The 57,671-nt window shown below is 46.9% G+C and carries 44 protein-coding genes (1 of these 44 running past the window's edge); 10 read left to right on the top strand and 34 right to left on the bottom strand.

What is annotated here, in order from left to right:
• The 4 genes from HMPREF1863_RS00875 to HMPREF1863_RS00890 all read right to left on the bottom strand — a co-directional run.
• The coding region (locus HMPREF1863_RS00875; protein WP_083508455.1) for an InlB B-repeat-containing protein at nucleotides 1–4,538 on the bottom strand (4,538 nt) is incomplete at its 3' end.
• A gap of 286 nt (nucleotides 4,539–4,824) precedes the next feature.
• Nucleotides 4,825–5,481 (bottom strand): amino acid ABC transporter ATP-binding protein, encoded by a 657-nt coding sequence (locus HMPREF1863_RS00880; RefSeq protein ID WP_068366361.1) that lies wholly within the window; start codon nucleotides 5,479–5,481, stop codon nucleotides 4,825–4,827.
• Complete coding sequence (locus HMPREF1863_RS00885; RefSeq protein ID WP_083508456.1) at nucleotides 5,478–6,122, bottom strand: amino acid ABC transporter permease; 645 nt, start codon at nucleotides 6,120–6,122, stop codon at nucleotides 5,478–5,480. Before HMPREF1863_RS00885 ends, HMPREF1863_RS00880 begins: the two co-directional genes overlap by 4 nt.
• A gap of 23 nt (nucleotides 6,123–6,145) precedes the next feature.
• Nucleotides 6,146–6,973 carry an amino acid ABC transporter substrate-binding protein gene (locus HMPREF1863_RS00890; protein WP_068366364.1) on the bottom strand — a complete coding sequence of 276 codons (828 nt, stop codon included), beginning with the start codon at nucleotides 6,971–6,973 and terminating at the stop codon, nucleotides 6,146–6,148.
• 142 nt (nucleotides 6,974–7,115) lie between these two features.
• On the opposite strand from HMPREF1863_RS00890, the gene HMPREF1863_RS00895 reads away from it, so the two are divergent.
• From HMPREF1863_RS00895 to HMPREF1863_RS00905, 3 genes are read left to right on the top strand one after another with little or no spacing between them, the layout of a single operon-like run.
• Complete coding sequence (locus HMPREF1863_RS00895) at nucleotides 7,116–8,633, top strand: ClC family H(+)/Cl(-) exchange transporter (RefSeq protein WP_068366368.1); 1,518 nt, start codon at nucleotides 7,116–7,118, stop codon at nucleotides 8,631–8,633.
• Nucleotides 8,630–9,736, top strand: coding sequence for an ABC transporter substrate-binding protein (locus tag HMPREF1863_RS00900; protein ID WP_068366370.1), 1,107 nt, complete (start codon nucleotides 8,630–8,632; stop codon nucleotides 9,734–9,736). The genes HMPREF1863_RS00895 and HMPREF1863_RS00900 overlap by 4 nt, the downstream gene beginning before the upstream one ends.
• Complete coding sequence (locus HMPREF1863_RS00905; RefSeq protein WP_068366373.1) at nucleotides 9,733–10,272, top strand: hypothetical protein; 540 nt, start codon at nucleotides 9,733–9,735, stop codon at nucleotides 10,270–10,272. The genes HMPREF1863_RS00900 and HMPREF1863_RS00905 overlap by 4 nt, the downstream gene beginning before the upstream one ends.
• 724 nt (nucleotides 10,273–10,996) lie before the next feature.
• Here HMPREF1863_RS00905 and HMPREF1863_RS00910 read toward each other — a convergent pair.
• From HMPREF1863_RS00910 to HMPREF1863_RS00940, 7 genes are all read right to left on the bottom strand, one after another.
• Nucleotides 10,997–11,686 carry a class B sortase gene (locus HMPREF1863_RS00910; protein ID WP_068366377.1) on the bottom strand — a complete coding sequence of 230 codons (690 nt, stop codon included), beginning with the start codon at nucleotides 11,684–11,686 and terminating at the stop codon, nucleotides 10,997–10,999.
• A 10-nt stretch (nucleotides 11,687–11,696) separates the two neighbouring features.
• The gene (locus tag HMPREF1863_RS00915) at nucleotides 11,697–19,007 is read right to left on the bottom strand and encodes a hypothetical protein (protein ID WP_068366380.1); all 7,311 of its coding nucleotides are present in this window, start codon (nucleotides 19,005–19,007) and stop codon (nucleotides 11,697–11,699) included.
• Nucleotides 19,008–19,250: 243 nt separating this feature from the next.
• Complete coding sequence (locus HMPREF1863_RS00920; RefSeq protein WP_068366383.1) at nucleotides 19,251–20,441, bottom strand: pyridoxal phosphate-dependent aminotransferase; 1,191 nt, start codon at nucleotides 20,439–20,441, stop codon at nucleotides 19,251–19,253.
• A 152-nt stretch (nucleotides 20,442–20,593) separates the two neighbouring features.
• A complete protein-coding gene (locus tag HMPREF1863_RS00925) occupies nucleotides 20,594–21,577 on the bottom strand; it encodes an ATP-binding protein (protein WP_068366386.1) in 984 nt (327 codons plus the stop codon).
• Nucleotides 21,578–22,561 (bottom strand): DnaD domain-containing protein, encoded by a 984-nt coding sequence (locus HMPREF1863_RS00930; RefSeq protein WP_068366389.1) that lies wholly within the window; start codon nucleotides 22,559–22,561, stop codon nucleotides 21,578–21,580.
• The gene (locus tag HMPREF1863_RS00935) at nucleotides 22,551–23,114 is read right to left on the bottom strand and encodes a GNAT family N-acetyltransferase (protein WP_068366392.1); all 564 of its coding nucleotides are present in this window, start codon (nucleotides 23,112–23,114) and stop codon (nucleotides 22,551–22,553) included. Before HMPREF1863_RS00935 ends, HMPREF1863_RS00930 begins: the two co-directional genes overlap by 11 nt.
• A gap of 49 nt (nucleotides 23,115–23,163) precedes the next feature.
• Nucleotides 23,164–24,819, bottom strand: a complete 1,656-nt coding sequence (locus tag HMPREF1863_RS00940) for a DEAD/DEAH box helicase (RefSeq protein ID WP_232300083.1) — start codon at nucleotides 24,817–24,819, stop codon at nucleotides 23,164–23,166.
• A 265-nt stretch (nucleotides 24,820–25,084) separates the two neighbouring features.
• Here HMPREF1863_RS00940 and HMPREF1863_RS00945 point away from each other — a divergent pair, with 265 nt between their 5' ends.
• Nucleotides 25,085–26,218, top strand: coding sequence for a 5-bromo-4-chloroindolyl phosphate hydrolysis family protein (locus HMPREF1863_RS00945; RefSeq protein WP_068366395.1), 1,134 nt, complete (start codon nucleotides 25,085–25,087; stop codon nucleotides 26,216–26,218).
• Entirely contained in the window at nucleotides 26,218–27,330 is a 1,113-nt protein-coding gene (locus HMPREF1863_RS00950; RefSeq protein ID WP_068366398.1) for a toxic anion resistance protein, read from the top strand. Before HMPREF1863_RS00945 ends, HMPREF1863_RS00950 begins: the two co-directional genes overlap by 1 nt.
• 331 nt (nucleotides 27,331–27,661) lie before the next feature.
• Here the strand turns inward: HMPREF1863_RS00950 and HMPREF1863_RS00955 are convergent, their stop codons facing one another.
• The 12 genes from HMPREF1863_RS00955 to HMPREF1863_RS01010 all read right to left on the bottom strand — a co-directional run bounded on the left by HMPREF1863_RS00955 (nucleotide 27,662) and on the right by HMPREF1863_RS01010 (nucleotide 40,123).
• Entirely contained in the window at nucleotides 27,662–29,362 is a 1,701-nt protein-coding gene (locus tag HMPREF1863_RS00955) for a Na/Pi cotransporter family protein (protein WP_068366401.1), read from the bottom strand.
• Nucleotides 29,363–29,499: 137 nt separating this feature from the next.
• The gene (locus HMPREF1863_RS00960) at nucleotides 29,500–30,897 is read right to left on the bottom strand and encodes an alanine/glycine:cation symporter family protein (protein WP_068366403.1); all 1,398 of its coding nucleotides are present in this window, start codon (nucleotides 30,895–30,897) and stop codon (nucleotides 29,500–29,502) included.
• Between the two features lie 197 nt (nucleotides 30,898–31,094).
• Nucleotides 31,095–31,595 carry an NUDIX domain-containing protein gene (locus HMPREF1863_RS00965; protein ID WP_068366406.1) on the bottom strand — a complete coding sequence of 167 codons (501 nt, stop codon included), beginning with the start codon at nucleotides 31,593–31,595 and terminating at the stop codon, nucleotides 31,095–31,097.
• A gap of 44 nt (nucleotides 31,596–31,639) precedes the next feature.
• A complete protein-coding gene (locus HMPREF1863_RS00970) occupies nucleotides 31,640–32,257 on the bottom strand; it encodes a V-type ATP synthase subunit D (RefSeq protein ID WP_068366409.1) in 618 nt (205 codons plus the stop codon).
• Between the two features lie 9 nt (nucleotides 32,258–32,266).
• Complete coding sequence (locus tag HMPREF1863_RS00975) at nucleotides 32,267–33,643, bottom strand: V-type ATP synthase subunit B (protein WP_068366412.1); 1,377 nt, start codon at nucleotides 33,641–33,643, stop codon at nucleotides 32,267–32,269.
• A complete protein-coding gene (locus tag HMPREF1863_RS00980) occupies nucleotides 33,640–35,466 on the bottom strand; it encodes a V-type ATP synthase subunit A (protein WP_068366415.1) in 1,827 nt (608 codons plus the stop codon). Before HMPREF1863_RS00980 ends, HMPREF1863_RS00975 begins: the two co-directional genes overlap by 4 nt.
• Complete coding sequence (locus tag HMPREF1863_RS00985; RefSeq protein ID WP_068366419.1) at nucleotides 35,459–36,085, bottom strand: hypothetical protein; 627 nt, start codon at nucleotides 36,083–36,085, stop codon at nucleotides 35,459–35,461. Before HMPREF1863_RS00985 ends, HMPREF1863_RS00980 begins: the two co-directional genes overlap by 8 nt.
• 11 nt (nucleotides 36,086–36,096) lie before the next feature.
• Entirely contained in the window at nucleotides 36,097–36,405 is a 309-nt protein-coding gene (locus HMPREF1863_RS00990; RefSeq protein ID WP_068366422.1) for a V-type ATP synthase subunit F, read from the bottom strand.
• Complete coding sequence (locus HMPREF1863_RS00995) at nucleotides 36,405–36,824, bottom strand: ATP synthase subunit C (protein WP_068366425.1); 420 nt, start codon at nucleotides 36,822–36,824, stop codon at nucleotides 36,405–36,407. Before HMPREF1863_RS00995 ends, HMPREF1863_RS00990 begins: the two co-directional genes overlap by 1 nt.
• An 18-nt stretch (nucleotides 36,825–36,842) precedes the next feature.
• Nucleotides 36,843–38,795 (bottom strand): V-type ATP synthase subunit I, encoded by a 1,953-nt coding sequence (locus HMPREF1863_RS01000; RefSeq protein ID WP_068366428.1) that lies wholly within the window; start codon nucleotides 38,793–38,795, stop codon nucleotides 36,843–36,845.
• Entirely contained in the window at nucleotides 38,786–39,805 is a 1,020-nt protein-coding gene (locus tag HMPREF1863_RS01005) for a V-type ATPase subunit (RefSeq protein WP_068366431.1), read from the bottom strand. Before HMPREF1863_RS01005 ends, HMPREF1863_RS01000 begins: the two co-directional genes overlap by 10 nt.
• Nucleotides 39,806–39,814: 9 nt before the next feature.
• Entirely contained in the window at nucleotides 39,815–40,123 is a 309-nt protein-coding gene (locus tag HMPREF1863_RS01010; RefSeq protein ID WP_068366434.1) for a hypothetical protein, read from the bottom strand.
• A 408-nt stretch (nucleotides 40,124–40,531) separates the two neighbouring features.
• Between HMPREF1863_RS01010 and HMPREF1863_RS01015 the strand changes: the two genes are divergently transcribed.
• On the top strand, nucleotides 40,532–41,023 hold the full coding sequence (locus tag HMPREF1863_RS01015; protein WP_068366437.1) for an Lrp/AsnC family transcriptional regulator: 492 nt from the start codon (nucleotides 40,532–40,534) through the stop codon (nucleotides 41,021–41,023).
• Between the two features lie 62 nt (nucleotides 41,024–41,085).
• On the opposite strand, the gene HMPREF1863_RS01020 is transcribed toward HMPREF1863_RS01015, so the two are convergent.
• Nucleotides 41,086–42,234, bottom strand: coding sequence for a homoserine dehydrogenase (locus HMPREF1863_RS01020; protein ID WP_068366440.1), 1,149 nt, complete (start codon nucleotides 42,232–42,234; stop codon nucleotides 41,086–41,088).
• A 107-nt stretch (nucleotides 42,235–42,341) separates the two neighbouring features.
• Here HMPREF1863_RS01020 and HMPREF1863_RS01025 point away from each other — a divergent pair, with 107 nt between their 5' ends.
• From HMPREF1863_RS01025 to HMPREF1863_RS01040, 4 genes are all read left to right on the top strand, one after another.
• Nucleotides 42,342–43,331 (top strand): aspartate-semialdehyde dehydrogenase, encoded by a 990-nt coding sequence (locus HMPREF1863_RS01025; RefSeq protein ID WP_068366443.1) that lies wholly within the window; start codon nucleotides 42,342–42,344, stop codon nucleotides 43,329–43,331.
• The gene (locus HMPREF1863_RS01030; RefSeq protein WP_068366446.1) at nucleotides 43,331–44,125 is read left to right on the top strand and encodes a nitrilase-related carbon-nitrogen hydrolase; all 795 of its coding nucleotides are present in this window, start codon (nucleotides 43,331–43,333) and stop codon (nucleotides 44,123–44,125) included. The genes HMPREF1863_RS01025 and HMPREF1863_RS01030 overlap by 1 nt, the downstream gene beginning before the upstream one ends.
• Before the next feature lie 8 nt (nucleotides 44,126–44,133).
• Nucleotides 44,134–45,294, top strand: coding sequence for a M20 metallopeptidase family protein (locus HMPREF1863_RS01035; protein ID WP_068366449.1), 1,161 nt, complete (start codon nucleotides 44,134–44,136; stop codon nucleotides 45,292–45,294).
• A gap of 263 nt (nucleotides 45,295–45,557) precedes the next feature.
• The gene (locus HMPREF1863_RS01040; protein WP_068366451.1) at nucleotides 45,558–46,742 is read left to right on the top strand and encodes an aminotransferase-like domain-containing protein; all 1,185 of its coding nucleotides are present in this window, start codon (nucleotides 45,558–45,560) and stop codon (nucleotides 46,740–46,742) included.
• Nucleotides 46,743–46,932: 190 nt separating this feature from the next.
• Here the strand turns inward: HMPREF1863_RS01040 and HMPREF1863_RS01045 are convergent, their stop codons facing one another.
• From HMPREF1863_RS01045 to HMPREF1863_RS01090, 10 genes are all read right to left on the bottom strand, one after another.
• Complete coding sequence (locus tag HMPREF1863_RS01045; RefSeq protein ID WP_068366454.1) at nucleotides 46,933–47,937, bottom strand: electron transfer flavoprotein subunit alpha/FixB family protein; 1,005 nt, start codon at nucleotides 47,935–47,937, stop codon at nucleotides 46,933–46,935.
• 12 nt (nucleotides 47,938–47,949) lie between these two features.
• Nucleotides 47,950–48,744, bottom strand: a complete 795-nt coding sequence (locus HMPREF1863_RS01050; protein WP_068366457.1) for an electron transfer flavoprotein subunit beta/FixA family protein — start codon at nucleotides 48,742–48,744, stop codon at nucleotides 47,950–47,952.
• A 19-nt stretch (nucleotides 48,745–48,763) separates the two neighbouring features.
• The gene (locus HMPREF1863_RS01055; protein WP_068366460.1) at nucleotides 48,764–49,903 is read right to left on the bottom strand and encodes an acyl-CoA dehydrogenase family protein; all 1,140 of its coding nucleotides are present in this window, start codon (nucleotides 49,901–49,903) and stop codon (nucleotides 48,764–48,766) included.
• Between the two features lie 285 nt (nucleotides 49,904–50,188).
• Nucleotides 50,189–51,376 carry a pyridoxal phosphate-dependent aminotransferase gene (locus HMPREF1863_RS01060; protein WP_068366463.1) on the bottom strand — a complete coding sequence of 396 codons (1,188 nt, stop codon included), beginning with the start codon at nucleotides 51,374–51,376 and terminating at the stop codon, nucleotides 50,189–50,191.
• 33 nt (nucleotides 51,377–51,409) lie between these two features.
• Nucleotides 51,410–52,786, bottom strand: coding sequence for a branched-chain amino acid transport system II carrier protein (brnQ, locus tag HMPREF1863_RS01065; RefSeq protein WP_068366466.1), 1,377 nt, complete (start codon nucleotides 52,784–52,786; stop codon nucleotides 51,410–51,412).
• Nucleotides 52,787–52,834: 48 nt separating this feature from the next.
• On the bottom strand, nucleotides 52,835–53,824 hold the full coding sequence (locus tag HMPREF1863_RS01070; protein ID WP_068366469.1) for a 2-hydroxyacid dehydrogenase: 990 nt from the start codon (nucleotides 53,822–53,824) through the stop codon (nucleotides 52,835–52,837).
• Nucleotides 53,825–53,951: 127 nt separating this feature from the next.
• Entirely contained in the window at nucleotides 53,952–55,070 is a 1,119-nt protein-coding gene (locus tag HMPREF1863_RS01075) for a 2-hydroxyacyl-CoA dehydratase subunit D (protein ID WP_068366471.1), read from the bottom strand.
• 2 nt (nucleotides 55,071–55,072) lie between these two features.
• Nucleotides 55,073–56,335, bottom strand: a complete 1,263-nt coding sequence (locus tag HMPREF1863_RS01080) for a 2-hydroxyacyl-CoA dehydratase subunit D (RefSeq protein WP_083508457.1) — start codon at nucleotides 56,333–56,335, stop codon at nucleotides 55,073–55,075.
• A 13-nt stretch (nucleotides 56,336–56,348) separates the two neighbouring features.
• Complete coding sequence (locus tag HMPREF1863_RS01085) at nucleotides 56,349–57,134, bottom strand: acyl-CoA dehydratase activase (protein ID WP_269746505.1); 786 nt, start codon at nucleotides 57,132–57,134, stop codon at nucleotides 56,349–56,351.
• 30 nt (nucleotides 57,135–57,164) lie between these two features.
• Nucleotides 57,165–57,671: the 3' end of a CaiB/BaiF CoA transferase family protein gene (locus HMPREF1863_RS01090; protein ID WP_068366474.1), read on the bottom strand. Its footprint extends 732 nt past the window's final position; 507 of the gene's 1,239 nt are visible here — the last part of the coding sequence; the start codon falls outside the window, past its right edge; its stop codon occupies nucleotides 57,165–57,167.

A 57,671-nucleotide genomic window follows, 5' to 3' on the forward strand; every position in this document is an offset into this window, starting at 1 on the left:
TCTTTTACTTCAACAGGTTTTTCCGGAGCTTTTAACTCATAAGCAGGTGTTGTATCGTCTTTTTCGATTGTATCGTCCGGTCCCAGTTTAGCTGTTTTTGTCACCTGATTTTTATCAACAGTTTCTGTTACGGTTACGGTTACATTACCCTTGTCATCAACCGTGATTTGATCATCTTTCAATCCCGGGTTAACGGCTTTTACGGCGTCTTTTACTGCTTTTTGTTCTTCTGCTGTTAATTGAGCAGTGTTTTTAACCTTAACTTTTCTTGGTTTATTTAATGTTAACTTGTCAGCGTCGTCTACTACTGTGTCTTTTTGAGACAGGGTTCCTACTTTATCTCCGTCGGTAACGACTACAGAACCGTCTTCAGCAACTTCGATTTTTGCAGTATCTGGTAGTTTAGGATTTGCTTCTTTAACAGCTTCCTTAACTTTTTCTTTTTCTGCTGCCGTTAATTGATCAAGGTTTTGTACCGGTGTTTTGTTCGGTGCAACCAGGTTAATGATCTTATCAGTATCTTCAGCTTTTTTAACCGTCTTGTCGGCTGCGATGGTTTTATTACCGTCCGTTCCCATAGGAACAGTGACTGCACCGTTATCAGCAACTTGGATTTCGTCGTCTTTGAAGTCTAAGTCCGGGTTTGCTGCCTTGACTGCGTCTCTTACTTTTTGTTTTTCATCTTCTGTAAGTTTCGCAGGGTTGGCAACTGTTGTTACTTCCGGATCGTTTAATGTTTTGCCGGCTCTGTCGAAGGCTTTGACGGTGTCTTTGCCTTCTAATTTGCCTGTCTTCGTGCCGTCTGTAACGGTTACATTACCCTTGCTGTCAACAGTAACTTCTGCATTCGCACTTAATTTGCCTTCGTTAGCCTTTTTAACAGCTTCTGCGACTTTATCTCTTTCCGGTTGGGTTAAGTTTGTAGGATCTTTTACTTCAGTCTTATCGGGGGCTTTCAAATCAAGAATCGTATCTTTTTGGACGACTGTCTTGTCTGCAGGAATGGTGCCAACTTTACCGCCTTGGTTGATCTTAACAGTACCATCAGGATCAACGGTGATTTCGTCGTCTTTGAAGTTTCTATCCGGGTTGGCTTTCTTAACGGCATCTTTAACCGCTTGCACTTCTTCAGGCTTTAATTCACCAATTTTATCAACGGGAACCGGTTTTTCCGGAGGATTGAAGTCGTTTTTAACTTCTTTTTGTTTTACAGTTTGTTCCGGTGTTAATGTGCCGGTCTTGCCGTCTTTCGTAACTGTTACTGTACCATCTTCAGATACTGTTACATCAGCTTCTGTTATGCCTTTAGCTTTATTTGCTTCAGCTACTGCCTTCTTAACCTTATCGATTTCATCTGATGTTAATGATTTAGTATCTTTAACTTCAACCGGTGTTGGAGCAGTTAATTCTAAAGGAGTTTTGTCAGTCTTTTCCCAAACTGCATAAACAGTCTTAGGTGCTGTAACATTATTTAAAATGTTGGCATCTGCTTCTGTTGCATTTTTATCTGCTGCCCAGCCTTTGAAAATATAACCAGCTCTTGTTGGGTCAGTTGGCTTTGCTACGCTACCATTATCAACTTTAACTGTAGTTGTGTCCTTGTCGCCATCAGTAAATTTACCACCATTCGCATCGAATGTTACTGCTGTTTCATCTGAATAAACAGCGTAAACTACTAAATGTTTTGTTACTGGTGTTTCATTAGTGAAGATTTCATCTTTTGTTAACTTACCGAATTCATCAGCTGTAACTGTAGTCTTGCCTAACTTAGACTTACCTGCTTCAGTAACCCAACCCAAGAAGTTCTTTCCTGCTAGTGTTGGTGCTTCCGGGAACTTATCTCCAGTATTTGCTTCAACGTTAGCTCCTTCAAAACCGTTAGCTGCATAGCCTTCTTCTCCGTAGAATTTAACATTGTCCGGAACGATTTTAACAGCTTTCTTTGTGCTGTCTGCAAATTGACCTTCAGTTGTATCGAACAATACTCTTGCCCTAACTCTTGTTTCGTAAAGGTCAGATGGAAGTGATGATCCGTCTGATGCAGTTGAAACAAACTTCATATCTTTTAATAAAGTTAATGGTGTTTCTGTCTTATCTTCTGAATGATAAGGAAGCATCTTTGTAAGGTCTACCTTGTATTCATAGGCCCTATATTCTTTGTTATCTCCTGTAAATTGAGCGTCAAAGATATTTGCCTTGGGAATAGTGATTTTTTTCCTTACATCTGTTCCCTTTATATTTCCCTTGTCGTCGTAATCATTTTCATCAGCTTGAACCTTGGCAAATAATTTACCAGTCTTGCCTTCTTCGTAAAGAGTTCTTACCTTACCACCGTCGTACTTAGTGTAGCCGACAAATTCTTTTGTATCTTTGTTAAAGGAAGCATCATCTGCTGGTAATTGTCTTGGATCTTGGTAAGCACTTCCTTCAGCGTAATCATTTGTAAACAACAATTGATATGGTGTGTAAAGTGATTTGTTGATTGATAAAACTGATTTCTTGTCAGAGTGGTCTACCCATGTAAGCTCTTTAACATTGTCAGTAGATTTTTTTAGAGCTTTATACTTGAACCAAGATGTTTGATCTTCTATTTTATTTCCATCTGCACCTATAGATTCTACAAAAATATCAGCACCCGGTTCTAATTTTGTTGTGTTGATGTAGAAGTTACCACCAGCACCATCAGTCGCTCTATTTGATACTCCTGTTAAAACTCCATCATTATCTTTGTATTGCCATAAGACTTTAGGAGTGAAAACTATTTCTCCTTCCTTTCCACCTTTTAGCGTATATTTAAGTTTAAATGTTTCTTTTTTATCCGCTTTATAAAGATGCATATTGATGTTTCTATCTTTTTGTAGCGTTAATTCAGCTGCACCTTCATTATGTTTACTTCCATTATGAATTTCAAGGAAGTTGACAGGTTTATCGTGTGAAGATGTGTAAGGCATATAAACTTTTAGCTTCTTATCTTTTAATATTGTTGCTCCTTCACGAAGAGTAAACTTGTAAACGCCATTGGCATATTTTTCTATGGCATCATTAGCTCCGTCGCCTGAAACGTATCCGTTGTAGTAACCTTGTGGCTTTCTTAAAATAGCTTGGTCGCCACCAACTTGGATCATAATTTGTCCGCCTGATGGGTCGTCTCCTGTGTCAATTAGGTAAGACTCCCCTTCTGGAACAACATAAGTGTCGTCATAATCTTTTTCGTAGATTACCCAGCCGTCTTTATTAGGATTAGTCCAGCCAGACATAGTAGTGTAATTTAATTTTCTTACTTTGTCACTGCTAAAAGTATCTTCAAACTTGCTCTTGTCTACAACGTAGTCGATAGCTGTGATGTAGAAGCCTGACAACATAACGTGTTGGTCAAGTTTTGCTACATTAACTACCCTTACACCGTCTTTTGTGAAATCTTTTGTTCCTATAACGATATAAGCTAATTTTCCATCTTTAGAATAATTTATCTTATCTTTTGGAATACCGACGTTTTTAGTGTAATCGGATAGTTTTCTATCCTTAGTCATAACATTGACATAAGCTACGTTGCCCTTGGAATCAGCCTTCATATACTTAACAAGATTTGCATCAAATACTTGAGTAAAAGCAAAAGGTTGCCCGCTAACAGTTTCGCTAACAATAGTTTTTGTTTGTCCCATGTATTGAGTTCTAATGATACCTAAGTTTGACTTGTCAGGATATTGGTCTGGATTGGCAATAAATTCTGACATAAAGAATTCTTGGTTAGTCGCATTATTAAGGTCAGATTGTTTACCACCCTTGATAAATAGAGTGCTTAACTTATCTACAAGATCAACTGCCGTAGTCTTTGTATAAGTTGAGTAGTCCATGGATGTGCCCTTTGGTGCATAAGCGTAAATTCTTGTATAATCTCCATTGGCAACTCTCATTTGGACGATGTAGTTTTCACTACCAAGCTTATCTAAATCTACACCTTCTTTTAAGACTAAGTTAATTGGTAAATTAGCTCTGTTATTGGTTCTATCTCCAGCTGCCTTACCTAAGTCAAAGCCTCTGCCTTTAAATTGTGATACTGGATCGAACTTGTATTGAGTCTTCCCATCCTTACCTAAAACATAGGAAAGATCGAAGTCTATAAATTTATCAAGGTCGCCAAAGTTGATTAGGGCTCTATACCAAACACCAGATAATGCTTGTGATTTTTCTTTATATACTAATCTTATTACGTATCTTCCGTTTGCATCAATGAACATACCATCGTAGTCTATATCGTTCATTTGAAGCGGATCGCTTCCGCCAACTCTAACTAAGTTTTGATTGTCTTCTACTTTCCAACGAGATTTGTCCTTAATCTTGTTTTCCCAGTTGGCTTTTTTGTAATAAGTTGCACTACTGGTAGCATCCACCGGCGAATTCGAAGCGCGGGCTACTCGCTCAATAACGGATGTGGCAATATCCCGATTCGCAAATACATTGTAGGGAACGGAGCTGAGAGACATGGCGAGGGCCAAGCCGACCGCCATTCCGTTCCTAAGTTTCATTTTTTTATCCATTATTTCTCCTTTCTCGCTCCTCTCCGTGAGCCTTATCATTTAACTTTCGAAGTCCAACGATGCGAAAGTTATTAACTAATGAAAAAACATGAATTTGTCTTGTACTATTCACTAATATTGTACCACATTTATCTAAAAATCAACCCTTTCGCCCTATTGTTTATTTCTATTTCACAGGTTTGTACTATTGAAATGCTCTTTCCTTTTTTTATTTATTTAAATGATAATTTATACCACACAAAAAACGCCCTCTTGCGAAGGCGTTTTGTTTTTGGAAATTGTTTATTTAGGCGCCGGTAATGTGTTCTTCCCGCAGGTTTCCCTCTTCAAAGTGGAGGATGCGATCGCTCACTCGTTTGGCGAAGGCGCGGTCGTGGGTCACGACGATCATGCCCATGCCTTTGGCTTTAAGCTGCTCCATAATTTGCGCCAGTTTGTCGATGGTGTCGCTATCCAATGCCGAGGTGGGCTCGTCGAAACAGAGGATGTCCGGCTCGAGCATGCAGGCGCGCACGATGGCGACGCGTTGTTGTTGGCCGCCGGAAAGGTTGCGCGGGTATTTGTCTTTTTCCTCTTCGATGTCCAGATCTTTTAAAAGTCGAAGGGCGCGCTTTTCCGCCACGCTTTTTTCCACGCCGTGGTAAAGGGGCGCGAGTAGGATATTTTCCCACACGGTGAGTTTCGGGAATAGGTGGTATCCCTGAAAGACCATGCCGATTTTTTTCGCGTCGGTTTTGCCCACGGGCATCACTTCGCCGTCAAAGGAAATGGTACCTGCATCGTAAGTTTCCAAACCGTTTAAGCAACGGAGAAAGGTCGTCTTGCCTTGGCCGCTTTTCCCCGCAATGGAAATGATGGAATCGGAGGTGAAATCGTAATCGATTCCCTTCCAGATTTCGCGATCGCCAAAGCTTTTCGCTAAGTTTCGTACGCTGATTCTCATGACGCTTGAATCTTCCTTTCCATTTTGTTGAGTATAACGGTTAAAATGCCGACGATAATAAGGTATACGACGCCTACGTAAACATAGGGCAGGATGGAGGACATGGTGTTGGATACGGATTTCGCCGCTTTCAATATGTCCATAACCCCTAAGATGTAAACGAGGGAGGTGTCTTTTACGAGGGTAATCACTTCGTTGGAGTAAGCGGGGAAGCTTCTTTGGATCACCACGGGAAGGATGACTTTAAAGAAGGTGTAGGGTTTGGAGAGGCCCAATACTTTTCCCGCTTCCCATTGCCCGGGATCGACGGATTGAATGCCTCCTCTTAATATTTCGGCGAAGTATGCCGTGTAGTTTAAGATGAAGGCGATGAAAATGGAGGTGAATCGCCCGAGTTTTAAGGGAATGGGTAAGAGGGGTAAGCCGAAAAATACAAACATCAGTTGCAACAATAGGGGCGTGGCACGCATAATGTAAATGTAGATTGCCGCAATCTTCGATATAATAAGATGACGGGATAATCTCGCCCACGCTACAGGTACGCACAATATGGCCGATACCAGTAGTGTCATTGCAAATACAGATGCCGTTGTCTTCATCCCCTCGTTTAAAAGGGGAATTAAGCGTTGTAAAATTTCCACGCTTACCTCCTCAGGTTAATGGATTAGTCGGCGAAATATTTTTGGTAAATTTCGTCGTAGGTTCCGTCGTCTCTTAGTTCTTTCATAGCCTTGTTGAGCGCATCCATAAGGGCGGTGTCGTCTTTACGCATGCCTACGGCAAATTTTTCTTCGCCGAAGTTGTCGTCCAAGACCTTGTAGTTTTCTTCGCCGTTTTGCTTCATGTAGTAGCGAGCGAGAACTTCGTCCACGACGATGGCGTCGCAGCGTTTGGCTTCGATATCCTTAAAGCATTCGGTGTTGGTTGCGTATTCTACCGGCGGTTCTGCCAGGGATTTTACAAATGCTTCGTCTTTATTGACAGCTTCCAGTGCAGAAGATTCGCCTTGTACTGTTACGCGCTTGCCGGCGAGATCCGCTTTGGAATTGACGGGAGAATCTTTCAGCGTCACGATGATTTGGCGGTTATCCATGTAGGGCTCCGAAAGTAATACTTTCTTTTCGCGCTCCGGTGTAATGGAGTAGCCGTTCCAGATCATGTCGATGTTGCCGCTTTCAAGTTCGCTTTCTTTCATGGTCCAATCGATGGCTTGACATTCCACTTTGATGCCGATTTTTTCGGCTACCTTATTGGCGAGGTCGACGTCGAATCCGACGAGATCGCCTTTTTCATCGCGGAAGCCCATGGGAGCGAAGGTATCATCCATGCCGATGATGTAGGTTTTGGATTTGTCGATTTCTCCGGCATCGGCCGCTGCCGCGTTGCCGTTGTCTTTTGCGTTGTCGCCCGTGTTCGCTTTGTTCGCGCCTCCGGAACACGCCGTTAACAGCATGAGCATTAGAAGGGCGAGGCTAAGTATTTTCTTTTTCATTGTCTTGTCCTTTCGTTCTTTATCGCTTTATCTAACTAAATCATCTGTTTATTATAATACCCTCTTCTCTATTTTTTGTAAAGGGTTATTTTGAATTAATATTGTATTCGTCGTTTTTGTTTGTCTCCTGAAAGGAGTTTTCATGGACACCCATCAATTAAGTTCTTATCAAACCGGGCGCTTCCGTATTCATTTGGTTTTCGGCGGCGCGTTTGTCGGCTTGGCATCGGGAATGATTTCCGTGCTTTACCGCTACACCCTCGGCCGATTGGATACGGTGCGCAATCTCATGTACAGCCACATGACCGTCGAAAAAGGCGCCCTTATGCTGGCGGGCTTTTTGCTCCTCGCCTTTTTAATGCATCTCTTGCTCCGTTGGGCGCCCTTCAGCGGCGGCAGCGGCATTCCCCAAATTCGCGGCGAGCTTTTGGGAAAGGCGGATATCGAATCCACGCCTACGCTGATTTCCAAATTCTTCGGCGGCGCCATGGGCGCTTTTACCGGACTCACCCTCGGTCGGGAAGGCCCTTCGATTCAATTAGGGGGCACTCTCGCCAAAATGATTTCAAAGGGAATGAAGGCTTCTGAAATGGAGCGGCGCTATTTAATTACCGCCGGCGCATCGGCAGGACTCGCCGCCGCCTTTAACGCACCCCTCGCAGGCGCCCTCTTTGCCTTGGAAGAATTGCACAAGAGCTTTTCCCACTTTTTCGTCGTGCCTTGTATTGTGGCGTCGGTCCTCGCGAATTTCGTCAGCTTTTCGATTTTAGGTATGGAACCGGCCTTTTCCTTTCCCATGCACGAAATGCTGCCCATTTCCTTTTTCTGGGTACCTCTTTCCATCGGCGTTCTCGGCGGCATATTAGGTTCTCTCTTTAATAAGGGGCTGCTCTTTTTCAGCCAAAACATGAAAAAGCTCCCCATTCCACGCTACGCTATTATTTTTATCGCCATGATCCTCGCCTTTTGCGTAGGCCTTTACTCCCCTCTTCTCTTAGGCGGCGGCCACGGATTAATCGAGCGTCTGGCCACCAAGCCCGTGGCGCCGACGGCCCTCGTGGTGTACTTCGCCATTCGCCTCCTTCTCGTGTGGACAGGCTACGGAAGCGGCGCACAAGGCGGTATTTTCCTTCCCGTACTCACGCTGGGCGCCCTCCTCGGCGCTTTTTGCCACAGCTTTATGATGGGCGGCGACGCATATTACCCGAACTTTTTATATTTAGGCATGGCGGCCATTTTATCTTCCGTCGTGCAGGCGCCCCTTCTTTCCATTTTACTCGTATCGGAAATGAGCGGCACCATGATGCAGATGATTTCCGTCACCGCCACCGCCGTAGTGGCTTATCTTGTGGCGCAGGTATTGAACAACGGCCCCATTTACGAATCCCTTTACGACAATATGTTTACAAAAGACGATCCCGTCGTAGATTCCGGCTACACCATGCAATACTTTTTCGTGCCGGGGGATGCGGATTACGTCAACATTCCCCTGGAACGCCTTACCATTCCCCACCATCCTTTAATCGCATCGGTGAAGCGAGAAGATAGGACCTTTACGCCTAATAAAGATACGATTTTGAAAGAAGGAGACGAGCTTCTCGTCCTTTCAAAAGAACAGTATCTTGAAGATTTAAGTCGGTATTTTGGAGATACGGAATGAAACGACTGATCCCTTTTTTACTCGCTCTTTTTCTTTTAACGGGCTGCGACGCGATTCAACCTCAATCGAAAGTTGATCCTTTGGTCTTCGGCATTTTCGAGCCGACCACGGGCATTTTCGGTGAAACCGGAGAGGAAACCCTTCGCGGCGCGAAACTTGCACAGGATATTCGCCCCGTGGCCCTCGGTAAAAAGATCGAGCTGAAACTTTACAACACCAAGAGCCAAAGTTTTGAGGCGGCCAACGGCGTCGCCTATTTAAGCGATCGGGGCGCCGTCGGGTTGATCGGCACCTTCGGCAGCGACAGCATGCAAATGGCGAGCCCCGTCATTAACGCGGCGAAAATTCCGACGGTCACGGGCTCCACTTCGCCGAAACTTAAAGACAATTATTGGATTACCCAAATCAGCGTCAGCGACGACGAGCAGGCGCGGGCCATGGCGCGCTTCGCCGACGAAACGCTCCACGTAAAAGATGTCGCCATTATGATCGATTCGGAAACTCTTTATGGCAACGAACTGGCCTATAGTTTTGAGCGGAATTTGCCGGATTACGTCAACGTCTACAAGGTGTTTTACCACACGGGAGAGAGCCGCTTTCACAACGAAATTCAGCGGCTGAAAAAACTCCCCGTCGATTCCGTTTATTGCCCCGGCAACAGTGCCGCCAGCGCCTACCTTGTGCGGGCAATTCGCACCGAATACCCGGACATTCCCATTATGGGCGGCGACCGCTGGGAAAATCCTTCCTTTAAAGCCTTAGGTAGAAAAGCCGTGGAGGGGGTATACTTTACCGCCCACTACGCCCGCTACGAAACCTTTAATATTGCATCGGACACCTTCCTTTCCCTCTATCGGGAAAAATACGGCAAAGAACCTACGAGCTACGCCGCCATCGGCTACGATGCTTACAATCTCCTTTACGACGCCGTCGTTAAAGGGGGAAAAGACGACCCGGCGGCCATGGCGCAGTATTTAAGGAAACAAGAATCCTTCGACGGGGCCTTGGGGATTAAAAAGCGGTTTACGACGAGAAGCGTCCCCATTTTACAGCAACAGGGAAGCCGCGGAAATTATGTGACGAGTGTGGAGGTGAGCCGATGAAACAAAATCGCGACATTTTGCTTTCGGGCTTTAATCTCGCCCTATGGGCAGGGCTTTACGCCGCGGGAATCGCCCGCCACGAACAGCTTCTCGGCCTCGGACTCGTCCTCGTCGCCTATTTACTGGCGGAGTGGCCGAAAAACAGCAAGGTCTGGATGAAATACCTTTTTATTTTGACGGCACACGGCCTGATGGCTTTTAGTCTCCTCGCCTTTCGTACGGGCGGCGAAACGTTATGGCAACATTTAATCGACGGCGGTTTCGCCGTATGCTACTTTCTCCAATGGAACTGTTTTCGGAAGAGTTTATTCGGTTTATTTAACCGAAGAGGCGAGCGCATCGCCGCCGGCATCCTTTGCGCCCTCGCCTTCAGTATGTTCTTCACCCTCTTCTATCCGGATTTTTTAGGGATCACCAAAAGGCAAATCATTGCGCTCCCCGAAACCCTCGCCACACATTACAGATTCGCTCTTACAGCGGCAGGAGCGTACGGCGCCGCGCTCTTCTTTGTGCCGGTGGTAAGGGTGGGGAAGTAAGTTTATTTCTTTGATCTGCAGAAGATTTTTTCTTTCAAAAGTTAACTATTCATTCAAAAGTCTTTTTTCGTAACTTAGGAGGAGGGAATAGGGCGTTGCGATTCGCCCTCTTTCCCTCCTCTTAAAACCTCCTTCCTTTCCACCCTAACGCTTTTTAGCAGTCCGAAGCCCTAACGGGCTTCGATTCCTATTGGGCTGCGTCGCGGAAAGTTATTTTATGAGTTGGGCGTCGGCTTTAGCTTTAGGATGCAAAATAGATCCCAGTTCTTTTGAATAAATGTAATGTGTTTTTTACCGCTTGCATGGCATAGGATGGAGAAAATGCCGCAGGCATTTTCTTCCCATCAAAAAGCCGGCCAGAATGGGGATGGGGCGCGCGGGGAAGGGGAAATGCGGCCTTCTCCTCTGAGCCCTTTCCCCTTCCCCGCGACAGGGTTTCACAGGTTGTATGAAACCGATTTAAAAAGTAGTTCTGTACGTGAATGTATTTTTTAAATTCATTCGGGAAAATTTTTCTCTTTCAAAAACAAACCATTCTACTAAAAATCTTTCAACGGAGATGTCCGAAGTCCTAACGGGCTTCGATTTTTATTGGGCTGTATCGCAAAAGGCTATTTTGTGAGTTGGGCGTTTAATGTCGCTCTCGTTCGGCGCGCAGAACCGCCCTCCGACCCTCTTTCTTTCCATAGAAAAATCCCCCACATTTTATCATGTGGGGGATTTTTTATTTGCCGCTGACGGTGACGACCACGAGCCTTACATTGTGCCGTTCGTAACTGCAGGTCACGAGGATCACTAAATGATCCTCTTTTTTTAATTCATAACCCGTGTCGAACACGGCATCTTGTTTCAGCTTGTGGTAAAATTCCGCTCGCTTATTGAAATCGCCGTAATCTCTCGGATCGATTAAGGTTTCGCCGTCGATCACGGCGGCGAGCACGGGCTCTCCCCGGTAATGGCCCTCTCGCTCCGAATATTCGAAGGAGGGCACATCGCCGCCTGCTTTAAAGGCATTCAGAGAGCCGAACATACTGCCGTCTTTCGTCATATGGCCGTAGACCATAACGAAGGGATCGGCGAACCCCGTGTTTCGGTAGTCCATAAAAATACTGCCAAACACATTCTCTTCCCCGTCGGCTGCGCGGCGAAGATAGGTTTCGTTATCGTCCCCTCGCACCACCGGGTAATCCACCTTCCCGTCGGAGGAGCGAATCCAACCGACAGCATGAGGGAATTTCGATTTCATGTCGTCCCACGGATTCTCTTCTTTCGAAAAAGATTCCGCCGCGGAGCGATAAAGCGCTTCGGAGGCGTCGCCGTCTCGGCGCAAGCGAAGATAGGAAAAAGCGTGGTAGGCGAAAAATATCGCCACCAAAAGAATCATTACATTGAGTAGAATTCGTCGCTTTTTCATAAAACCTCGCTTATTTTACTGCATATTTTCTCCGATAAGCCAAGAGCGCAAGGAGCAAACCGCCGCTCGCCAATAAGAGCATGCCCTCATCTGCCACGCCGGTCTTGGGAAGGCCGGGGCGTCCAGGTTTGTTGGGCTTGTTCGGGCGATTGGGTTTGTTCGGTTTGTCCGGTGTGCCGGGCTTATCCGGGGTTTCCGGAGTTTCCGGAGGTGTATTGGGTTTTTCCGGCGGAGTCTTAGGTTCTTCCGGAGGATTCTTCGGTTCTTCCGGCGGAGTCTTAGGTTCTTCCGGAGGTGTCTCCGGCGGAGTTTCCGGTTTCTTGGTGTTCTTCGCCTTAAAGACAAAACCTAATTTGTCGTTTTCGTCGAACTTAAACACCTTGCCGGTGTAACCGTCCATGGCCACTTCTTCCACTTCATAAGCGTAAGAAATGGTCTTTACGGTAACCGAACCGTCTTCATTAATCGTTGTAACCTTCTTGAATAAAGGCAGACCGTCCACCTTGCCGACAAACTCGTTCTTTTCGTTGAGAACTAATTGCTTGTCTAAGGTCTTTCGTTCGATCACGTTGCCATCTTTATCCTTTACAATTTGAATAATATTGAATTTAACCTCGGGACGATTTTCTTTAATTTCCGTCGTACCGTCGGCTTCAAAGAATTCCTTGTAAAGCTTAATGAAACGTTCCTTTTCCAAGTAAACGGTAACGGTATTGGAGCCTTTCACCGTGTTGGAAGCAGAAAGATCCTTATCCTTAGCGATTAAGTTATCAATATTGAAGAATTCCTTAGCTTCTCCCAGTACATGCTTTTCACCGTCGGTGCCGATATAGACGACCTTGCCGTCTTCAATCTTTGCATCGAGCTCGGGAATCATCATGGGAAGGATGAATTCTTTCGATTGGCCGATGGGATATCCAAATTTATTATCGATGGTAATACCGTCGACATCGGCAAGTTTAGCTTTTCCCTCTTTAATGAGCGCTTCTAACGCAGTCTTCGAGTAAGATTTTTCGCCGATTTTATAAGTGACTCTAAAGCCATCTTTTTCTTCGACAAAATCTCTTAAAACCGGGCGAAGACCTCTCTTGATCATCTTTGAAAAGTCATCTGTTAAGAACCACTTTTGATCGCGATTCGATGAAATATCCGTATCGGTTAGAGATTTCTCCAGCGTGTAATTGATTTTGTAATCGAATTTATCTCCGAAATGAAGGGTGGTGTTCCCCTTAAACCATTCGCCTGCGTCGGATTCCGTTACGGGATTTCCCTCTTCGTCATAGATCCTCAAATACTTATTGACTTTGCCTTTATGGCCGTCGGTAATGGGGATCGTATGATCGCTGTAGAAAAATTCTCCGACATTTCCGAAGACGGCACGGTTCGTATACTTTTGGCCCTTGTTTTGCTTTGCTTCGCTTTCTTGATATTTCTTCTTGTCCACGAGCAATTTTTCAAGGCTTAAAGTAAACTGAGCTTTATCGCCATGAGGCGCTTCGAATTCGGGCAACCAGGCCAAGATGGCGCGGGTTAATTTGCCTTTTTCCAGCTTGCCTTCCGCTTCGGCTTTTTTAATGGCCGCTTCTAGGACTGTTTTCTTATCTCCATCTAGCGTCTTTACATAGTCATAAATATTTTCCACGTAAAGGGGCTTGGCTTTCTTTTGGAACTCTTCCATGTTCAGCGTTTTATTAGCGCCGTTTTGCTTCATGGCATCTTCATCGATCTTTAGGGTCAGTTGGCTGCCGGTTTGCAATTGGAAGATGTCCGGTAAGAAGTCGATGATCAAACTGTTTTTGTAAACATAATAACCGTTTTCGTTATAGTTAGAATTTACAGTCTTGTCGTCCTTCGAAGGCTTCAGAGCTTCTCCGGCAATTTTTTGCGTCGTGTTCAGTTTGTCGACTTTGACTTTTACCGTAAAGTCTACGGTAATGTCTTTGCCTTTACCTTCCTTATCTTTTCCATCTTTCGAAAGATCGAGTTCCTTCGTTTCGGACGTTTTATCGAATTTCGGATTTTCTTCTTCCGGTTTGGGAACGGAAGGTTCGTACACGAGCTTGAAGCCTGCGTCGGCAGCGCCGGATGTGCCCTTGCCGTCGGCTCCGTCTTCTTTTTCAACGCCGGCATCTTCCCCTGCTTTTTCGATACAGTGGCCGAGGCCGATACCCGACGGACAAACCTTGTTCTTCCAGTGGCTATCTTTTTCGAATAAACCGGGACCTTGACCTGCTAAGGACAGGCGATAATCCGCAAAGTTTTTATAAACATTGCGATCATAGCCTTGATTGCTCATATAATAAGCCGCAAGGTCGATGGAAGGATTAATAAGATCTTGATAAGCTTGAGATGCTTTAAACTTATCTACATCGATTTTACCTTTGTATTTCTCAAGGTTTGCGTCGATGTTATCGGCAACTTTCTTAATATCCTTATCTTCGCCGTCGCCGACATGGTAAGGATTAATGGGATTGCCCTTGCTGTCCTTTAAGCTCTTACGATTTTCACCTTCGCCGGTAGCGAGATCGCCGTAGAAAAGTTCACTGCCTTTTTTAGCAGAGTAAGGTAATTTTTCCTTATAGTCTGCCTTTGAATCAAATGTCGCAAGATCTTTTATTTCGATTGTCTTCTTGATGATCATAGCATTGACGCTGTCGAATGCTTGTTTCATCACATCGCGATAAGAAGATTCCTGCTTATTCCAATTCTTTTTAAAGTTGTCATCCTTATCCTTCAAAATCTTTTGAATTTCTTCCTTCACGTACTTGTCTTTGTTGGTGAGGATTTGTCCAAATTCATCGGTAAAGGGAATGTCCACCATGGGATTGATCACCGAAGTGATGCCGATGATCTTACGCTTCGACGAATCCGTCGCCCCACCGATGGTGGTGCCCGGTTTCAGTTCAAACTGAATGGCGTTAAAACGCATATCGTCGTGGCGGTAGTCGCCCTTTTTGCTATCGAGATAGGAAAGCTTGAGGCGATTTAATTCGCGAATCATGGATGCTTTGATGACATCGAGATTCTTATCATCAGCTTTATCGACCATGTCTTTAAATCTGGCGGAAAGTTTTTTGAAGCAAGAAGATGTTGGCGGATAAATTTCTTTAAGCATTTCTTCAAAAGAAGATTTTAAATTCTCTTTTGTATCAGACTTTAGCTTATCCGAATCGATCTTACTGCTCATAGCCTTCGTGTAAGCTTCTTGCACGGGACTATAGAATTTAAAACTCTTATCTTCAGTATCATTTTCCTTATAGAAGGCCTTTAATACCTTGATGCGAATTTGACCTTTTTCGCTATCGCGGGTGATTTCGAAATTGACGCCGTTTTTAGTTAAATTCGCCTTTTGATTTTTACCAAGACTATCTTTAATTTCCTTCGCCGTAATTTCAAAGCCGCCTACTGCTACAAAATAGCTTTCGACGTAATTCGGATTGATGCCGAGGCGAATCTTATCCAGTTGATCTAAGAAGAAATACTCATCGGTTCCTGCAAATTCTTTGCCTTTTTCTTCCTTTATTCTTTCCCAGTTTTCCTTCGTATCGTTAATGATCACTTCATCGTAAATCAAGCGATTGTCCATGTTGTGATCTTCTACGATAATCGATGCGCCGGGATATTCCGGGAAGAGACCGCCGCCCTTATTGTTAAACCCTAGAGTCCAACGTAAGCTGCGATCTAAAGCTTTGCCTTCGCCGTCGACGATAGAAAGAGTTCTATTTTCGCCTTCTCCTTCAACTTTAAACTTAGCCTTGGGATCCAGTTTCTTTAATTCTCTTCTTAAAAGATCTAAGAGTTTCAGCTCTTTTTCAATCTTTGCTTTTGCTTCGTTCGTTTTCGCCTTAGCTTCTTTATCTAAAAGACCGATAATGTATTGGTCTCTTTGACGATCGCTGCCGTCGCGATAGAAGATATTGAAGAAATTATAATCCAGATTTTTCGACAGATCGGAAGGCGCATTCTTAAAGAATAAAGCTTCGCCTGTCGGTTTTTCCTTCAAATAGAAGTAACGGTTTACAACTTTTGTGGGTTCTTCCGCATCTTGTTTTCCGTCCTTATCTTTGTCCTTATCTTTAAAGATAGAAACTTCTTCCGTTTCTCCCTTATCATTAAGGCGTTCATAACTTGCTTGGAATTCGGCAGTTAAAGTATAGCTGATGTCCTTGCCCGTTAAGAAGCCCGGGAAGCGCAAGCCAAACTTGGCGTTATTGACGGCATCGAAAATGCTTTCGATGGAGACAATTCTCTCTTCATCGCCCAATTTTTGAACGTAAAAGCTCATGCCTTCTTTAGACAAAATAAGATCATCTTTTTTGCCGTCGGCGCGAACATAATATTCTTTTGCCTTGTCCCCTTCACCTAGGGTTTTCTTTACATAGTAAGCGTCGCCCACTTTGTAATAATCCTTAGAATCTAAACTACCGTAAAGTTTCGTCGCATCGTCGGGAACGAGCGATTCTCCGTAGCTTAACTTGGGATTGAGTTCCAGTTCCTTATAGCCTGCGAAGAATTTATCGCCGATCACTTTACCGTCTTTTGCTTCGACGAACTTGTTGTTTTCTTTATCGTAATAATACTTGCCGACGATGGCTTTGTAGCCATCATTTTTTACGACATAGTTGTTATTGTTAACAAAGATTCGGTCGATAGTTTCGCTAACATTGAATGTAACATTAGGTGCCTTTCCTTTTTTAGTAAAGGAATAGTTTCCGTCTTCATTCTTAACAGTGATATCTTCCATTAGGCGACCATATTGATCGACCAGAACTTCTCCCGGTCTGAAAGTGTAGCCGCTCAACAGATAGCCCGCCTCATTAAACACGGCGTTTTCTTTAATCTTATACTCGACGCCGTCGATGGTTACGGTTTTATTACCTTTATCATCGGTTTTGATATCGGCATCATTGTAAGTTTTGCCTTCAATCAATTTCCCCGAGGAATCTACAAGAGCTTTCTCAACGCCTACAAAATCCTTATCGGGAATTTGCTTAAAGCGATGGGAAGAATCAAAGATCGCGCCGTTTTTGCCACCGACGATGGTGCCGCCGAAAGAGGTTTTCTTCTCACCTTCAACAGTTGTTTCAATGGTAACTTGTTTTCCTTTAAGGGTCGGGGTTACATTCGTATCCGCCTTGTCACCTTTATTGGCCACATTACCTTCGAAAACATCTTCTTCCGATGTGTAGGAGAGCAATTTGTCCCCTTGTAGGATATAGGTAGTGCCGTCTTTCGTCAGCTTGCCCTTGTCGTCAAAAGTGCCGACTTCTTTAAAGTTTTCGCCGTCCTTTTTATAAAGGGTCTTGCCGTCCACTTTAAAGTCCCCATTTTGAAGAACGTCTTTTACATCGTGAACTTCGCCTTTTTCGTCAACGTATTTTTTACTGGTTCCGTCGTCGAGAAGGAGTTTTTTCAGTTCGTCCTGAGTTAATTTTTGAGGATCTTTCCCTTTGAGATTTCCTTTAAAATTTCTCTTCTCAATCTCGAGAACGTAAGTGCCATCATCTACTTTGTGATATTTTAAGCCGGATTTGTGAATATATTCGGCAAATTTATCGTTGTATTTCGGCAACTTCATAGTGATCTTCACATGAGATAAGGGAAGGGATTCCCCGTTGGAAGAGTTCACGATCACATCGTCGATGTAGCCGTTGCTCTTCTTTAAAAGAGTAAAGATATTGGCTACTTTATCCGTGTCGTCGTTGACATAGCCGTCGGTGGTGTTGCCACCGTCAAATTCCTTGGGTTTCTTCGGATCGTCGGATCCGATTTCGCCTACTTTCGGATTTTCATCGTATCCTTTTTTCGTGATTAAGAAATTCTTCTTAATCTCCTTCTCTCCGGCTTTCATTGTTATGGAAAAGCCTTCGTGTAGATTACCGTAAAATCCGGGAATTTGGAATTTTAATTGGGCTACGCCGAAATCTTCAGCCGTCGTAAAGGAATAGGATCCATCTTCATTAGCTGTAAGCTCTACTGCTTTACCGTTTAAAAAGACAAGGCTATTTAAATCAGCCTTGGGATTTTCCCCTAAGGGATTGCCCACTTTATTGGGCGTAATGGTAAGGGTAAGTTCGTTCCCATCATTATTTTTCCCTACCTGGACTAAGAGATCCAGGGGGGTATTGTCGGGAACGTAGTAGGTATCGCCTTCCAATTGGCCGCCGACACCGCCGGTAAAGTCGAATGGATAGACGGTGATTCTCGGGTCTCCATTTTCCTCTCCGAATGCCGGTGCAATCTTCTTCTTCGGATCCGTAGAGTTAATACCGTCTAAGACTTGCTTGTTGAGATCGTCGAACTTTTTCTTGAGCTCTTGAAGATCTTTAACCCCGAGGGCGCCCAGCTCTTCCTTGCTTAGTCCGTCTTGATCGGGATTCAGCGCCTTATCCAAGGCATCTTTTACCTTTTTATAATCTTCGTAAATCTTCTTACCTTCTTTAGAAGAGTTCTTTTCGTCGATATTAATGTAAGGCTTTGTTGCGAGATCTTTTCGGATCGCCTTTTCCTCGTCCGTTAATGCACGAGGAGGCTCGAATCCGCCTAAAAGCTTGTTCAATTCATCGACGTCTTTTTGCGTCAACTTGCCGTCGGCGATTTTTTGTTCGATTTCTTTACGCTTTTCCTTGATTTGATTGTATCGTGCAATCTTTTCTTTATCGGTTAAGCGTTTATCCATGTCCTCCGTCAGTTTATCCGAAGCGGATTTCTCAACTTCTTTCAAGTATTTTTCATTGTACTCTTTTTGAAGTTTTTCCTTCTTCTTATCATCTTTCTCGGCTTTTATTTGTTCGCCGAGTTTTTTAAGATCTTCTGAAGGTTCCACCTGGTTTTTATCTTCGACGGGCTTTTCTTCCTTCGCCTCCGGTTTAGGAGCGTTGGTCGGCTCTTCGGTTTTCGTAGTGCCGTTTTTCGCCGAGGTTTTCGTTACAGAGTCTGCTTCGGTTACATCGGCAGGTGTTTCCTCCGCCTTGTCCTTAGCGTCCGCTTCCATTACGCCTGCTGCATCTTCCGCCGATTCGGGGGCGTTTTGTGCCGCCGCCTTCGGTTCGATTGCAGGGTCCTTTTCTTCGGTCGCTGCCTCGGCTTCTGCGGGGCTCGCTTCCGCTACCTCGGGTTTTGAAGCGGGTTCTGTTTCTGCCGCTTCAACTTCGGTCGGGTTTGATTCATCCTTTCCCTCTGTCGTATCGGGAGAAACTGAAGTTTCCACCGCCACCGGGGCATCAGCGCCCGATTCTTTTTCGTCGGCCGCATAAACTGTGCCGTGGGCGAAAAGTGTCAGCATTAAAATCAGCATGAATAGACGTAATTTCCTGTTCATTTTCTCCCTCCTTTCTTTTTTATATTTAAAGAAGCTACGAAAACTTCTTTATCAAACTATTATATAAAAGGTCAGAACAGTATACAAGTTGAAAGAATATTTTTGTTTTAGTTTCACTGGCCTTTAGTTATAAAATCACTTTATTTGGCCGAAATTTCACAAAATTTTCCTGACGCTACAATGCTAAATTCGCATTTTCGCACAAAAAAATAAGCCCTCATTTCAGGGCTTATTTTTGTCTTCTTATCTTGCTTTGTATGCTTTCAGGCCTTCGTCAAGGATGTGCATTGCTTTGCGAATGGCATCGTTGTTGAGGACGTAAGCTAAGCGTACTTGGCTCTTGAAGTTTTCGCTGTGTTCGTAGAAACCTGCGGCAGGTGCCATCATAACGGTTTCGCCGTCGACATCGAATTCTTCGAGCAACCAGCGGCAGAAGTCTTCTGCATCTTCTACGGGAAGATCGGCTACTGTATAGAATGCGCCGCCTGCCATGTTGCATTTAACGCCTTCGATTTTGTTAAGTTCTTCTACGATCACGTCGCGACGTTCTTGGTAAATGTCGGAGATTTGATCGAGGTAGGAATCGTCCATTTCGTAAAGTGCTGCAGCACCGATCATGTCGACGGTGGGAGCGGCAAGACGTGCAGTTGCAAGTTTGTTTGCAGCGGCGATGAAGTCTTTGTTCATGGATGCCAAGTTACCGATACGGGCGCCGCATCCGCTGAAGCGTTTGGAAATGGAGTCTTGTAAGATCAGGCGATCTTGAATGCGTTCGATGGTACCGAAGCTGTGGAATTTTTTGCCGTCGAAGATGAATTCGCGGTAAAGTTCTTCAGCGATGATCCAAAGGTTGTTGTCGATTGCGATGTCGGCAATAAGTTCGATTTCTTCTTGTGTATAAACGGCGCCGGTGGGGTTGCCGGGGTTGGCAAGAAGGATAGCTTTGGTTTTATCGGTAATCTTGGATTCGATGACTTCTCTCGAGGGGAGGTGGAAGTCGTTTTCTACGACCGTCGGGAAAGTGGTAACGGTGGTAGAGGTTTCGATAAAGTAAGAAAGATAGTTGGTGTAGTAGGGTTCGCAGGTAAGGATTTCATCGCCTACATCGGTAATGGCGAGTAGAGTGAAAAGAAGGGCTTCGGAGCCACCTGCTGTTACGACGATGTCGTCAGCGGTCATAGGAATGTCGCGACGTTGGTAGTATTTTGCCATGCCTTCGCGAAGTTCGGGAAGTCCCGGGGAGGGTGCATAGCTTAATACTTTCATGTCGATGTTTTTAATGGCATCAAAGAATACTTGGGGCGTTTCAACGTCGGGCGCGCCGATGTTTAAGTGGTACACTTTTTTGCCTGCTTCTTTTGCCTTGTTGGCATAAGGTGTCAGTTTACGAATCGCACTATAGGGCATGGATTCAATACGGTTAGATAATTTCATCAAAATTCTCCTCTCTCAACTTTCGATAATTTCATTATAGTAGATATAATTCGAATACTCAATACAATCGGGTGTATAGTTTCTTTTATAACGATGTATTTTCTATATTTTGTGAAATTTGCCCCTTTGATGAGGTTTTTCTTTTGATTGTTTTATGGGCGATCGGCTTCCCAGCGCAGGTCTTCGCCGATAAATTCCATGGGTACGAATTTGTCGAAGATTCTTGAAAATATGCGGTCTCCGTAGACTGCGGATATTTCTCTCGGGCTTAAATTGGTGCTGATAATGGTTTTTTTGCCTTCGATGAGCCGCGTGTTTAGAATATTAAAAAATTGCGCAATGGTAAAGGCGTTGGCCATTTCCGTGCCGAGATCGTCGATAATGAGGAGATCGGACTTAAAGAGGCTGTCGTATGCCATTTCCGCTTCCCGCTCGCCGCTTTTGTTAAAGACTTTGTCTTCGCAGATGCGAATCATGCCGAAGGCGGTTTCGTAGACCACGGATACGCCCTTGGCCATGATTTCCGCCGCCACGGCGTGGGAAAGGAAGGTTTTGCCCAGGCCCGTGGCACCGTAAAAGAGGAGGTTCATGTCGTTGGGCTCTTTAAAGGTGTCCATAAAGGTTTCCACGCCCTTTAGAATCTCTTCCATGTTTTGCCGCGGGGAGATATTTTTTTCGCCGTAGGGCACGTCGGAAAAAATGTCCATGCGGAAATTGCCGAAGTTATTGGTTGCGATTTGCCGCTCGATATGGCTTCCTCTGTGCAGGTAGGCGGTGAGTTTTCGCTCCAAGCAATGGCAGCGGGTGCCGTCTTCCAGGTAGCCTTTGTCTTTGCAATCGGGGCAAGTGTAAATGGGGTCTAAGTAATCGGCGGGAAGGCCTGCTTTTAATAGTAGGGAACGGCGAATGCCTTCTAATGTTTGAAGTTCTTTTTGCGCCGATACCGCCACATCTGCGTCGCCGCTTAAAAGGCCGGCGCGGGCGGCGTCGTAGCCCAGGGAGCGTATGTTGTCTTCCACTTCTTCCAACCCGTCGACCATATGGTAGGCTTCTTCTCGCCGATCCGATGCCATGCGTTCGTTATCTCGGCGGATTTTGTCGTATTCTCTGCGAATGTCGTCGAAGTAATGGGCCATTTACTTTCCCCGCCTTTCTTGAAACTCTTTCCATTTTCGCTCCGCCATCTTCGCCAAATCGTCGGATGTGTATTTGGCCGTAGCGGAGTTTTGTATGGGTTTTTGGGTACTTCGAACCTGCGGCTTTTCCTTTGCATCTTTCGGAAGGTCTTCTTTTTTAAGAATGTCTTTCGCCTTCCACGACGCCAGGATGCTTTCAAAGTAACGCCAGTTGGGCTTGGCGATGCCGCCGGTGCGTTTGGCCGCTTCTTCCAATAGTTCGAAGCTCATGATCTCCATGTACTCTTCCACTATATCCGATTCTTCGCGAATATAGGGCTTTCTCGAAAGGCCCATTAGCTCCAGCAGATGACGGTAGCGGTAATAGCTTGCGTCGTGCTCCATAAAGTTTTTCTCGAGATCTTCCGGCGTGCGAATATTATCGTCCGCCCAGTTTCTTACGATGCCTTCGATATAGGCCACGGAGCGCTTGTTTTTTTCTTCGGTACCGTAGCGGAAGGCTTCGAGAATCATGGCGATGGGCATGTTGTAAACTTCTCGCCAGGAGGCGATGTCCAGTTTTTGTTGATAGGGTATTTGTCGGCGCATGTAGTATTCGCAGCGGGTAAACATATCCGCCACTTCTCTATCTTCCAGACGCTTCACAAAATCGCTTTTGGTTTTATCCGGCGTGTAAATTTCGCGGGTGTAAAGTTCTTTCAGGCGCAAAAAGCGAATGCCGTAGCTTTCGCCTTCGTAGATTTTTTCTACGATGCCTTCCCCTTCCCAGTAATCCCAGGCGCGAAAAACGTCGCTTTCCAATAAATTAAGGCGAGAAGCGATGGTTTGATGATCGCCCTCGCCTCCATTGTGTGCCATTTGGATGCCCGCTAAATATACTTTTACAAAATCGCCGTCGGCGCCGGGCATGTAGTCGTTTAAAAAGATGTTTTCGATCGGCGTGTCGCCGAGGTCTAATTGCAACGGATCGATTTTAAATTCCACGTCGCCACACCCCTTTCGTCAGTTCCATATGATCCACGAGAACGGCGCCAAAACCCCGCCCCCTTCGAATTTTATGTTCATAGGGCATAAACGCCCGCAAGCTTTCTTCATCTTCGGGCAAATCCATGGGTCTGAAAATAGACGCCGTCTTTCGAAAACCCAGTCTCTTATAAAGTTTCATGGCGCGCTCGTTCCACGGCAATACTTCCAGGTATAGGGTCTCCAGCTCCAGGTCTTCAAATCCCAGGCGGATCAATTCCTCCATGGCCTCTCTGCCGTAGCCTTTGCCCATTTCCGCACAATCGATAATGATGCCCACTTCTCCTTTGCGGGTAATGGGCGATATATTTTTTAAGCCGATGTAGCCGATGGCGCGACCTTTTTCCATAATGGCATAGTAAAGATCCCGCTTGTCTTCGGTTTTCCAGCGGTACCACTCACCAATCGTTTCCGCCGTTTCTTCGAAATTAAACATGGCGTAAAGGGGATCGGTGTGATCCTGCCAATTTAAAAAATCTGCCACATGCCGTTCTTCCAAGGGAATTAAATTCACGTGTTCGCCCCTCTCTTTTTATGATTGTACCACAAGAAAGGGTCTGTGATTAATCGCGGTAAAGGCGCACGTGAATGGATTGGCCCGCCACTTCTTTGTTTTGCAGCTGATGGATGGCGGCCTTTGCCATATCTTTCGGCACTTCGATGACCGTGTGGTGATCACGGAGTAAAATATTGCCCACGATGTCGCGGCCTAAATTGGTTTCGTTATTGAACACGGCGAGGACGACCTTCGGGTTGACGCCGTCTTTTCTGCCCACATTCCAATACAGCTTGGCTTGATTGGAGAAGCGTTTCTTGCCGCCTTTCTTCTTGCCCTTGACCTCTTTTCTGTTTTCCTTGCGATTATCTTTACGCAAACCTCTCGCGCGGAATTTTTTGCCGAAGTCCACTTGCTCCAAGGCGTCGTGTTTACGATTTTGTTGGCTGTCGTCTAAAAGCTTCATAAGGGATGCGGCAATTTCCACAGCGCCGTATTCGAGACGCAGCAGAGATTCCACCATGGCCTTGTACTCGCCCAATTCCCCCGGGTTTTTCAACCCTTCGATGACTTTGGCCTCGAAATTTTCCCGGTAGTTGTCGTCCATTTGCTCGATGGTGGGAAGTTCCATGTAGTGGAGATCGGCTTTGGTGTAGCGGGCGATGTCTTCTAATTTATAAATGTCGCGGCCGACGATAAAGGAAAAGGAAAGGCCCTTTCTTCCTGCCCGTGCCGTTCTGCCGATGCGGTGCACGTAATATTCCTCGTCTTGGGGAAGATCGTAGTTCACCACCATGTCCACGTCGCCTACGTCGATACCTCGCGCCGCCACATCGGTGGCCACGAGAATGTCGATAGAGGAATTTCTAAAGCGCTTCATAACGGCATCCCGTTGGTTTTGCTTTAAATCGCCGTGGAGACCGTCCACGGAATAACCGCGGCTCGCCATGTCGGCGACCAGGGCGTCTACCCGCTTTTTCGTGTTGCAGAACACAATGGCCAGAGTGGGATCGTAAATGTCCACGAGGCGGCTTAAAATTTCAGGCTTCATGGAGGCCTTCATTTCCAAATAATATTGCTTAATGTTTTCCACCGTGAGCTGTTTATGTTTAATGCGGATAATTTCCGGATCCGATTGGAAGCGGGCGGAAAAATCCATAATGTCTTTTTCCATGGTGGCGGAGAAGAAGCAAGTTTGGCGAGTCTCAGGGGTCTCCCCTAAAATGGTTTGCATATCGTCGCGAAAGCCCATGGCGAACATTTCGTCGGCTTCGTCTAATACCGCGATGGAAAGATCGTCAAAACGCAGGGTTTTTCGGCGCATATGGTCCATAACGCGGCCCGGCGTACCGACGACGATTTGCACGCCGCCTTTTAAGGAGCGAATTTGCCGCTCGATGCTCGTGCCTCCGTAAATGGGAAGGATCTTAATGCCTTTTTTATATGCGCCAAGTTTCCCCAGTTCTTCGGCCACTTGCAGGCAAAGTTCCCTCGTGGGGCAGAGCACAAGACCCTGCACCTTTTTTTCCTTCGTCACCGTCTCCAACATGGGTATGCCGTAAGCGGCGGTTTTCCCCGTACCCGTTTGGGCTTGGGCGATCACATCGCGCCCGGCGAGCATAGGCTCCATACTTTGGGATTGAATGGGCGACGCCTCTTCAAAACCCATGGCCTCTACGCCCTTTAACAGTTCCGGCGACAAATTAAATTCATTAAATTTCAAACGTTCCTCCTAATATTATAAAGTGTCATAAAAAAAGCAGTCCCGAGGACTACTTCGCTGGTCGTTAATCGTTGTTCTTTTTCTATTATCAGGGAAAACATGCGAAAGTGCAAGGGAAACAAAATGTAAGAAACGGCAAACTCCACATGAAGATGTGGTAAACATAAGGCCTTTCCTCCGATTTCTCGACGAAGGAAAAGGCCTGTATGTTACAATAAGAAGGAATAAAACATTACATTATGTTTGGGAGAGGAGTTGTAACAGGTTGAAAGACGACGGATTAAAAGATAAATTAAACCGCGCCCTGCAAGAGGATAATTTTAAAGACGTATCCGACGTAATCGAAAAGAGCGTGGAAAATGCCATTTACTATACAAAAACCGGCGCCGGCGCCGTCATGCGGGGCTTTCGCCGTGGAATGAATAAGGAAGAAGTAGCGCTGAAGGTGAACCGGGATCCGTCCAAGGTATCCCAAAAAGCCAGGACGCCCGGGGCATGGTTTTGGCTTAGAAATACGGCGGCGCTCGGAGTGGTCGGCTCCTGCTTATGCACACTTGCCGGTCTTTTCGAGTGGATACGATTTCTCGATGGAGACGATCTTCTCGCCGGCCTCTTTTTTCTCATGACCACGATACTCTTTACCTTCGCCACCTTATACGCCCATCATCAAATGATTCTCGCAAGGGATTTTTTCCGCATTCGCAGGGAAATCGGCGACAACCCCATTTTAACCACCGACGATATTTCTACCGCCCTCAACAAACCGAAAAATGAGGTGGTAAAGGAATTAAATGCCATGATTAAAAAAGATCTCTTTCCCCAGGGGCGAGTCGTGGAAAACGGGGAGCTCCTCTTGTTGGATCGCCCATCGTACGACGCCTACAAGGCACACTATGAAGGGCATTCCGTTTATGTAGAGGAAACGCCACTCCCTATCGAAAAGGAAGAAGAGCCGGAGGGCATCGAAGACGACCGGGCAAAGGCCCTTACGGATTACGGCGACAAGCTTTCGGAGTATAAATCCGCCACGACATCCGCCGAACTAAAGGCGCGCATCGAGCGGCTGGAAAAACTCCTCGCCTCTATCGATCACGCCGTGGAGGGGGATCCCCGCCGCGTGGAAGAACTCAATAAATTTACCGATTACTACGCTCCTACCACCATGAAGCTTATTCACCGCTACATTCAATTCGAATCCTCGTCGGTCATTACCGATTCCATACGCTCCACTATGAGCGACATTCTCCATTCCCTGGACACGGTAACCGCCGCCTACGAAAAGCTTTTGGATACCCTTTATAAAGACGATTTACTGGAACTGAAAGCGGAAATGAATGTGATGCAGACGGTGATGAAACAAGACGGCTTATTCGATCAGGATCTTAAAGGAGAATCTTAATGAGCGACGACATCAAATTAACCTTAGACGGCTTGGACGATACACCTCATGAAGAGGAAAGTATTTTATTGGAAGAAAAGACGCCTCAAAAAGAAATTAAACTCACCGAAGCGGAGCAGCGCCAGGTAGACGAATTCGCCAAGACTATCGACTTAACCAATTCTTCGGTGGTGCTTCAATACGGCGTCGGCGCCCAAAAAAAGATTTCCACCTTCTCCGAAAAGACGCTGGAATCCGTACGCACAAAGGATCTCGGCGAGGTAGGCAGTCTCCTCTCCGGCGTGGTCACGGAGCTGAAGAGCTTTGAAAACGAGGACGAAAAAGGCATTAAGGGGCTATTTAAGCGTTCCGCCAATAAAATTACCGCCATGAAGGTAAAATACGACAAGGCGGAAAAGAATGTAGACGAAATTGCCCGAGCGCTGGAAAATCATCAAATCACTCTGATGAAAGATATTTCCATGTTGGATCAAATGTACGAGTTAAACGAAAAATATTTCAAGGAACTCACCATGTATATTATGGCGGGCAATCAAAAGCTGAACGAGGTACGCACCAAGGAACTCCCCGCCCTTATGGCGAGTACGGAGCCTGGCAGCATCGAAGCGCAAAAGGTGAACGATCTTCAAAACATGGCCAATCGCTTTGAAAAGAAGATCCACGATTTGGAACTGACCCGCATGGTAAGCCTTCAAATGGCGCCTCAAATTCGCATGGTGCAGGCGTCGAATACGGTCATGGCAGAAAAGATTCAATCCACTATCGTGAACACCATTCCCATTTGGAAGAATCAAATGGTTCTTGCCTTAGGCGTGCACCATTCGGAGCAAGCCGCCGAAGCGCAAAAAATGGTGTCCGACCTTACCAATCAACTGTTAAAGAAAAATGCCGACACCCTGCGCCAAAGCACGGTAAACGTGGCAAAGGAAAGCGAGCGTGGCATCGTGGATGTGGATACTATTCGCCACACCAACGAGCAACTGATCGCTGCCCTGGACGAGGTGCGCCACATTCAAATGGAAGGCCACGACAATCGAGAAAAGGCGAAGCGAGAACTGGAAATTCTGGAACAGGATTTAAAAACCAGATTATTGGCGCGACAAGAACAATAAACTTAACGCATAAGAGAAGCGGCAAGGAAATTCCTCGCCGCTTTTTTATATCCTATGAAGCCTATGTTTTCATCCATTACAATTCAAAAAATCTCGCCATATTTTGCCAACACATTCGCCCTCTATAAAATGGGCAGCCCTTATTTCTTTATTCTTTCGTAAAGGATCCCGGCGACGCCGATGAGTAAAATCAAGATGCCGGAATAAAACCATATATTTAAGGGATACACCTTTAAATACTCCTTTGCATTTATGCGCTTCCCCTTCAATATGCGGATTCTGATGCGACACAAAAATCCCTTTCCACTCGCAGGAGTAGAAAGGGATTTTATTATGCCGTTTCTTTTCGATTCACTTCTTCCGCCACCAAACTCTTCTCGCCGTGACTCTTGATCGGATCGAAAGTTAAGCGGGCGATGTTGAAGGCGTGGTCACCGATACGTTCCAGCGTACCTAAAATGTCGACATACAAGGATGTGGTGACGGTAGCCTCTTCGTGTTGCGAGGTCATCCGTCTAAAGTGGGACGCACGGAGTTGGTATTCCATGTAGTTTAAGTTGTTTTCGTCTTCTTTCATCATTTCGTAGAGATGGTGATCGCCGCCGTCGAATACGGCCACGCCGTTTGAGAACATATGGAGGAGAAGTTCGTACATGGCCATTAAATCCGCCATGGCTTCTTCGCTAAATTCCTCTCGGGAATCGTAAATCATTTCGTAATATTCCACCAGGTTCTGCACCAGGTCGCCGATACGCTCGAAATTCTTTTGCACCTGCAAATTCGAGGAATATTCGTCGGCCAATTCTTCCGTTAAGGACTGCTTGGAGATTTTCAACAAGTAATCCTCGATTTTCGTATCCAGGGAGTTGATCATATCTTCTAACTGATTGACTTCGTGGAAATATTTTTTATCTTTGGTGGTGAGGTAATGTTTGGAGTCTTCCATAGATTCCAATACGATTTCAGATACTTGAAGCATAGCGGCTTTGGCTTGTGTTAAAGCGGCTGCCGGGAAAGCTTCCACCAAGGTTTCGTCCAATTGGATTTTGCCCAGTTGCAGGGAAAGATCTTCTCTGCCCGGCATAATCTTTTCCAAAATTTTAACGCATTGGGGAATAATCGGCAGGAAAATCAGCATCCCTACCAAGTTAAAGGTAAAGTGCGCCAAGGCGATGGTCATCATCTTGTTCATATGAAAAGTTTCCGCCGCTTTTAATATAAATTTCGAATAGGGCCCGATAATCAGTAAAAACAGAACGGACACCAATACATTAAACAGGAAGTGGAACAGGCAGGTTCTCCGCGCCGCCAAACTTCCCCCAACAGCTGCCAACGCCGCCGTAATGGTAGTACCGATGTTGGCGCCGAAAACCAAACCCAGCGCCGCCACAAAGGTAATGGAGTGGGATGCGTAAAGGGATTGCACGATCCCGACGATGGCCGAAGACGATTGGATGACAGCGGTAATCACAGCGCCTGCCAATGCCGCCAATGCCGGTTGGGAACTCATGCGCACCACCAGGGATTCAAATCCCGGAATGGATTGTAAATCCTTTAATGCGTCGCCCATGGTGTTTAAGCCGATAAAGAGCAAGCCGAAGCCGATAATGATTTCGCCGAGGTAAATGCTCTTTTTCCGCGTGGCCATAAGCACTAAAAACACGCCGATAAGTAATATAAAGTAGGCGTAATAATCCAGTTGAAAACCGATTAAGATCGAGGTAACCGTCGTCCCGATGTTCGCCCCTAAAATAATGCCGATGGCTTGAGAAAGGCCCATTAAACCGGAACGCACGAGGGATATGGCGATGACCGTGGCCGCCGATGAGGATTGAATGACCCCCGTCATGACGACGCCGACGATGATGGCCATGATCGGATTGGACGTATACTTTTCGATATAGTCCCGAATCTTGGTGCCGGCAAACTTGGTTAAGCTGTCGCCCATGATCTTGACGCCGAAGAGGAATAGCCCCAATCCGCCGGCGATAAAATGCCAGTTGATATGAGACCAGGAACTAACGTCTGCCATAACATCTCCTTCCAAAGATTAGAAATCGTTCATACGAATCCATTATATCAAAAAGTAAAGAAGTGGTAAGGTTTATGTATTGTTAATTTAAAAACTTAGACACAAAAAAAGCCCTCCCCTGCGGGAAGGCTTTTCGCTTATTTCCAGTAATCTAATTTGCTGTCGTCGATGCCCACGTTTTTGGCGATGAAGTGGGGGTTTTTGCCGGCGTGGCTTTGTTCTTTGTAGTCTTTTAATGCCGCCAGGGCTTGGTTGCCCAAGAGCAGGATCGCCGGGATGTTGACGAGAACCATAAGGGCCATTAAGAAGTCGGCGATGTTCCATGCCGCTTCCATTTTAATGCTCGATCCCACAAAGATCAAAAGGATGGCGATGATGCGGTAGCAGAGCATAAAGGTTTTGGATGGCGTTTTTTTATTGAGGTAGGTTAAGCAGTTGTCTACGTAGTAAAGGTTGCCTAAAAGGGTGGTAAAGGCGAAGAGGGTAAGGGACAGGGTGATAAAGATGTAGCCGCCGTGTCCGAATACGGTCGCCAAGGATTCTTGTACGTAGGCTGCGCCCGCCAATTCTTCCGTAGCTTCGATGCCCGATGCCATGGACATAAAGGCCGTCGCCGAGCAGATGACGAGTGTGTCCAAGAAGACGGAAAACATTTGAACTAAACCTTGTTTTACCGGGTGAGACACATCGGCCGATGCTGCGGCGTTCGGTGCCGAACCCATACCGGCTTCGTTAGAGTAAAGGCCGCGCTTAACCCCTTGTACGAGGGCGGAGCCTGCCAAGCCGCCGAAGATGGCTCTGAAGTTAAAGGCATCGCTGAAGATGTTTTTGATGACGGTGGGCATGTAGGAAATGTTTCTGAAGATCATAAACAGCGCCATGGCGACGAAGATGATGCCCATTAAGGGAACGAGTGTGGATGTCGCCTTGATGATGCGCTTGCCGCCGCCTAGGATGCAGTATCCTGCGACGATGGCGAGTACCCCGCCGATGATCCACGTGGTTTTGCCTTCTTGGAAGAAGTCGTATACGCGGAAGGAATCGGTCATGTTAAAGGACGCGAGCATGTTAAAGCCTACGGCGTATGTGAGGATGAGGAAGACGGCGAAGATAACGCCGACGGTTCTGGAGCCTAATGCGGTTTCGATGTAATAGCTGGGGCCGCCGTAGCTCGTGCCGTGCTCGCCGCGTTTTTTATAGATTTGCGCGAGGGTGGATTCGATAAAGGCCGATGCCCCGCCGATAATGGCGGTAACCCACATCCAGAACACGGCACCGTAGCCGCCGAGGCAAATGGCTTGTGCCACGCCGACGATGTTGCCCGTGCCGACACGGGATGCGGTGGAAACCATAAGCGCCTGGAATGAGGAGACCTCGCCTTCGTGGGGTGCTTCCCGAAGGACGCGAAGGGATTCTCCGAACATGGATATTTGCAAAAATCCCGTGCGAATCGTAAAGTAAAGGCCAGCGCCGAGTAGGACGATGATCAAAATGGGGTAGTACAGATACCCGTTGATGGTCAATAAAAGTTCCATAAGTCACCTCGTTTTTATAATTTATCAAAGTATAGCGTTTTCAGATAAACATATCTTAACACAAAAAACTACATTGTAAAAGATCATTTTGTAATAACACAAGTTGATGGCGAATCTTGCACGTTCTTTTCTGTAATTTTTTCTGTTTTTTATCGCACTTTCTTATAAAAACGACATAATGTAGCGTATGAAAGTGATTAATCGCTTAATTTATCGCCAATTTTGGGAAGATAAGTTTTTATTCTCGCGGCCATGGGCGGAGCAAATTCTCCCCGAGCGAGCATATTTTCCAATTCTTCTTTGCCGACGAATCGATAATCTTCCACTTCGCTCGCCTGCATGGTGATCTTGTCTACGTCCTTTACTAAGAGAAAGATTTTGGAATGTTTTTGTTCTTCTTTCAGTGTGCCGAGTAAATCCACGTCGTTTTTCGTAACAGAAATGCCTACTTCTTCCGAAAGTTCCCGAAGGGCGCCTTCCAGTGGCGTTTCTTCGCCGACGACACTGCCCATGGTAAATTCCCATTGGTGTTCAAAGGTTTTGCCGGCGGCTCGTTTGGTAATCAACAGTTTTCCCCGGCTCACCACCATGACCCCCGCCACCACATAGTATTCTTCCGGCGCTAAGGGTTGGGAGCGCTCTTTCATGTAGCCTTGGTAATTGAAGTTTTCGTCGTAAATGCGTCGCATTTCGCTCATTATGTCCTCCTTATAAAAAAAGAGACCGCCTAAGCGGTCTTCTCTTATTCCGATACATTGTTTTTGACGCGTTTTAAGCGGAAGAAATCTTCACGCTCTTTTTCCGCCAAAATGTCTTCGATTTCTTTTTTGGTCTGTTCGTACTTTGGAATTTGTATTTTTTCCAGGGCGTTGGCACGTTTTACCGTCTTTTTTATTTCTTTCGCCAATCGGTATAGGTCGGTTTCAAGTTCCGCCAGTTCGTAGATTCTCGCCCGCATGTCGTGCATACGAATGTAGGCTTCGTCGAAGGCGAAGTTGCTCTCGAACATACTGAAGGTGGTGTTCGGCGAAAATTCCTTGTAGTGAATTTCCGGGATTTCCACGCCCATAACGGAGCGGTAGCCGATGGTGTAAGGCTCTTCCAACGGCATGGATTTGCTCATGTCCACGACGGCTTCCCATCCCATGGTGACCGATGCCATGGTAAAGGCGTCGTAGGAGCGGGTGAAGTCCCCTTCGATTTCTTTTTGGATGGTTTGGGCTCGTTCGTTAAGGCGCATCATTTCGCGCATTAAGACGGCCCGTTTTTTATCCAAGAGGCCGTAGCCTTTTTTGGCAAATTCCAAGGCGCTTTTTACTTTTAAAAGATTGGCTTTTGTCGCCGTCACTCGTTTTGCCATGGCGCACCTCTAGTAGTATTCTTCTAAAAGTTTGGGATCGATGCGAACCAAGCTGTCTTTCGGCAGGATGCGCAAAAGTTCCCATGCTTTATCCAGTGTTTGCCCGATAGTGGACGATTCGTTGAAGCCCTGGCCGATAAATTCGTTTTCAAAGCGCTTACCGAATGTGAGGATTTTTTGATCGCCTTCGGAAAGTTCTTCTTCGCCGATAATTTGAGCGAGGGACCTTACTTCGATACAACGGGAATAGGATGCAAAAAGTTGAGCCGATACGTCGGCGTGATCTTTGCGGGTGTATTCTTCGCCGATACCGTCTTTCATTAGACGGGAAAGGGAATCGAGAATGTTCACCGGCGGATAAATGCCCTGGCCGTTGAGGTCGCGGGAAAGTACGATTTGCCCTTCGGTAATGTATCCCGTTAAGTCGGGAATCGGGTGGGTAATGTCGTCGGATGGCATGGTTAAGATGGGGATCAAGGTAACGGATCCTTCCACGCCGCGAATCATGCCGGCGCGCTCGTAAAGGGCGGCGAGATCGGAGTATAAATAGCCGGGGTAGCCTTTACGGGAGGGTACTTCCTGACGTTGAGAGGATACTTCCCGCAAGCTTTCGCCGTAGCTTGTCATGTCTGTCATAATGACGAGGACGTGTTTGTGTTCTTCAAAGGCTAAATATTCCGCTGCGGTTAAGGCGCATTTCGGCGCAATGATCCGCTCCATAATCGGGTCGTCGGCATAGTTCATGTAGATGACGACTTTGTCCATGACGCCGGCTTCCATAAAGCTATCGGTAAAGAAGGATGCCACTTCCCGCTTTAAGCCCATGCCGCAGAAGACGACGGCGAAATCCGCCCCGTCTTTTCCGCTGTCGGCGATGTTGGCCTGGCGAATGATTTGAGCGGCGAGCTCGTTATGGGGAAGGCCGGAGCCCGAAAAGATCGGGAGTTTTTGGCCGCGGATCAGCGTCATGACCGAGTCGATGGCGCGAATACCCGTTTGAATAAAGTTACGGGGATATTCCCGTGCCACCGGGTTCATAGGCTGGCCGTTGACATTGTAAAATTTACCGGAGTAAATGGGGCCTCCGTTGTCGATGGCTTGGCCGATGCCGCTGAAGCGTCTGCCCAATATGGCAGGCGACAGGGGGATTTCGAAGGGGCGCCCTTCAAAGACGACCCGTAGGTTTTCCGTGGAAACCCCCATGGATTCGCCGAAGATTTGAACGGTGGCTTTATCGTCGGAAATGCCGATGACGCGGCCGACTAATTCTTCTTTCGTTTCGGAGTTGGTAATGGATACAATTTCGCCGTATTTTACGTGGTGAAGGCCGGAAAGATCGATGAGGGATCCGTTGACATTATCTAAGGATAGATATTCTTTTTTCATGCCTTAGCCTCCTCTTCTTCTTTCGCCCCTTCCCCTTCGGCGTTGGCCTCCTCGGCGATGCCGTATTCGATACGGAGTTCGCGGTAGTGTTCCTGAATATCGTTCATCAGGTGCGTAAAGGGCTTCATGTCGCCGTTAGGGATGTTGTATTTCATGTTGACGATGTTGGAATAAAGGGCGTCGTTTTTTACTTCCTCAATGGAAATGCCTTGTTCCAATACGGTCTTGCCTTCTTCGTACAAGGTGTCGATGACTTCCATCATAGCAAATTGTTTTTCCAAGGGAACGTATTGGTCAATGGCATTAAAGGCGTTTTGTTGCAGGAAGGCATCTTTAATGATGCGGGCGATTTGTAAGAGGAATCGCTCTTTGTCGGGCAGAACGTCTTCCCCGACGAGCATGACGATTTCCTGGAGCCGCGCTTCTTCGTTTAAAATGTTTAGGAATTTTTTCCGAAGGGTGGGCAAGTCGCCTTCCAATCGGTTGTCGTAATAGTTGGAAAGGGCACCTACGTAGCCCGAATAGCTTTTCAGCCAGTGAATGGCGGGATAGTGACGGGAGTAGGCCAGGTCTTTATCCAGCGCCAAAAAGACGTTGACGAAACGACGTGTGTTTTCCGTAACGGGCTCGGAGAAATCGCCCCCTGCAGGGGATACGGCGCCGATGGTGGTGACGGATCCGTTTTTCCCGGAAAGGGTGATAACCGATCCGTTCCGTTCGTAAAAGGATGCGATGCGGGAAGGAAGATAGGCGGGGTAGCCTTCTTCGGCGGGCATTTCTTCCAGACGTCCGGAAATTTCACGTAAGGCTTCCGCCCAACGGGAAGTGGAATCCGCCATCATGGCCACGTCGTAGCCTTGATCTCTAAAGTATTCGGCGATGGTGATGCCGGTGTAAATCGACGCTTCCCGCGCCGCTACGGGCATGTTCGACGTGTTGGCGATTAAAATCGTACGCTCCATAAGGGGTTTGCCCGTGTTCGGGTCGATCAGTTTCGGGAAGTCTTCCAATACTTCCGTCATTTCGTTGCCCCGTTCGCCGCAGCCAATGTAGACAATAATGTCCGCGTCGCAGAATTTGGCGATGGAGTGTTGGGTCATGGTTTTGCCCGTGCCGAAACCGCCGGGAATGGCGACGGTGCCGCCTTTGGCGATGGGGAAAAATACATCCAGTACCCGTTGACCTGTTGTTAACAGTTGATTGGCATCTAAAAATTCATTGACGGGACGGGGGATACGTACGGGCCATCGTTGACTCATGGCCACGTCGTGTTCTTCGCCGTTTTCATCTTCTACTTTCAACACGGGCTCGGTGACATTATAGTCTCCCGCACGTGCCACCCACGTGATTTTCCCGGATACATTCGGCGGCGTTAAGATGCGGTGTTCGATAATCGACGTTTCGGGAACGGTGCCGATAATGGCGCCGCCTTTGATCTCGTCCCCTTCGTTTACTATGGGCTTAAAGGACCATTTTTTCTCCAAATCCAGGTTCATCATGCCGATGCCTTCGGGAATGAAATAGCCGTATTCTTCGTTGATGCGGTTAAGGGGCCGCTCGATGCCGTCGAACATATTGCCGATAAGGCCGGGGCCCAAGCGAACGGAAAGGGGGCCGCCTGTGGAGATAATATCTTCGTCTCGCTTTAAGCCTTCGGTTTCTTCGTAGACTTGTACGGTGCCTTCGTCGCCGTGAATGGCGATGACTTCGCCGATCAGTTTTTTGTCGCCGACTTGTACCATTTCCCGCATGGAAAAATTGCCCATGGGGCGGCCGATGACGACGGGGCCGTTAATTTTAGCAATTTTCGCTTCTTTACGCATGCTCCATCTCCCTCCGGAAAAGGCCATAGAGAAGTTTGCCGATCTCGTAGCGCTTTTCTGTGATTTTTGTGGCCAGGTCATAGTTCAGGCTATAGGTTTTCTTCATATCCATTAGTGTGTGGCCGCCGATACATTCCTCGGGCAATACGTAAGGATGAAGTGTAAATCCTTTTTCTTTTGCCGATGTTAAGACGGCGTCTTGGAAAGCGTCTAAATCTTCTTTTACCATGCCGATGTGGTATTCCCCAGGTTCCAATGTGTCGAGGGTTTCCATGACGTGGTGCAGGACGTTATCTTTGTACGCTTCGGTTGCCGTGTATTCTTTTACGCGGCTGCGAATGGCGTCGACGAAATCGTCGCCCAGTTCGTTGATTTTTTTAAGCTCCAACACCCGTTCGTTTTCGCGGGCTTTGGCGATTTCCTCGTTGCCCATGACGCGGGCGAGGTTTTCTCTTCGCTCCACGATGTTTTGTTGTTCTTCCGAGAGTTGTTTGTTTTTGCGGGCGATGAGATTTTCCTTTTCATCTTCCCACGCTTCTCTTCGTTTTTCTAAATCCAATAGACGCCGCTTGTAGACGACATCTTCAAATAGTTCCAGTTTGTTTTCGACTTGCAGCATTTTCTCACCTACTAATCCAATTTCACCCCGATGGCTTCGCGGACGTATTTCAATATAAAGTCGTCTTCGCTATAGCCATCGCGACCGGGTAATGTGCAGATAAAGGGACTGCGCTTCTTTTCTTTTACGGCGAGCACCTCTTCTTCCAATTCGCGGAAGTCCTTTTCGTTTAATATGATCATGCCGATGTTTTTATCTTCAAGGGCCTTTTGAAAGGCTTCGTGAAGGTCGGATGCTTCTGCACACCACACGCCTTCAAATCCGCTCATACGAAGGGCGACGAGAAGTTCGTCGTCCCTGGAAATGACTCTTGAAATCATTAGAGCTTGCCTAGGATCATAATGGAGATAATCAAGCCGTAAATCGCAATACCTTCCGCAAGGCCGACGAAGATCAAGGTCTTACCTAAAATGGAGTCGTCTTCGCTAACGGCGCCTAATGCCGCGGAACCTACGATTCCTACGGCGTAGCCTGTGCCGATGGTGGCAAGGCCTGTGGAAAGGGCGGCGGCGAGAAGGCCTAAGCCGTTGACTTCCGTCGTTTGGGTTGCCGCGTTAACGACGCCCGGTACGAGAAGGACATAGGCGGCGACAACGGTGGGAATAAAGACGGTGAGGTTGGTGCGCATAGCGCGTTTTAATTTCTTACGATCGGCGGAAACGCCTCGTTCCATAAAGACAAAGCCTGCGATAATCGTCGAAAGGACGACGAGGGATGCTAAAAATAAAATCTTTTCCATAGTCAATCTCCTTTGATACTATTGATGTTTTTTTAATCGTAAGCTGTCGGATTTAAATTCCCGGCCGCTTCCGCTGTAATAACGGCTGAAGAGTTCGTAGTATTCCAGGCGCAAGCCTTGAATAAAGACGATCAAACCTTCGAGTCCGATGATTAATATGTTTCCGAGGATGAGGATCACCACGCCGCCTGCATCGTGGGGTGCCATTTCCGCCATGGTATGGAAGGCCATAAAGAGCCCCACGTGGTTAATGGCAAAGGCGCCGACACGAATGAAGGACACGATCCCCGAAAGTGTGGAAATTAAAAGTTCGATCATGGAGAAGGAACTTTCGATAAAGTAGCCGCTTTTTCCGCCTTCGTATTGAACGTCGGTTTTTTGGATTTTCGCCATAATGGGTTTTTTGAAGATCATGAGAATGATGGACAAAATTAAAATGGCGGCGGCGACGGGCATGGGCACGATGGTGACCACGCCTGCCACGTCCAGAATCATAAAGAGGAGCATGGCAAAGACTAAGAATCCGAAAAGGCCGTGTTCCCCAAAAAGACCCCTGGCCAAATCTTTGTTTTTAATGGCGTTGGCAAAGTTCATGCCGTAGGCAAGCACTAAGAGGATGACCCCAAAGCCGATGGCCACGCCGAGAACTTGCTCGATGTTTTGGAAGGGACGCATCCAAAGGGCGTCGATAATCTCTTCATTGCCGAAGACCGATCCGTATAAAAAGCCGAAGATCACCGAGGCGCCGCCCATTCGCATCAGGAGGCCGCCCATGTCTTTTTGCCATTTCTTGGATACGAGCCAACCGACGAGAATGAAGATGGCCCCTTGCCCCACGTCGCCGAACATGGCGCCGAAAAGGAGCAGGTAGGTAATGCCGACAAAGACCGTCGGGTCGATTTCATTGTATTTCGGAATCCCGTACATTCTCACAAGGAGCTCGAAGGGCTTAAAGAATTTCGGGTTGGAAAGTTTTGTCGGCGGCGTAATGCCTTTGGCCGCGGAATCTTCTTCCTGTATGGTCAAGACGACGTCGGGGTATTTCTTCGTGCGGCGACGGACTTCTTCGATGCCCGCTTCGTCGGTCCAGCCGGTCATTAGGAAGTATTTTTTCGAAACGGCCATGTGTTCCTTGGCCTCTTCCACTCGGCCTAAAAAGAGAATGTGGGCTAATATCTTGCGGACTTTGTCTCGATCGTCCTTATAGATTTGTTCCCTTTCGGCTTCGATTTCTTTGAGTCGACGGTGGAGTTTTTCTTCTTCTTCCCTAAATTCCTGTAGGGTTTCCCGAGGTGTGCCGTTGGCGTAATCCAAAATGGGCACATCGATCCAGTGTAGGGATTTCAAGACCCTGTCGATTTCCTCGCTTACTTCGTTGGGGTAAGTAATCATGTAAACTTCTTCGTCTTCGAAGGAACCTGTATGGAAAATAAGGGCCAACAGATTCTCGTAGCTGTTTTTCAAGCGAATCCGCGCCGATTTTTCCAACCGTCCGAAACGGGTGGAGAAGTATTTCATGTCTTTGACCTTGGAAAGATCCACGTCTACATTTTCAAAGAGCGACAGATTCTCTTCAAACATGTCGATGTTATCCAACCGCTTTAAGATCTCGTCGTATTCCTCTTGCATGGGCCCGAGGCGTTCCATGAGCTTATTATAATAGCCGACGACGTCTGCATCTTTATCGAAATCGTTTAAATCCAGATCGTCGATTTTAAAGTACTCGAGAAGCTTTTGCGCTTCCTGTGTGCGTTGCCGCACATCGTTATCAATGGGAAAAGGTGCCAGATTGTTTAAATCCACGACCATTTCCACATTGTCTTCGAGAGAGTAAATATTGCTATTTTCCGATAGCTGCGTCATAGCATCTACCATATCGAGGGCGCCCGATTGAAGCACTTCGAATAGAATATCATTCATGTTTTCCAATCGTCCCACGACGCTCAGCATGACCATTCTCTCTACTGCCATACTTCACCTTCTTTCTCGGGAATCGTCAACAGATTCCGTATCATGTCTTTTCCAAAACCTAAACGCAAGCCTTCGAGAGTCGTGGAGACGTCGCGAATGGCAAACTCCAGCAAAATGGACAGGGCGACGATTCGCCCTATGGACATGGTTTCTTTTTGATAATACGTCGTATACATTTTCCAAATATCCCGGGAAGCCAGTACGTCGGTCATGTGATTGTCCCGCTTTTTTTGGAATAAAAACGAGAAACTCGAATGGCGTACCGATTCCACCAGTATCTCCACATTGTCCGAATAGACCCATTGTTTAATGAGGGGCCTCGGAATGTTACCGCCGCGAATGACGAAGTTTTCCATTTCCGGCTTCAAAATATCGTAATTCTTTTTCGCCCTGTAAATATAGAAGATATTTAATAGGTCGATGTGGCGATTGAGCATAGCTAACACCGCTTTACGATCTTTTTTTGACAGATGGTTCGCCTCGCGTACGAGGTTTTCGTAATAGGACTGATCCAGTTCCATTTCGATATAAAATAAAATGCGATCCCTCGAAACATCTTTATAGGATGAAAGCAAGCGACCATACTTCGTCGTCTCCAGTATTTTAAACAAGTCATCCGGCCTTAGTGCCTGATCGCGAGGCAAAAGGGACGGATCGAAGGAAAGGAGACTATTCCTTACAATGTCGATGTTTTCGTCGTGATAAACGGCACGAAAAATCCGCTTAATGTCCTGAATGGTGTAGCGCTCCAACATGGAGGCATAAAACGTGCGCGCCGGCCCCTGCAAATAATGCTCGAAACTTTTTAGTGCCGCAAACACTTTCTGCTCCATTTTCACATTGACCTCGAGCAGATGCGCGTCTTCTGAAAGTTCGATATCCCAATCCTTTGCGACAATGTCCAGCCCGTCGGTGTAATTGCCTGCCTCCAGGATTTTCAAGGGAACCTGGGGCTTTAAGTAATGGGCGCAAACGGCGACGGCCTTTGTATTTACTGCAGCGTAATTCATAACGCCCTCCTATAAATCGAGGAGCTGAAAGGCTTGTTCAACCAGTTCTTTTCTATGCTCTTTGTAGACCGCGCTGACCTCTTCGAGCTTTTCGTAATTGGCTTTTCGAATCTCGTCGACGACTTCCATGGCTTCGCTATAAATTTTATCGTAGCCGGCCTTGGCCGCATCTTTCGATCCTTCCCGCTCGTCCGCTTCCATTTCCGAGAAATGCTTTTGCAGAGCGGATTTTTCGTCTTCAATGGAGGATTCTTTATCCTGAACCATTTTATCCGTTTTTTCATCTAAGGCGATGACGCTTCGAATCAATTGTTCCACAGATACGCCCCTTTCTTTTTCTACTCTCGCAGGCTTTCTCCCGGAAAGCCCACAATCAGATTCATTCTAGCACTTGATGGTTTTTAAAGCAAAAAAATGCCTCTGTTAAATAATGGTGATAAAGATTAAAAATAAGACAACATTCGCCACAAAAAAATCATAAACATATAAAAAGAAAGACAACAATTTCACGCATCTTTTAAATTGCGTACTTTGTTGTATTTTACAGCAAAATACGCTTTGTTATCAATTTCCTTCCGACAAATTTATAGTTTTAATTTCACAAGATTATCATTTTTCAGATATTCATTCCCTTTATAAAAATTTTTCATTTTTTAATGAAATGACGCTATTTTTTTGGTATAATCTTTCTGAACATATTTGTTTTAATTAAGGGAGGTGCATCTTATGCACATTAATCGTTTTACCGGTGATTCCATCGATACTTATATCCTGTCGCTCCTAAACGAGAACAGCCGTATGTCGTTGAGCGATATTGCAAAAAAGGTGAGCTTATCCGTTTCCGCAACCCGCAACCGTATCCACCGCCTGGAAGATGCAGGAGTGATTGCAGGTTACACTATTTTGCTCGGCGGCGAAGAAGATGATTCCTACATCCATTCGTTCTGCCTCATCGATATCTCGGAAGAAGATAACACCATCGAGGAATTCATCAATTACGTTCAATCGTCACCTGAAGTCACCGATTGCTGGAAATTAATGGGAGAATATCAATTCCTGATCCGCATTAAATCCACTTCTTCCAAATCACTGGACGACTTCCTTATGCGCTTAAGAGATATGATCTCCATTAAACGCACCAACACCATCGGCGCTTTGAATCAAGTCAAGGGCAAAGATATTAGAGAACATAATTCTATTCGTATTCACGAAAAATAATAAGGCGAGTATCTACTCGCTTTATTTTTTTGCGCGAAAAAAGAGCCCCGAAGGGCTCTCTTCTATAATGTGTCCGACTCGATACGTGCAAAGAATGTGTCCTTGTCGATTAAGTCTAAAAGTGTTTCCCGCGGAATTTCTTTTGTAATGGTGAACTCCCCTTCTTCCCGTTCCGCCACGTCGCCGGAAAGTTTTTTCGCCACAAGGTAACGGCCTTTCACCGGGGCGAGTTTTTTTCCTCCCCGTTTCAGCAAAGGCATGGCGCTTTTTGTCGCCGCGGAAATAATATCGGCGACGACGGCGTTGCCCGTAGGTTCTTTGCCTGCGCCGGGTCCTGTAAAGGCGAGATCGCCGACGAAGGATCCCTTTACATTCACCTGATTAATGGCATCGGGCAAAATGGCCAGGCTGTCCGCCTCATCTAAAATCACCGGTTCCACCACGGCTTCGATGCCGTCTTTAGCAGGTTTTGCCGAGGCCACGAGTTTTACTTTTTGGCCTTTGCTCTTTAAAAAGCTGACGATGTCGCCGTTTAATTGGGCGATGCCGCGAGTGGGAATGGCGTCGCCGTCCACGTGGCCGAAGGCCATTTCGATAAGCAGGTGCAGTTTACGGCGGGTATCGAAACCTTCCACATCGTCTGTCGGATCTTGTTCGGCATATCCCAGTTCCTGACAGAGTTTTAAGGTGGCGTCATATTCCGCCCCTTCTTTAAACATGGCATTGATTAAATAGTTACAGGTGCCGTTTAAAATGCCCTGTACCTTTTCGATTTCATTTTCGAGACAGAGCCCGCGAAGGGGCGTTAAGACGGGAATACCGCCGCCTACCGCCGCTTCAAACAAGAAGGGAACTTCTTCTTTTTCGGCGATAGCGTTCAGCTCTTCAAAATGAGCGCTCACCGCCGCTTTATTGGCGGTTACTACGGCGACGCCCGCTTCCAGGGCGCGCTTCATGTAGTCGTAGGCCATGTCCATGGCGCCGGTAGCTTCGGCGACGATGTCCACTTCTTTTAAAACGGCGTCGTAATCTTTCGCCGTCACTACTTTTTCGGGAAGTTCTTTTCCCAGGCGTTCGGCGCTGCGATCGCTGGCCACGATATAGGCGATGTCCATTTCGCCGACGGTTTCTTTTAAAATGTTGTGACGTGCTTTTAAAATATCGTAGGCGCCTCGCCCGACAGTTCCGAATCCGATAAGTGCAATTTTCATAATTCCCCCTTTTCTTTTGTCCTTTAACGTATTATGAATTGACTATACTAGAGAGTTTTTGTTATAGTCAAGAAAAACTATTTGGTATATGAAAGAAGGTACATATTATGGTCTATCGTTTAGCAATCTTAGGCGCCACCGGTCTTGTAGGACAAACAATGCGCAGCATTTTGGAAGAAAAGGATCTTCCCTTGGATCTTACCATGTTCGCATCGGCAAACAGCGCCGGCAAAACTTTTTCGTTCAAGGGCGAGGAACACACCATTCAAGAACTGACAGAAGACGCTTTAAGAGAAGGTAAATTTGATTTTGTCTTAAGCGCATTGGATGGCAATTTAGCTGCCAAGTTCTGCCCCGTCGCCGCCGAAGCGGGAAGCGTGGTCATCGACAACAGCTCCCATTTCCGCATGAAGGAAGATATTCCTTTGGTCGTGCCGGAAATTAACGCTCAAGACGGCCTCGAAGCCAAGGGCATTATCGCCAACCCCAATTGCTCCACGATTCAATCGGTTGTGGCGCTGAAACCTGTGGAAGATTTGTTTAAAATTAAGCGCATCGTCTACACCACTTTCCAAGCGGTTAGCGGCTCCGGCGTGAACGGCATCGCCGATTTGGAACGGGGCATCGAAGGAGGCGCACCGGAATTTTATCCCCATCCCATTGCCTACAACTGTCTTCCCCATATTGACGATTTCTTAGAAGACGGTTACACCAAAGAAGAAATGAAGATGGTGAACGAATCTCGCAAAATTTTCCACCGCCCGGATCTCGCCGTAACAGCTACGGCTGTGCGCGTGCCCGTTAAAGGCGCCCACGCCATTTCCATTAATGTTACCTGCGAAAATCCCGTGGATTTGGATAAGCTTCGCAAGGCGTACGAGGCAATGGACGACGTCGTCTTACAAGACGATGTGAAAAATCTGGTCTATCCCCTTCAAATTGAAGCCGAAGGAAAGGACGAGGTGTTCGTCGGTCGTATTCGTAAAGATGATTCCTGCGAAAACACCATTAATCTTTGGGTCGTCGCCGATAATATTCGCAAAGGCGCCGCACTGAACGCCATTCAAATTTTAGAACAACTTTTGGCCGATCGCTAATGAAAGTTTCCATCGTACAAGCGGGCATCGGCCCCATGACCCTTTCGGAAAATCGAAAGGTTATTTTCGACGACATGGACGAAGCCCTTTCATCGAATCCCGACGTCATCGTCTTGCCGGAAATGTGGAATTCGGGCTTCTACCCGGAAAAGTTTACGGATCACGACGATTATAAAGAAAGTGAGCTGCAACAAGCCCTTTCGGATTTTGCCCGCAGCCACAACGTCAATCTCGTCGCCGGTTCCATCACCGTTCGCGAAGGCGAGGGACGGGCCAATCGAAGCTTTATTTACGATCGGGAGGGACATCTTTTAGGCACTTACGACAAGGCCCATTTATTTCCCGTAGGCGAAGAGAAAAACCTCTTTACTCCCGGCGATCACAATCTTTCCTTTGCTCTCGACGGCATCGACTGCGGCATTATTACCTGTTTCGAACTGCGTATGCCCGAGTGGGTACGCCTCGCCGTATCGGGCAAGGCGAAGGTCCTCTTCGTGCCCATGGCATGGGGACTTTCCCGCGTACCTCATATGCATTTATTTGCAAAAGCGCGAGCCGTGGAAAATCAATGTTTCGTCGTGGCGGTGAACTGCACGAAAATGGGCGATTACCACGCCATGGGCGGCGGCGGAAGCTGCATTTATGGCCCGGCCGGCGAGGAAATCCTCATGACGGGAACGGAAGAAGCCGTTAAAACCGTCACCCTCGATTTGATGCGCATCGAAAAGGAAAAATCCTTCTTCGATCTCTATCACGAACGCCGCCCCGAACTTTACAAGGGGCTCATTCAATAGGAGCACACATGGATCTCGAAAAAATAAAAGCTATAGCCGACGACGTTAAAACACTTTATCGCCATCTTCACGCCCACCCGGAAATCAGCGGCGAAGAAAGAGAAACTTCCCGTTTTTTACAGGAACAAATGAAAGCTTTAGGCTACGACCTTACGGTTTACGATAATTTCGGCTTTCACGGCGACTTAAAAGGCGACGAGAAGGGGCCGACGGTGGCCCTTCGTGCCGACATGGATGCCCTTCCCATTACAGAAGCCACCCAACTTCCCTTTTGTTCCGAAAACCCCGGGCTTATGCACGCCTGCGGCCACGACATGCACATGGCCTGCCTTTTAGGCACGGCGCGGTATTTTTCCGAGCATCGCCATTTCCCGGGAAACCTTCGCCTGATTTTTCAGCCCAATGAAGAAAAAGACGGCGGCGCCGAACCTATGGTAAAGGAAGGGGTCATGAAGGGCGTGGATTACGTCATGGGCCTTCACGTTTCCCCCGATCTTTTAACGGGAACCTTCGGCGTGTTGCCGGGCTTTATGTACGCAAGCGTGGAAGATTTTAAAATCACGCTAAAGGGCAAGGGCGGCCACGCCGCCAATCCCGAGCGCGCCGTGGATCCCATCGTCTGCGGGGGACATGTGATCGTCGCCCTTCAAACCATTGTCGCCCGTCGCTTTTCGCCCTTTACGCCGGCGGTGGTCACCATCGGCTCCGTTCACGGAGGCAACAAGCACAATATTATTCCAAGCGACATGACCATCGAAGGCACGATCCGCGCCAACACGAAGGAAAATCGCGACAAGCTTCGCGCCCATCTTACAGAAATTGCCGAATGCACGGCAAAAGCCCACGGATGCACGTGTACTGTTGACATCGTAAAAGGCTATGTGCCCTTGATTAACGACGAAAAGGCCACGGCATCTGTAAAACAAACTCTGGAAGAAACTTTCGGCAAAGACGCCGTCATTACCTTGCCCACGCCGACCATGGCGGCGGAAGACTTCGCCTATTATTTAGAAGAGGCGCCCGGAACCTTTATTAATCTGGGCGTCGGTCGCCCCGGGGAAAAAGCGGCCATTCACACGGCGACCTTTTATCCGGAAGAAGACGCCCTCTACTACGGCATCGCCGCGGAAGTGGCATCGGCACTCCATTTTATGAACGAAGGAAAATAATAACCTCCCCAAGTTAAGTCTTGGGGAGGTTTTTCCTCATTTAATGGACGGGGCGGGAAAAAACCTTTGGTTTTACAAATGCATTTTCCCATAGTTTCGCCGCCTTTTTCTCATTGAATTAAAGTCTTCTCGTTCCCTAAATTAGGGGCTTTGTTTGTCTCTATCTTAGCAAACTACCTGTATTGACTTTAATCCGAACACGATATACAATAAACACGTAAACGTTTCCCTACTATCTTATGACGATACGAAAGGAGTTCCTAATGCCTAAATTTGCAAAAAGAATGGACAACCTAAAAGCATCTGAAATCCGCGAGCTTTTAGCTTTAACAGCTGACCCCAGCATTATCTCGTTCGCAGGTGGACTTCCCGCCGCCGAACTTTTCCCCATCGACAAATGGATTGAAGCGTCCAACAAAGTCATGAAAAATAACGGCGCCGCCGCCCTTCAATACGGCCCCACCGACGGTTACGCTCGTTTAAGAGAACACTGTGTTACCCGCATGGAAAAAGTCGGCTGCAAGGATGTGAAACCTGAAGATATTCAAATTCTTTCCGGTTCCCAACAAGGTCTCGACTTCGTTCCCAGAATCTTTATCGATCCGGGTGATTACATCGTCGTCGAAAGCCCCACCTACTTAGGCGCTCTTAACGCTTTTAAGGCTTACGAACCGAGATTCCTTCAAGTTGCCCTCGACGAAGACGGCATGATTCTGGAAGATTTGGAAAAACAACTTAAATCCCACGACAATGTGAAATTTATCTACGTTATTTCCGATTTCCAAAACCCCTCCGGCAAAACTTGGACGTTGGAAAGAAGAAAAGGCCTTATCGAACTCGCCAATAAATATGATGTCATGATTCTCGAAGACAATCCCTACGGCGAATTACGTTTCGAAGGCGAAATTCAACCTTCTCTTCGCAGCTTAGATACTGAAAACCGCGTCATCTTCATGGGTACTTTCTCCAAGATCTTCAGCCCCGGCATCCGCGTCGGTTGGTTTAATGCCGCTCCTAAAGTGCTCGAAAAGTTCAACATGGTTAAACAAGGTGCCGACCTTCAAACGTCTACCACCACCCAAATGATCTTGTCGCAATTCTTAGACGACAACGATTTGGAAGCCCACATCGATAAGATCATCGAAGTTTACGGCAAACGTAAAAATGTCATGGTCGACGCCATGAAGAAATATTTCCCCGAAAAAGTTACCTACACTAACCCCGAAGGCGGCTTATTCCTCTGGGTTACCCTTCCCGAAGGCTTAAACGCTCGCGATATTGCAGTGAAAGCCATCGAAAAGAAAGTTGCCTTCGTACCCGGCGGCGCTTTCTATCCCGATAGTCCGGAAGAAAACCACTTCCGCTTGAACTACAGCTGCATGCCTGAAGATAAAATTGAAGAAGGCATTAAGCGCTTAGGCGAAGTATTACACGAAGTTGTTAAATAAGATCGAAACAGTCCTTTCTTCGGAAAGGGCTGTTTTTTTGAATCCATTGATTGTTTGGAGAGCCCTCTTTATCGGGCTCTCTTTTTGTGCGCAGATGGTTTCCACTATTGCATCACTTTCGCTTATCCTTCCTCCTATTCTTCATAGAAAAAAGACCTCCCGAAGGAGGCCTTTTTGTTCGTTGTAAGGTTTAGAGTTGTTCGCTGAGTTCTCTTTCTTTGCGAACGAGTTCTTCAAGCTTGGGCACGATGGCGTTCAAGTCGCCGACGACGCCGAGGTCTGCAACATCGAAGATGGGTGCGCCATCGTCTTTGTTGACGGCGATGATGAGGTCGGAATCTTCCATACCTGCCAAGTGTTGGATGGCTCCGGAAATACCCAGTGCCAAGTAAAGTTCGGGACGTACGGTTTTACCGGTTTGTCCGACTTGTTGGGATTTTTCGATCCAGCCGGAGTCGACGGCAGCTCTCGACGATGCGATTTCTGCGCCGAGTTCTTTTGCAAGGCCGTTTAATGCGTCGAAACCTTCCGGGCCGCCCATGCCGCGACCGCCGGAAATAAGGATGTTGGCTTCGGTAATATCTTTTTTGGTGCTTTCAATTTTAAGCACTTCTCTTAAGTGAACGATAGGTTCTTTGTGAGAGAATTCAAATTTATCTTCGATGACTTCGCCGTCAGCCTTGTCAACTTCGATGCTGGGCATAACGCCGGGACGTACCGTCGCCATTTGGGGACGGAAGTTTTCGCAGACGATGGTGGCCATTAAGTTGCCGCCAAATGCCGGACGGGTCATCATAAGAAGTTTGCTTTCCGGGTCGATTTCAAGTTTTGTACAGTCGGCAGTAAGACCGGTGTGTACGCGAGCGGCAAGGTTCGGCGCGAGGTCGCGACCGATGGAGGTAGCACCGAATAATACGATTTCAGGTTCGTATTTTTCGATGATGCCGTATACCATGTCGGCGTAATCTTCGCTTAAGTATTCTTTAAGTCTCGGATCTTCTACGACGATGACTTTATCAGCGCCGTGGCGGAATAGGATATTCGCTTCGCCTTTTACGTTTTCGCCGATTAACATGCCCACTACTTCTTGACCGAGGTCATCGGCAAGTTCACGTGCCTTACCGAGTAGTTCGATACCTACTTTTTCAAGTTTGTTATCTCTTTGTTCGATAAATACGTATATATCTTTACTCATTTGGTCCTCCCCTTAAATGATGTATTTTTCTTTTAATTTAGCAAGAATAGCTTGTGCAGCTTCATCAGCGGATAAGTCTTTGAGTAATACGCCGGCAGCTTTTCCTTCTTTCGGGAAGGATTTTTTAACGCGGGTCGGCGATCCTTTTAGACCGATGTTCGACAGGTCGAGTTTGTCTTCAATGTCTTTGAGGCCCCAAACGGTAATGTCTTTTTCTTGTGCTTCGTAAATGCCGCGAACGGTCATGTAACGAGGTTTAGCGCATTCGGCAAGGGTCGTGATCAAAATCGGCATTTTTGCTTCTAAGATATGGTAACGATCTTCGAATTGACGTTTAACGATAACCTTGTCGCCTTCTACATCAACATCTTCAGCATAGGAGATGGCGGGAATTTCCAAGTGTCTTGCAATTTGAGGACCGACTTGTGCGGTGTCGCCGTCGATTGCTTGACGTCCTGCGATGACCAAATCGTAGTCGATGTGTTCGATGGCGGCTGTAATCGTACAGGAAGTAGCCCACGTATCGGCACCACCGAAGGCTCTGTCACTTACGAGAATGGCTTCGTCTGCGCCCATGGCGAGGGCTTCGCGAAGTGCGTATTCCGCTTGGTTCGGACCCATGGAAAGAGCGTATACTTTTACGTTTTCGGGATCTTTATCCTTAATGCGAAGAGCAACTTCCAAGCCGGATAAGTCGTCCGGGTTGATAATACTGGGTACGCCTTCGCGGATCAATGTGTTGGTTTTCGGATCCAAGCGAACTTCGGTTGTGTCAGGTACTTGTTTAATACATACCACTATGTTCATGATGACCTCCTGATTCCTCTTATTTCAAAAGTTGACTGCCGATAACGAGAAGTTGAATTTCGCTGGTACCTTCGTAAATAGAGGTAATGCGTGCATCTCTGTAAAGGCGTTCGATTTTGTAGTCTTTAATGTAGCCGTAGCCGCCGTGTACTTGAAGGGCGTCGTAGACGATTTCGTTACAGGTTTCGGAGCAGAAGTATTTTGCCATGGAGCAAATCTTCGATGCGTCTTCGCCTCTGTCTTTAGCAGCAGCTGCTTCGTAAACGAGGAGCTTGGCGGCTTCTAATTTAGCGGCCATTCTTGCAATTTTAAAGCTGATGCCTTGAAGTTTTGCAATGGGGCGACCGAATTGAACACGTTCTTTAGCGAATTTAACAGCTTCATCGAGGGCAGCTTGTGCAATACCGATGGATTGAGCGGCAATACCGATACGGCCGACGTCTAAGGTCTTCATCGCGTTGGTAAAGCCCTTGCCTTCTTTGCCGAGCATGTTTTCTTTCGGTACGCGAACATTTTCGAGTACGATGTCGGAGGTGGGGCAGCCGATAATACCCATTTTTTCTTCCGGTTTACCAAAGGAAACGCCTTCGCTCTTTAAGTCGACGATAAAGGCGGTAATGCCTGCGCTGCCTTTTGCGGTAAGGTCGGTTTTAGCGTAAATAATGCTGTAGTCTGCAATGGGTGCACCGGTAATGAAGGTTTTACGGCCGTTAAGAACCCATTCGTCTCCGTCTAATACAGCTGTAGTCTTGGTGCCGCCGGCATCGGAACCTGCACCCGGTTCGGTTAAGCCGAAGCAGAAGGTAAGTTCGCCGGTTGCGATCTTGCTTAAGTACTTTTCTTTTTGGTCGGGGGTACCGCTTAGTTGAATCGGTGCCCCGCAAAGGGAGTTCGGGCTCGAAACGAAGACGCTGGCTACTGCGCTGCGTTTTGCGATTTCTTCCATGACGATAACGTAGGATACGTGATCCCCGCCTGCACCGCCGTATTCCTTCGGTGTCTTAATGCCGAAGAAACCCGCTTCGCCCATTTTACGAACGATGTCTAAATCGAGACAACCCGTTTCTTCTGCTGCATCGAGTACGTCGTCGGTTAATTCTTGATCTGCAAATTTAGCAGCGAGATCGCGAATTAATTTGTGCTCTTGCTTAAATTCCATGTTTTCCTCCTATTTGTAGGTTATGTACGCCTTGCGTACGCCTGGCGACGGCACATGAATATAATACGTTTTCCTTTTCTCGAAAAATTTTTCACATTCAAGTAATCCTATCGCTAAAAACTACTGTCTACTATAGATTTGGTCACAGCGAAGGAAATGAAAACCTTCTTGTATACCAGTATAACGCAAAAGTATTAACTTAACAAGCAATAAATGCAAAAATCCGGACTTTTTAAGTGGGTCCGGATTTGCATTTATCAATACTTACAGACTCTTTTTATGGAATTAGCTGTAGTATTTTTCCATCATTTCTTTGAAGACGGGGATGGATTTTTTGCAGGTTTCCGTATCGACGCAGTAGCTCAAACGCATGAATGCTTTGGAGCCGAATCCCGTGCCGGGTACGACGAGCATGTCGTATTCTTTTGCGCGATCGGAGAACGTTTCGCTGTCTCCGTCCGGAGATTTAATGAACAGGTAGAAAGCGCCTGCCGGTTTAGCGACTTGGTAGCCGATTTCGGTTAATGCGTCGAAGAGAAGGTCTCTGTTATTTTTGTAAACTTCTACGTCGGGTTCGACGTCGACGCAACGTTCGATGACTTTTTGCATTAAGGTCGGTGCACATACATAGCCTAAGGAGCGGCCTGCACCACCGATAGCGGGCATTAAGTCTTTATCTTCTACGGAGCCGGGAACGAGGATGTAACCGATGCGTTCGCCGGGGAGAGATAAGGATTTCGACCAGCTGTAGCAAACGACGGTGTTGGCGTAAAGGCTGGGTACCCATGCTACTTCGGCATCGTCAACTAATACGAGTTCACGATAGGGTTCGTCACTTAAGATGTAAATGGGACGGCCGATTTCTTTGCTCTTCTTTTCGAGAACGGCTGCGAGTTCTTTTAATGCTTCTTTGGAGTAAATAACGCCTGCCGGATTGTTCGGAGTGTTGATCAAGACGGCACGTGTGTTTTTGGTAAGCACTTTTTCAACGTCTTCTGCGTGAAGTTGCATATCATCGCGCGCTTCGACGAGTACCATTTTTCCGCCTTGGCTTTCGATGAAGACGGTGTATTCGGGGAAGAAGGGAGCCAATACGACGATTTCGTCGGTCGGTTCTTCGATAAGGGCTGCAAGGGAAATGCTCAAGGATGCAGCTGCACCGCAGGTCATGTAAAGGTTGCTTGCATCGTAATCGGTGCCGTAGCGTTTGTTTAGGTTATCGGCAATGGCTTGACGTGTAGATTCAAAACCGTTACCTGCCGAGTAGCTGTGAACTGCTTGAGGTGCTTGATTTTGGGTTAAATCGACGATAGCGTCTTGTACTGCTTTCGGTGCGGGAACGCTGGGGTTACCGATGGAGAAGTTTAATACATTTTCAGGTCCTACAACTTTTGCACGTTCTGCGCCAAATCCTGCGAGTTCGCGAATAATGGATTTTTGTTTGCCGAGGGATGTCATTCTTTTGTTCGCCATAATAGATACTCCTTTTGTTAGATTGTTTGGGTTCTATGCGTTCTCTTGAAGTTCTTTTGCACGTTTTTCTTCGCGGATAGCTTGTTCGCGATAAACATCGTCGCGGGTGCCGCCGAAGTTTGCAAATTTACCGAGTAGGCCACCGATTACAGCACAGATAAGTGCGGGGATGAGCCATTCAAATGCAAAGTTTCCTAAGGGGAATGCGGAGACTGTTTTTGCGAGGCTTCCCAATGCGTCGCCGCCTTGCATTTGAGAGAAGAGGTTGATCGCTTCGATAATGCCGATGACACCTGCGCCGAAGACGCCGCCGATGAATACGCCATTGTACTTGATCTTTTTGTCAAAGATGGAGAAGAGAATTAAGCAGATGACGATGGGGAATACGGCTGTCAGTACGGGGACTGCAATTTTAATGATGCCTTCTACGCCGAGTAGGGAGATGGCAAAAGCGACGAGAGTAGCGACGATAACCACATTGCGATAGGAAAGTTTTCCGTTGGTAACATCACTAAAGAAGTTGCCGCAAGTGGAGATGAGACCTGTGGATGTCGTCAAGCATGCGAGGGCAACGCCTAAGCCGAGTAAGAAGCGGCCTACATTGCCGAGTAATGTTTCGACGGTGCCGAGTAAGATGGCGGTACGGTCCATATCCGGTGTAAACATGGAGCTTACAGTGGATCCGACATAGGTTAAGGAGCCGTATACAAGTGCCAAGCAGATGAAGGCGATGATACCGATCATAATGCTTGCTTTAACTTGTGTCGCTTCGTCGTGATAACCTCTACGAATAAGGTCGGTTAAGACGATACCACTCATTAGGGATGCGCCGAGGGCGTCCATGGTTTGATAACCTTCTTTAAAACTCATTTTAAAGAGTTCCGGTGTGTCAGTTGTAATAGCGGCTGCCGGCGGATTGACGACGGCAACGACGGTAATAACGGCCAAGATAATGAGTAGGCCCGGTGTTAAGAATTGACCGATGTAGTCGAGTACTTTACCGGGATTCAATACGAGGTAAAGAGTAAGTCCGAAGAATACAACGGATGTAACGATAACGGGAACGGCGGGAAGGTTCGGTGCCACGAACATTTCGTGGGTCGTTGCGCCTGTTCTCGGTACGGCAAAGAAGGGGCCGATAATCAAGATACAAATGGCGGAGATGACCGCTGAGAATTTCCAGCCGACCCGTTTACCGAGGTCGATGGCGCGTCCACCGAGTTGTGCCGTTACGATAACACCCAAAATGGGAAGTACGGGGTCGGACATGAGGAATCCGAATGCCGCTGTAAACCAACGGTCGCCGGAGAGTACGCCCAGGTAGGGCGGGAAGATCATATTGCCTGCGCCGAAGAAAATGGCGAACAGAGCAAAACCACAGACGATGATATCTTTTCTTTTAATTTCCATAAGCACTCCTTCGTCCTTTCGGACGTTTGTGACTAGTCTTTAGTTGGATTAGAGACCGTTTACGATGTTAATGGGTTTTTCTCCATCTTCGATGCGCTTCATGTTGTCGTAAGACCATTGGCTCATACGCATGAAGGAGTCGTCGGTGGTGCCGGCAATGTGAGGCGTAATGGAGAAACGTGCCAAGCCGGTTTCGTTTAAGTGGAACAAGGGATCGTCATCCTTCGGGGGTTCCGGAGCGATAACGTCTATTGCGGCGAAGATCTTGCCGGCATTCAATGCGTCCGCTACATCGGCGTTGTTCATTAAGTCGCCGCGAGCGACGTTGACGATAATAGCGTCTTGTTGCATTTTGTCGATGGCTTCTTTATTGATCATGCCGCGTGTGGAATCGAGTACGGGGACGTGGTAGGAAATAATATTGCATTTTTCGTAAATTTCGTCGAGGCTTGCGTATTCAACGTTGAATTCTTTTTCGAAAGCTTCTTGACGAACGACGTCATAGTAGTACATTTTGCAGTCAAAGGGTTGTAAGAGTTTGGCAGCTTCGTGGCCGATGGCGCCGAGACCGATGAGGCCGATGACGCGGGAACCCATTTCGGTTTGTCCTTTTTCGGTAAATTCTTTGTAGCTTTCTTTAAAGCCTTCAGCGCCTTTTTCTTTGATCTTCATATCGGCTTCGGGCATTCTGCGAAGACTGGTTAACATGTGGGCAACGGCAAGTTCCGCTACGGGGCGAGCGTTTACGCCGCGGTTATTACATACGTAGATTCCTTTGGCTTTTGCTGCTTCAAGGTCGATTTTGTCGAAGCCTACGCCTAAAGATTGGATAAGTTTTACATTTTCCAATTTGTCGATAACGTCTTTACGGATAAAGTCTACGGGGCCACAGTGGATAACGTCTGCATCTTTGCATTGTTCGACTAATTCTTCGTCGCTGCAAGGATAGTTGATGTATTGGTAATCCCATTCAGCCGGTCTTTCCACGCCGAATTTTTCAACATAGTTCTTGTTACAGGTACTTCTGATTTTTAACATTTCGTCCTCCTTTTTTCAGAACCCTTCCTCTTTTCAAATGAAATAGTTTTCCTACATCGTACAGTTTAACCGATCCCCCTTTCGGGGGCGGCTAAACAATTTATATACACGGACCTCCGTATATAGCTTAGATCATGTCTGCAAAAGTTTGTAATGCAGTTTTGGCTTGTTCGAAGCTGACCATTTGTTGGTCGACTTCCACCATGTTCATGGGGATGTGTTCTTTTTGAAGATCGTCGCGAAGGATCGGGTAATCGAACTCGTCGGTGTCGCTGAATTTGGTCATTAAGTAAATGACGCCGGCGGCTCCCGATTCTTTTACTTTCTTCGCAATAATCGGTCCTCTTAATTTCTTTTCATCGAATACGAAGGTATTGCCTTCGATATCGGCGAAAACTTGTGCCAATGCGCGGAGGGGATTGCCCGTTCCTTCTTTGGCTTGAACTTCATATTGTAAACTTTCGTGTAGTACATTGTCATCGACGATGCCGAAGCCGAATTCTTCGAAGATCTTTAGAATGTCTTCGCTGTTGACGAGAATACCGGTGGTGACGACTTTTTTACCTTTGAAGTCTTCTTCCGGCATGGCTTTCAATGCTTCGTTGATTTCCTTTACTTTTGCAAGGTGTTCGTCTTTTGCGTAGCAATATGCACTGGAGAAGACGCGGTTGCGAAGTAGAGGCGTTACGGTGTTTAAGTGTTTGGCAGCCAAGGCGCTAAATTCGAGCATGGCTTTTCTATGTTCGTTATAAAGCTTAATGGCTTCTTCGATCGCGTCGTCGGAAATATCGTTTCCGGCGATTTTGGCCAGGTTATCTCTTAAGTGAGCGAATTGACGCGCATTGTATTCGATACCCGCTTCGATCTTACGGTTTTGACCGTAGGGAATGTAGAGCATGGGTACTTGAGGAATGGCGCGTTTCCAGTTTTGACTGAAACCTTTTAAGCCGTCGCTTAAATTGGTAATGAGCATGCCGGAAAGTTTATCTAATTTGCCTTGAAGACCCAAGTCCATGGTTCTCAAGATAATGGATGCGTAGAATGCCGGGAAGTATTCCTTCGCTTCTACAACTTCGCCTTCGGCGCCCCAAATGGTAACGGGTACGAGGCCTGCTGCGTGAATAATTTCTTCGGGTACGACGCCCGGAGCGGAAATACCGATTACTTTTTTGCCTTCATCCACATAGTGATCGATGGCTTTTAATACATCTGTATTTAATGCTTGAATAAGATCTACCGCTGTCACTTTTATGCCTCCTTAGATTTCTTTTGTTTGTTGGCTTCCATAACTTCGATAAGGCCTTGAACACGGGTGTCGTATTGTGCCTCGGAGAAGTTTCTCGGGTCGGCTTGGTCGCCGTCGAAGGTTGCCGTCGGGAGGCCGGTCTTTTCTCTGAAATCTCTTTCCATTTCGTAGGAAATAGCACTCCATTGTTTGCAGGAACGGTTAATGTGAACGAGCATGCCGTCGACATTGTTGTTTTCCGCAAGTTTCAAGCGCATATCGAGGGCGCGTTCGTAGCTGATGGCATTGGGTGTTGCACAGTAAGCTTCCATGAGCTCTCTCGTGTTGTTGTAAACATAACCGAATGCATCGGCATAAACGGTGCCGACGACGTTGACGCCTTGGCCTTGAAGGCCTTTATAGGTGTGACGAAGGTGGGGCCAGCAAGCGATACCTTCGAAGATGATGCGGTATTTTTCTTCGCCTTTAAATCCGGATTCGCCTCTTTTAACTTTTTCGTCGAATTCTTCGGCTAAGCGTTCAAACGCGATGGCCGATTCCAATTTACCTCTCGCACAAACGGCAACGGCCATGTGGTTGAAAATATCAAATCCACTGAAGGGAGAGGGGGTGTATTTGGAATAAGACGTAGCGTCGAGCCAGGCTCTACCGGTTCTATCGGAGATTTCCATGACTTCTTCGAATTTGTCTTGATCCCATTTTTTGCCGGAAATTTCTTCCAGTTGTTTAATGGCAACGTCGAATTGTCCCTTTAAATAGTCGACGCGGTCTTGGCCGGCATCGTATTCGTTGTTATAGGGAACGTCGATCATAATAAAGGGTACGTTTAAATCTCTCGCGAGATTTTCATACCATTTGATCATGCAGTTACAGATATTGTTGCAGCAAGCGACAAAATCCGGTTGGGGCATGTTGAGTTCGGGGATGTCGGTTTCTTCCGTGTACGCCATGGAAATTCTCGCATAGGCGCAGATGTCGTTGGAATAACCGCTATCTTCCGCTACATTACACATTCTTTCCCCGCCGCCTTTAGCCGATACGGCTGCCGCGTGGTTTTCCGGATAGACGACCTTAATGTCCAATGTTTCCAGAATTTCTTGGGGGAAGTTCGATGCACACCAACCTACAGGTTCGCCGGCTTCTTTTGCCGCCATGGCATCTTTATAGCCTTGGCCGGCAATCATGCCGATCATTTTAGCAGGGGGCACATCTTTGTATTGCTCTCTTATTTGGGCTTCTCTTTCTTTTAACGATTCTTTAGACATACTCAATCCTTCCTTAACTCTGTTTTTTGCATTCTTCAAAGGCATAGAGTGCGGCGCCGAAGGCACCTGCTAATTGGGAATCCTTTGAAACTTTAATTTCGCAGTCCAACTCGTTTTCCAATGCCCGTACAATGCCGGGATTTTTAGAAACACCGCCGGTCATGGCGACGGGCTTTTTCAAGCCGACCCGCCGTGCAAGACCTGCGACTTTAGTAGCGACGGAAGCGTGAATACCGCGCACGATGTTTGGAATCGAAATATCTTTCGCCAGGGCCGAAATAACCTCCGACTCGGCGAAGACCGTACAAGTCGAACTGATGGAGGCTTTTTCCGTCGCCTGTGCATCCAGCGTTCCTAAATCATCAATGCTCACATCTAATACATTGGCCATAACTTCGAGAAAGCGTCCGGTGCCTGCGGCACATTTGTCGTTCATTAGGAAGTTTTGCAGCATACCGTCTCGAATAGCTAATGCCTTAATATCTTGGCCGCCGATATCCACAATGGTTCCAATGTCGCCGAAGAGATAAACTCCACCCTTTGCGTGACAACTTAACTCGCTCATGGTTTTGTCGGCATCTTTAAAAGAATTTCTGCCGTAACCCGTCGCGACAATATAGTCGATCTCCTCGCGCTTGATGCCGGTTTTATCGAGTACTAACTCGATGACCTGTTTGGCACCTGTCGTGCCGGCGCCAAGACTTACCACTTCTTTTGCCAAGACATCTACTCCGTTTTTCAAAATTACGGCCTTTGAAGACGTGGAGCCGATGTCGATGCCCATGGTTATAATATCCACATTTCCATCCTTACTAATTGATTCTAAAAACTATTTTTCTTCCCATTCGTAGGCAATTTTGTTTTCGTACAGTTCGCCGATCTTCTTGTCGTCGTAGCCGAGTTCTTTGAGAATTTCGGTGGTGTGTTCGCCGATGAGCGGGCCCTTTTCGTAAGGCGTCTTGCCCATTTCGGTGTAGCGAACCGGTTGATTGACGAGAATACGTTCGCCACTGGGGTATTCCATCTTGCGGAAGCAGTCGTTAGCCCAAGCTTGTTCGTCTTCGAGAATTTCTTCCCAGTTTTGAGCGAGTGCGAAGGGGATGTCCGCTTCTGTTAAGATTTCTTTCCATTCGGCGTAATCTTTGGTTCCGAAACGTTCCATGATGACGTCGTAAAGGTGAGAACCTAATTTGTTTTCAATTAAGTTTTGAACCGGGAAATAACGATCGTCGTTTAAATACTCCGTAAGACCGAGTGCCGTCATGAATTTTTCGAAATACGTGTTGTAGTCCGGCATACAGGTTTGAACGTAGCGTTCATCTTTACTTCTCCAGCA

This window comes from Aedoeadaptatus coxii, from assembly GCF_001553115.1.
In the GTDB taxonomy this organism is placed as follows: domain Bacteria; phylum Bacillota; class Clostridia; order Tissierellales; family Peptoniphilaceae; genus Aedoeadaptatus; species Aedoeadaptatus coxii.

Excerpts from the sequence above, each read along its gene's own strand:
- HMPREF1863_RS00880 (WP_068366361.1), bottom strand. The coding sequence starts at position 5,481 with ATGAGAATCAGCGTACGAAACTTAGCGAAAAGCTTTGGCGATCGCGAA.
- HMPREF1863_RS00890 (WP_068366364.1), bottom strand. The coding sequence starts at position 6,973 with ATGAAAAAGAAAATACTTAGCCTCGCCCTTCTAATGCTCATGCTGTTA.
- HMPREF1863_RS00895 (WP_068366368.1), top strand. The coding sequence starts at position 7,116 with ATGGACACCCATCAATTAAGTTCTTATCAAACCGGGCGCTTCCGTATT.
- HMPREF1863_RS00900 (WP_068366370.1), top strand. The coding sequence starts at position 8,630 with ATGAAACGACTGATCCCTTTTTTACTCGCTCTTTTTCTTTTAACGGGC.
- HMPREF1863_RS00905 (WP_068366373.1), top strand. The coding sequence starts at position 9,733 with ATGAAACAAAATCGCGACATTTTGCTTTCGGGCTTTAATCTCGCCCTA.
- HMPREF1863_RS00910 (WP_068366377.1), bottom strand. The coding sequence starts at position 11,686 with ATGAAAAAGCGACGAATTCTACTCAATGTAATGATTCTTTTGGTGGCG.
- HMPREF1863_RS00915 (WP_068366380.1), bottom strand. The coding sequence starts at position 19,007 with ATGAACAGGAAATTACGTCTATTCATGCTGATTTTAATGCTGACACTT.
- HMPREF1863_RS00920 (WP_068366383.1), bottom strand. The coding sequence starts at position 20,441 with ATGAAATTATCTAACCGTATTGAATCCATGCCCTATAGTGCGATTCGT.
- HMPREF1863_RS00925 (WP_068366386.1), bottom strand. The coding sequence starts at position 21,577 with ATGGCCCATTACTTCGACGACATTCGCAGAGAATACGACAAAATCCGC.
- HMPREF1863_RS00950 (WP_068366398.1), top strand. The coding sequence starts at position 26,218 with ATGAGCGACGACATCAAATTAACCTTAGACGGCTTGGACGATACACCT.
- HMPREF1863_RS00955 (WP_068366401.1), bottom strand. The coding sequence starts at position 29,362 with ATGGCAGACGTTAGTTCCTGGTCTCATATCAACTGGCATTTTATCGCC.
- HMPREF1863_RS00960 (WP_068366403.1), bottom strand. The coding sequence starts at position 30,897 with ATGGAACTTTTATTGACCATCAACGGGTATCTGTACTACCCCATTTTG.
- HMPREF1863_RS00965 (WP_068366406.1), bottom strand. The coding sequence starts at position 31,595 with ATGAGCGAAATGCGACGCATTTACGACGAAAACTTCAATTACCAAGGC.
- HMPREF1863_RS00970 (WP_068366409.1), bottom strand. The coding sequence starts at position 32,257 with ATGGCAAAACGAGTGACGGCGACAAAAGCCAATCTTTTAAAAGTAAAA.
- HMPREF1863_RS00975 (WP_068366412.1), bottom strand. The coding sequence starts at position 33,643 with ATGAAAAAAGAATATCTATCCTTAGATAATGTCAACGGATCCCTCATC.
- HMPREF1863_RS00980 (WP_068366415.1), bottom strand. The coding sequence starts at position 35,466 with ATGCGTAAAGAAGCGAAAATTGCTAAAATTAACGGCCCCGTCGTCATC.
- HMPREF1863_RS00985 (WP_068366419.1), bottom strand. The coding sequence starts at position 36,085 with ATGCTGCAAGTCGAAAACAAACTGGAACTATTTGAAGATGTCGTCTAC.
- HMPREF1863_RS00990 (WP_068366422.1), bottom strand. The coding sequence starts at position 36,405 with ATGATTTCAAGAGTCATTTCCAGGGACGACGAACTTCTCGTCGCCCTT.
- HMPREF1863_RS00995 (WP_068366425.1), bottom strand. The coding sequence starts at position 36,824 with ATGGAAAAGATTTTATTTTTAGCATCCCTCGTCGTCCTTTCGACGATT.
- HMPREF1863_RS01000 (WP_068366428.1), bottom strand. The coding sequence starts at position 38,795 with ATGGCAGTAGAGAGAATGGTCATGCTGAGCGTCGTGGGACGATTGGAA.
- HMPREF1863_RS01005 (WP_068366431.1), bottom strand. The coding sequence starts at position 39,805 with ATGAATTACGCTGCAGTAAATACAAAGGCCGTCGCCGTTTGCGCCCAT.
- HMPREF1863_RS01015 (WP_068366437.1), top strand. The coding sequence starts at position 40,532 with ATGCACATTAATCGTTTTACCGGTGATTCCATCGATACTTATATCCTG.
- HMPREF1863_RS01020 (WP_068366440.1), bottom strand. The coding sequence starts at position 42,234 with ATGAAAATTGCACTTATCGGATTCGGAACTGTCGGGCGAGGCGCCTAC.
- HMPREF1863_RS01025 (WP_068366443.1), top strand. The coding sequence starts at position 42,342 with ATGGTCTATCGTTTAGCAATCTTAGGCGCCACCGGTCTTGTAGGACAA.
- HMPREF1863_RS01030 (WP_068366446.1), top strand. The coding sequence starts at position 43,331 with ATGAAAGTTTCCATCGTACAAGCGGGCATCGGCCCCATGACCCTTTCG.
- HMPREF1863_RS01035 (WP_068366449.1), top strand. The coding sequence starts at position 44,134 with ATGGATCTCGAAAAAATAAAAGCTATAGCCGACGACGTTAAAACACTT.
- HMPREF1863_RS01040 (WP_068366451.1), top strand. The coding sequence starts at position 45,558 with ATGCCTAAATTTGCAAAAAGAATGGACAACCTAAAAGCATCTGAAATC.
- HMPREF1863_RS01045 (WP_068366454.1), bottom strand. The coding sequence starts at position 47,937 with ATGAGTAAAGATATATACGTATTTATCGAACAAAGAGATAACAAACTT.
- HMPREF1863_RS01050 (WP_068366457.1), bottom strand. The coding sequence starts at position 48,744 with ATGAACATAGTGGTATGTATTAAACAAGTACCTGACACAACCGAAGTT.
- HMPREF1863_RS01055 (WP_068366460.1), bottom strand. The coding sequence starts at position 49,903 with ATGGAATTTAAGCAAGAGCACAAATTAATTCGCGATCTCGCTGCTAAA.
- HMPREF1863_RS01060 (WP_068366463.1), bottom strand. The coding sequence starts at position 51,376 with ATGGCGAACAAAAGAATGACATCCCTCGGCAAACAAAAATCCATTATT.
- brnQ (WP_068366466.1), bottom strand. The coding sequence starts at position 52,786 with ATGGAAATTAAAAGAAAAGATATCATCGTCTGTGGTTTTGCTCTGTTC.
- HMPREF1863_RS01070 (WP_068366469.1), bottom strand. The coding sequence starts at position 53,824 with ATGTTAAAAATCAGAAGTACCTGTAACAAGAACTATGTTGAAAAATTC.
- HMPREF1863_RS01080 (WP_083508457.1), bottom strand. The coding sequence starts at position 56,335 with ATGTCTAAAGAATCGTTAAAAGAAAGAGAAGCCCAAATAAGAGAGCAA.